The 54,748-nt window shown below is 65.1% G+C and carries 48 protein-coding genes, 3 tRNA genes and 3 rRNA genes (2 of these 54 cut by a window edge); 23 read left to right on the top strand and 31 right to left on the bottom strand.

Features of this window, described 5'->3' with window-relative positions:
• The 7 genes from CHINAEXTREME_RS14835 to trmB form a co-directional block, all read right to left on the bottom strand.
• Positions 1 to 956 carry the 5' portion of a sugar phosphate isomerase/epimerase family protein gene (locus CHINAEXTREME_RS14835; protein WP_007142982.1) on the bottom strand. 13 nt of this gene lie to the left of the window's left edge, so only the first 956 of its 969 coding nucleotides appear in the window; the start codon lies at positions 954 to 956; the stop codon falls past the left edge of the window.
• Between the two features lie 62 nt (positions 957 to 1,018).
• Positions 1,019 to 2,086, bottom strand: a complete 1,068-nt coding sequence (locus CHINAEXTREME_RS14830; protein ID WP_007142983.1) for a Gfo/Idh/MocA family protein — start codon at positions 2,084 to 2,086, stop codon at positions 1,019 to 1,021.
• A 113-nt stretch (positions 2,087 to 2,199) separates the two neighbouring features.
• Positions 2,200 to 3,381, bottom strand: coding sequence for an ABC transporter ATP-binding protein (locus CHINAEXTREME_RS14825; RefSeq protein ID WP_007142984.1), 1,182 nt, complete (start codon positions 3,379 to 3,381; stop codon positions 2,200 to 2,202).
• Between the two features lie 4 nt (positions 3,382 to 3,385).
• Complete coding sequence (locus CHINAEXTREME_RS14820; protein WP_007142985.1) at positions 3,386 to 4,408, bottom strand: carbohydrate ABC transporter permease; 1,023 nt, start codon at positions 4,406 to 4,408, stop codon at positions 3,386 to 3,388.
• On the bottom strand, positions 4,408 to 5,451 hold the full coding sequence (locus CHINAEXTREME_RS14815; RefSeq protein ID WP_010546842.1) for a carbohydrate ABC transporter permease: 1,044 nt from the start codon (positions 5,449 to 5,451) through the stop codon (positions 4,408 to 4,410). Before CHINAEXTREME_RS14815 ends, CHINAEXTREME_RS14820 begins: the two co-directional genes overlap by 1 nt.
• Positions 5,441 to 6,907, bottom strand: a complete 1,467-nt coding sequence (locus tag CHINAEXTREME_RS14810; RefSeq protein ID WP_007142987.1) for an extracellular solute-binding protein — start codon at positions 6,905 to 6,907, stop codon at positions 5,441 to 5,443. The genes CHINAEXTREME_RS14815 and CHINAEXTREME_RS14810 overlap by 11 nt, the downstream gene beginning before the upstream one ends.
• A gap of 316 nt (positions 6,908 to 7,223) precedes the next feature.
• Positions 7,224 to 8,288: an HTH-type sugar sensing transcriptional regulator TrmB gene (trmB, locus tag CHINAEXTREME_RS14805; protein ID WP_007142988.1), complete on the bottom strand. Its 1,065-nt coding sequence runs from the start codon at positions 8,286 to 8,288 to the stop codon at positions 7,224 to 7,226.
• A 182-nt stretch (positions 8,289 to 8,470) separates the two neighbouring features.
• On the opposite strand from trmB, the gene CHINAEXTREME_RS14800 reads away from it, so the two are divergent.
• Positions 8,471 to 9,532, top strand: coding sequence for a mechanosensitive ion channel family protein (locus CHINAEXTREME_RS14800; RefSeq protein WP_007142989.1), 1,062 nt, complete (start codon positions 8,471 to 8,473; stop codon positions 9,530 to 9,532).
• A 72-nt stretch (positions 9,533 to 9,604) separates the two neighbouring features.
• On the top strand, positions 9,605 to 10,042 hold the full coding sequence (locus CHINAEXTREME_RS14795; RefSeq protein ID WP_007142990.1) for a universal stress protein: 438 nt from the start codon (positions 9,605 to 9,607) through the stop codon (positions 10,040 to 10,042).
• 27 nt (positions 10,043 to 10,069) lie between these two features.
• Here CHINAEXTREME_RS14795 and CHINAEXTREME_RS14790 read toward each other — a convergent pair whose 3' ends face one another.
• Positions 10,070 to 10,480 (bottom strand): universal stress protein, encoded by a 411-nt coding sequence (locus tag CHINAEXTREME_RS14790; protein WP_007142991.1) that lies wholly within the window; start codon positions 10,478 to 10,480, stop codon positions 10,070 to 10,072.
• Positions 10,481 to 10,660: 180 nt separating this feature from the next.
• Here CHINAEXTREME_RS14790 and CHINAEXTREME_RS14785 point away from each other — a divergent pair, with 180 nt between their 5' ends.
• Positions 10,661 to 10,900, top strand: coding sequence for a DUF5816 domain-containing protein (locus CHINAEXTREME_RS14785; protein ID WP_007142992.1), 240 nt, complete (start codon positions 10,661 to 10,663; stop codon positions 10,898 to 10,900).
• Between the two features lie 216 nt (positions 10,901 to 11,116).
• Positions 11,117 to 11,425 (top strand): DUF7116 family protein, encoded by a 309-nt coding sequence (locus tag CHINAEXTREME_RS14780; RefSeq protein ID WP_007142993.1) that lies wholly within the window; start codon positions 11,117 to 11,119, stop codon positions 11,423 to 11,425.
• A 30-nt stretch (positions 11,426 to 11,455) separates the two neighbouring features.
• Here CHINAEXTREME_RS14780 and CHINAEXTREME_RS14775 read toward each other — a convergent pair whose 3' ends face one another.
• On the bottom strand, positions 11,456 to 12,658 hold the full coding sequence (locus CHINAEXTREME_RS14775) for a pyridoxal-phosphate-dependent aminotransferase family protein (RefSeq protein ID WP_007142994.1): 1,203 nt from the start codon (positions 12,656 to 12,658) through the stop codon (positions 11,456 to 11,458).
• Positions 12,659 to 12,760: 102 nt separating this feature from the next.
• Between CHINAEXTREME_RS14775 and CHINAEXTREME_RS14770 the strand changes: the two genes are divergently transcribed.
• Positions 12,761 to 12,961 carry a dodecin gene (locus tag CHINAEXTREME_RS14770; protein ID WP_007142995.1) on the top strand — a complete coding sequence of 67 codons (201 nt, stop codon included), beginning with the start codon at positions 12,761 to 12,763 and terminating at the stop codon, positions 12,959 to 12,961.
• A gap of 98 nt (positions 12,962 to 13,059) precedes the next feature.
• Here CHINAEXTREME_RS14770 and CHINAEXTREME_RS14765 read toward each other — a convergent pair whose 3' ends face one another.
• The 4 genes from CHINAEXTREME_RS14765 to CHINAEXTREME_RS14750 form a co-directional block, all read right to left on the bottom strand.
• Entirely contained in the window at positions 13,060 to 13,434 is a 375-nt protein-coding gene (locus CHINAEXTREME_RS14765) for a HesB/IscA family protein (RefSeq protein ID WP_007142996.1), read from the bottom strand.
• 142 nt (positions 13,435 to 13,576) lie between these two features.
• Positions 13,577 to 15,322 carry a methyl-accepting chemotaxis protein gene (locus tag CHINAEXTREME_RS14760; RefSeq protein ID WP_007142997.1) on the bottom strand — a complete coding sequence of 582 codons (1,746 nt, stop codon included), beginning with the start codon at positions 15,320 to 15,322 and terminating at the stop codon, positions 13,577 to 13,579.
• Between the two features lie 65 nt (positions 15,323 to 15,387).
• Positions 15,388 to 16,668 carry a histidinol dehydrogenase gene (hisD, locus tag CHINAEXTREME_RS14755; protein WP_007142998.1) on the bottom strand — a complete coding sequence of 427 codons (1,281 nt, stop codon included), beginning with the start codon at positions 16,666 to 16,668 and terminating at the stop codon, positions 15,388 to 15,390.
• A 110-nt stretch (positions 16,669 to 16,778) separates the two neighbouring features.
• Entirely contained in the window at positions 16,779 to 16,988 is a 210-nt protein-coding gene (locus CHINAEXTREME_RS14750; RefSeq protein WP_007142999.1) for a hypothetical protein, read from the bottom strand.
• A gap of 798 nt (positions 16,989 to 17,786) precedes the next feature.
• On the opposite strand from CHINAEXTREME_RS14750, the gene CHINAEXTREME_RS14745 reads away from it, so the two are divergent.
• The 5 genes from CHINAEXTREME_RS14745 (at position 17,787) to CHINAEXTREME_RS14725 (ending at position 23,459) form a co-directional block, all read left to right on the top strand.
• Positions 17,787 to 19,257 (top strand): 16S ribosomal RNA (locus CHINAEXTREME_RS14745).
• 128 nt (positions 19,258 to 19,385) lie between these two features.
• Positions 19,386 to 19,457, top strand: a tRNA-Ala gene (locus CHINAEXTREME_RS14740).
• A gap of 228 nt (positions 19,458 to 19,685) precedes the next feature.
• A 23S ribosomal RNA gene (locus tag CHINAEXTREME_RS14735) occupies positions 19,686 to 22,601 on the top strand.
• A gap of 130 nt (positions 22,602 to 22,731) precedes the next feature.
• Positions 22,732 to 22,853, top strand: a 5S ribosomal RNA gene (rrf, locus tag CHINAEXTREME_RS14730).
• The 16S, 23S and 5S rRNA genes sit together here with 1 tRNA gene alongside, the layout of an rRNA operon.
• Positions 22,854 to 23,003: 150 nt before the next feature.
• Positions 23,004 to 23,459, top strand: a complete 456-nt coding sequence (locus CHINAEXTREME_RS14725; RefSeq protein ID WP_238593297.1) for a DUF7344 domain-containing protein — start codon at positions 23,004 to 23,006, stop codon at positions 23,457 to 23,459.
• A gap of 331 nt (positions 23,460 to 23,790) precedes the next feature.
• Here CHINAEXTREME_RS14725 and CHINAEXTREME_RS14720 read toward each other — a convergent pair whose 3' ends face one another.
• Positions 23,791 to 25,182 (bottom strand): NAD(P)/FAD-dependent oxidoreductase, encoded by a 1,392-nt coding sequence (locus tag CHINAEXTREME_RS14720; protein WP_007143814.1) that lies wholly within the window; start codon positions 25,180 to 25,182, stop codon positions 23,791 to 23,793.
• 155 nt (positions 25,183 to 25,337) lie between these two features.
• Here CHINAEXTREME_RS14720 and CHINAEXTREME_RS14715 point away from each other — a divergent pair, with 155 nt between their 5' ends.
• Entirely contained in the window at positions 25,338 to 26,354 is a 1,017-nt protein-coding gene (locus tag CHINAEXTREME_RS14715; protein WP_007143815.1) for a D-2-hydroxyacid dehydrogenase, read from the top strand.
• Positions 26,355 to 26,382: 28 nt separating this feature from the next.
• On the opposite strand, the gene asd is transcribed toward CHINAEXTREME_RS14715, so the two are convergent.
• Positions 26,383 to 27,417 (bottom strand): aspartate-semialdehyde dehydrogenase, encoded by a 1,035-nt coding sequence (asd, locus tag CHINAEXTREME_RS14710; RefSeq protein WP_007143816.1) that lies wholly within the window; start codon positions 27,415 to 27,417, stop codon positions 26,383 to 26,385.
• Positions 27,418 to 27,700: 283 nt separating this feature from the next.
• On the opposite strand from asd, the gene CHINAEXTREME_RS14705 reads away from it, so the two are divergent.
• On the top strand, positions 27,701 to 27,955 hold the full coding sequence (locus CHINAEXTREME_RS14705; RefSeq protein ID WP_238593296.1) for a hypothetical protein: 255 nt from the start codon (positions 27,701 to 27,703) through the stop codon (positions 27,953 to 27,955).
• 135 nt (positions 27,956 to 28,090) lie between these two features.
• Here the strand turns inward: CHINAEXTREME_RS14705 and CHINAEXTREME_RS14700 are convergent, their stop codons facing one another.
• The 4 genes from CHINAEXTREME_RS14700 to CHINAEXTREME_RS14685 all read right to left on the bottom strand — a co-directional run bounded on the left by CHINAEXTREME_RS14700 (position 28,091) and on the right by CHINAEXTREME_RS14685 (position 30,890).
• On the bottom strand, positions 28,091 to 28,282 hold the full coding sequence (locus CHINAEXTREME_RS14700; protein ID WP_007143818.1) for a 30S ribosomal protein S17e: 192 nt from the start codon (positions 28,280 to 28,282) through the stop codon (positions 28,091 to 28,093).
• Between the two features lie 116 nt (positions 28,283 to 28,398).
• The gene (locus tag CHINAEXTREME_RS14695; protein ID WP_007143819.1) at positions 28,399 to 29,394 is read right to left on the bottom strand and encodes a hypothetical protein; all 996 of its coding nucleotides are present in this window, start codon (positions 29,392 to 29,394) and stop codon (positions 28,399 to 28,401) included.
• Positions 29,395 to 29,460: 66 nt separating this feature from the next.
• The gene (locus CHINAEXTREME_RS14690) at positions 29,461 to 30,036 is read right to left on the bottom strand and encodes a DUF447 domain-containing protein (RefSeq protein ID WP_007143820.1); all 576 of its coding nucleotides are present in this window, start codon (positions 30,034 to 30,036) and stop codon (positions 29,461 to 29,463) included.
• A complete protein-coding gene (locus CHINAEXTREME_RS14685; RefSeq protein ID WP_007143821.1) occupies positions 30,033 to 30,890 on the bottom strand; it encodes a triphosphoribosyl-dephospho-CoA synthase in 858 nt (285 codons plus the stop codon). The genes CHINAEXTREME_RS14690 and CHINAEXTREME_RS14685 overlap by 4 nt, the downstream gene beginning before the upstream one ends.
• A gap of 117 nt (positions 30,891 to 31,007) precedes the next feature.
• Between CHINAEXTREME_RS14685 and CHINAEXTREME_RS14680 the strand changes: the two genes are divergently transcribed.
• The 3 genes from CHINAEXTREME_RS14680 (at position 31,008) to CHINAEXTREME_RS14670 (ending at position 35,517) form a co-directional block, all read left to right on the top strand.
• Positions 31,008 to 31,937: an HhH-GPD family protein gene (locus tag CHINAEXTREME_RS14680; RefSeq protein WP_007143822.1), complete on the top strand. Its 930-nt coding sequence runs from the start codon at positions 31,008 to 31,010 to the stop codon at positions 31,935 to 31,937.
• Between the two features lie 132 nt (positions 31,938 to 32,069).
• Complete coding sequence (locus CHINAEXTREME_RS14675) at positions 32,070 to 34,841, top strand: type IV pilin N-terminal domain-containing protein (RefSeq protein ID WP_029601744.1); 2,772 nt, start codon at positions 32,070 to 32,072, stop codon at positions 34,839 to 34,841.
• Positions 34,842 to 34,923: 82 nt separating this feature from the next.
• Positions 34,924 to 35,517 (top strand): NADPH-dependent FMN reductase, encoded by a 594-nt coding sequence (locus CHINAEXTREME_RS14670; protein WP_007143824.1) that lies wholly within the window; start codon positions 34,924 to 34,926, stop codon positions 35,515 to 35,517.
• A 24-nt stretch (positions 35,518 to 35,541) separates the two neighbouring features.
• On the opposite strand, the gene CHINAEXTREME_RS14665 is transcribed toward CHINAEXTREME_RS14670, so the two are convergent.
• Entirely contained in the window at positions 35,542 to 36,204 is a 663-nt protein-coding gene (locus CHINAEXTREME_RS14665) for a hypothetical protein (protein WP_007143825.1), read from the bottom strand.
• A gap of 377 nt (positions 36,205 to 36,581) precedes the next feature.
• Here CHINAEXTREME_RS14665 and CHINAEXTREME_RS14660 point away from each other — a divergent pair, with 377 nt between their 5' ends.
• Both CHINAEXTREME_RS14660 and CHINAEXTREME_RS14655 read left to right on the top strand, forming a co-directional pair.
• Entirely contained in the window at positions 36,582 to 37,193 is a 612-nt protein-coding gene (locus tag CHINAEXTREME_RS14660) for a hypothetical protein (RefSeq protein WP_007143826.1), read from the top strand.
• 164 nt (positions 37,194 to 37,357) lie between these two features.
• The gene (locus CHINAEXTREME_RS14655) at positions 37,358 to 38,560 is read left to right on the top strand and encodes a DNA-methyltransferase (protein WP_007143827.1); all 1,203 of its coding nucleotides are present in this window, start codon (positions 37,358 to 37,360) and stop codon (positions 38,558 to 38,560) included.
• 39 nt (positions 38,561 to 38,599) lie between these two features.
• Here CHINAEXTREME_RS14655 and CHINAEXTREME_RS14650 read toward each other — a convergent pair whose 3' ends face one another.
• Positions 38,600 to 39,769 carry a DUF7115 domain-containing protein gene (locus tag CHINAEXTREME_RS14650; protein ID WP_007143828.1) on the bottom strand — a complete coding sequence of 390 codons (1,170 nt, stop codon included), beginning with the start codon at positions 39,767 to 39,769 and terminating at the stop codon, positions 38,600 to 38,602.
• 102 nt (positions 39,770 to 39,871) lie between these two features.
• Between CHINAEXTREME_RS14650 and CHINAEXTREME_RS14645 the strand changes: the two genes are divergently transcribed.
• A tRNA-Met gene (locus CHINAEXTREME_RS14645) sits at positions 39,872 to 40,022 on the top strand.
• Between the two features lie 191 nt (positions 40,023 to 40,213).
• On the opposite strand, the gene ggt is transcribed toward CHINAEXTREME_RS14645, so the two are convergent.
• On the bottom strand, positions 40,214 to 41,893 hold the full coding sequence (gene ggt / locus CHINAEXTREME_RS14640; protein ID WP_007143829.1) for a gamma-glutamyltransferase: 1,680 nt from the start codon (positions 41,891 to 41,893) through the stop codon (positions 40,214 to 40,216).
• 73 nt (positions 41,894 to 41,966) lie between these two features.
• Positions 41,967 to 42,431: a DUF5830 family protein gene (locus tag CHINAEXTREME_RS14635; protein WP_007143830.1), complete on the bottom strand. Its 465-nt coding sequence runs from the start codon at positions 42,429 to 42,431 to the stop codon at positions 41,967 to 41,969.
• A gap of 115 nt (positions 42,432 to 42,546) precedes the next feature.
• Between CHINAEXTREME_RS14635 and CHINAEXTREME_RS14630 the strand changes: the two genes are divergently transcribed.
• Complete coding sequence (locus CHINAEXTREME_RS14630; protein WP_007143831.1) at positions 42,547 to 43,332, top strand: TVP38/TMEM64 family protein; 786 nt, start codon at positions 42,547 to 42,549, stop codon at positions 43,330 to 43,332.
• A gap of 5 nt (positions 43,333 to 43,337) precedes the next feature.
• Here CHINAEXTREME_RS14630 and CHINAEXTREME_RS14625 read toward each other — a convergent pair whose 3' ends face one another.
• The 4 genes from CHINAEXTREME_RS14625 to CHINAEXTREME_RS14610 all read right to left on the bottom strand — a co-directional run bounded on the left by CHINAEXTREME_RS14625 (position 43,338) and on the right by CHINAEXTREME_RS14610 (position 48,329).
• Complete coding sequence (locus tag CHINAEXTREME_RS14625; RefSeq protein ID WP_007143832.1) at positions 43,338 to 44,039, bottom strand: hypothetical protein; 702 nt, start codon at positions 44,037 to 44,039, stop codon at positions 43,338 to 43,340.
• Positions 44,040 to 44,045: 6 nt separating this feature from the next.
• On the bottom strand, positions 44,046 to 44,756 hold the full coding sequence (locus CHINAEXTREME_RS14620; RefSeq protein ID WP_007143833.1) for an RAD55 family ATPase: 711 nt from the start codon (positions 44,754 to 44,756) through the stop codon (positions 44,046 to 44,048).
• A gap of 88 nt (positions 44,757 to 44,844) precedes the next feature.
• On the bottom strand, positions 44,845 to 45,012 hold the full coding sequence (locus CHINAEXTREME_RS14615) for an HVO_2523 family zinc finger protein (protein WP_169317741.1): 168 nt from the start codon (positions 45,010 to 45,012) through the stop codon (positions 44,845 to 44,847).
• A 182-nt stretch (positions 45,013 to 45,194) separates the two neighbouring features.
• The gene (locus tag CHINAEXTREME_RS14610; RefSeq protein ID WP_007143835.1) at positions 45,195 to 48,329 is read right to left on the bottom strand and encodes an adenosylcobalamin-dependent ribonucleoside-diphosphate reductase; all 3,135 of its coding nucleotides are present in this window, start codon (positions 48,327 to 48,329) and stop codon (positions 45,195 to 45,197) included.
• 404 nt (positions 48,330 to 48,733) lie between these two features.
• On the opposite strand from CHINAEXTREME_RS14610, the gene CHINAEXTREME_RS14605 reads away from it, so the two are divergent.
• Positions 48,734 to 48,922 carry a hypothetical protein gene (locus tag CHINAEXTREME_RS14605; RefSeq protein WP_007143836.1) on the top strand — a complete coding sequence of 63 codons (189 nt, stop codon included), beginning with the start codon at positions 48,734 to 48,736 and terminating at the stop codon, positions 48,920 to 48,922.
• A gap of 46 nt (positions 48,923 to 48,968) precedes the next feature.
• Here the strand turns inward: CHINAEXTREME_RS14605 and trpG are convergent, their stop codons facing one another.
• The 4 genes from trpG to trpD are packed head-to-tail and all read right to left on the bottom strand — an operon-like array spanning position 48,969 to position 53,056.
• Entirely contained in the window at positions 48,969 to 49,607 is a 639-nt protein-coding gene (trpG, locus tag CHINAEXTREME_RS14600) for an anthranilate synthase component II (protein WP_007143837.1), read from the bottom strand.
• A complete protein-coding gene (trpE, locus tag CHINAEXTREME_RS14595) occupies positions 49,604 to 51,334 on the bottom strand; it encodes an anthranilate synthase component I (protein WP_007143838.1) in 1,731 nt (576 codons plus the stop codon). Before trpE ends, trpG begins: the two co-directional genes overlap by 4 nt.
• Before the next feature lies 1 nt (position 51,335).
• The gene (locus CHINAEXTREME_RS14590) at positions 51,336 to 52,025 is read right to left on the bottom strand and encodes a phosphoribosylanthranilate isomerase (protein WP_007143839.1); all 690 of its coding nucleotides are present in this window, start codon (positions 52,023 to 52,025) and stop codon (positions 51,336 to 51,338) included.
• Complete coding sequence (trpD, locus tag CHINAEXTREME_RS14585) at positions 52,022 to 53,056, bottom strand: anthranilate phosphoribosyltransferase (protein ID WP_007143840.1); 1,035 nt, start codon at positions 53,054 to 53,056, stop codon at positions 52,022 to 52,024. The genes CHINAEXTREME_RS14590 and trpD overlap by 4 nt, the downstream gene beginning before the upstream one ends.
• A gap of 184 nt (positions 53,057 to 53,240) precedes the next feature.
• Between trpD and CHINAEXTREME_RS14580 the strand changes: the two genes are divergently transcribed.
• The 3 genes from CHINAEXTREME_RS14580 to CHINAEXTREME_RS14570 all read left to right on the top strand — a co-directional run.
• Positions 53,241 to 53,315 (top strand) — tRNA-Val (locus CHINAEXTREME_RS14580).
• A gap of 193 nt (positions 53,316 to 53,508) precedes the next feature.
• Positions 53,509 to 53,808 carry a GYD domain-containing protein gene (locus tag CHINAEXTREME_RS14575; RefSeq protein ID WP_007143841.1) on the top strand — a complete coding sequence of 100 codons (300 nt, stop codon included), beginning with the start codon at positions 53,509 to 53,511 and terminating at the stop codon, positions 53,806 to 53,808.
• A 97-nt stretch (positions 53,809 to 53,905) separates the two neighbouring features.
• On the top strand, positions 53,906 to 54,748 hold the start of the coding sequence (locus tag CHINAEXTREME_RS14570; protein WP_238593295.1) for a bacterio-opsin activator domain-containing protein. The gene runs 1,512 nt beyond the window's last position; the window shows 843 of its 2,355 coding nt (coding positions 1-843); the start codon lies at positions 53,906 to 53,908; its stop codon lies beyond the right edge, outside the window.

Genomic DNA, 54,748 nt, shown 5'->3' with positions numbered 1-54,748 from the left:
TAGGCCTCGCCAGGCTGGGTCTCGAAGACGACTCGCTCGAGCAGTTCGATCGCCTTCTCGAGGCCTTCCCGTGAACTCGTCAGCGAGTCCTCGTGTTCGATGCTGAGCGCCCCGTCGTAGCCGACCATCCGCAGGGTCGAGACGACGTCTTTCCAGTGGGATTCGTCGTGGCCGTAGCCGACCGAGCGGAACAGCCACGAGCGGTTGGGTTCGTCGTCGTAGGCGGTCGTGTCGAGAACGCCTTTCTCGCGGGCCATCGCCTCGTAGATCCGCGTGTCCTTTGCGTGGACGTGATGGATGGCGTCGCGTTCGCCCAGATAGCGGATCGCGTCGGTGACCGAGATTCCCTGCCAGTAGAGATGTGAGGGGTCGAAGTTCGCCCCGACGCGTTCGTTCGTCTCCTCGCGCAGTCGGGCCATCCCGTGCGGTTCGTAGACGAGCATATTCGGATGCATCTCGATCGCGACGTCGACGCCGTGGTCGTCGGCGAACGCGGCCAGATCGCTCCAGTAGTCGACGGCCTGCTCCCACTGGTACTCGAGGGCATCGGCGTGTTCCGGCGGCCACGGGGCGGTGATCCAGTTGGGGACCTCGTCGTCCGGTCCGCCGGCCGGGAGCCCGGAGAAGCAGGTGACGACGTCGACCTCGAGCTGGTCGGCCAGTCGAATGGCCTCCCGGAGTTCCGTATCGGCCTCCTCGGCCCGCTCGTCGTCGGGATGTAACGGGTTGTTGTGGGTCGCGAGCGCGCTGATCCGCATGTCGTGGTCGTCTAGCAGGTCACGCACCTCGGCCTGGGCGTCCTCGTCGTCGAGGTACTCGGCCCGGGGGAGGTGGTCCTCTCCCGGGTGGCCGCCGACGCCGGGCTCGATGGTGTCGACGCCCAGGTCGTCGAGATAGGCCAGGGCGTCGGCGAGCGTTTCATCCGCGAGCGGCGGGGTATGAACGCCGATCTCCATGGATCGGCGAACGGTCCCGGTTTCAATAAAACGGTGGCACCCGGACACCTCTTCGCAACTCGTCACTCGTCGATCGGAATCGTTCGGCCCTCCTCGCTCGAGCGATAGATGGCGTCGACGATCCGCTGGACGGCAAGCGCCTGCTCGACGCTGTCGTCGTCGGGGTCGTCCGCGGCGATACGGTCGAAGAACGTCCGCTGTTCGTCCGTGTGCGTATCGTTCTGGCGCGTCTCGATCGACGTATCCTCGAGGTGGTCCGGGCCGATCTTGCTCGCGGAGTAAAAGGAGAGGTCGCCCTCGAGCAGGTCGAACCGGGCGGCGGATTCGGTGCCCCGGACGACGAACTCGTGGTTCGCGGGCCGGTTGGTCGCCCACGCGACTTCAAGCGAGATCGACTGGTCGTCCGCACAGCGGACGAACGCGCTGGCGGAGTCGTCGACGTCGAACCCCGCCGGTCCCGCGTCGTCGGCCCACATGTCGAGGTACGCGTACTCCTCGCGGGAGCCGAACTCGCTGCGGGCGATCCCGCTGACTTCCGTGACCTCGGGGTAGTCGAGCAGATACATCGCGAGGTCGATCGCGTGGACGCCCAGATCGATGAGTGCGCCGCCGCCGGCGATCTGTCGTCGGGTGAACCACGACCCACGGCCCGGGATGCCGCGGCGTCGGACGTAGTTCGCCTCGACGTGTGAAACCTCGCCGAGATCGCCGCGGTCGAGCCGGTTCTTGACGATCCGGACCGCGTTGGCGAAGCGGTTGTTGAATCCCACCATGCAGTGACCGTCGGCCTCCCGTGCCGCCTCGGCGATTCGTTCGGCGCTTTCCATCGAGTGAGCCAGCGGCTTCTCGAGGAGCACGTGCAGGTCGTGTTCGAACGCGTCGATCGCGTACTCCTCGTGGTACTTGTTCGGCGTCGTGATGACGACGGCGTCGAGCGTGTCGTACAGATCCCGATGGTCCTCGTAGACGTCGACGTCGTACCGTCGCGCGAACCGCGTCCGGGCGTCGGTGGCGACGTCCATGCCGCCGACCAGCGGCACGTCCAGATCGACCAACCGCTCGGCGTGGTACTGTCCGATGTTACCGAGGCCGACGATTCCCGTCCTGATGTCCGTTCGATCGGTTGTCATCTCTCTGTGGTCCGGCGTTCGGTTTCGAGCCTATACACTGGTCATCGCTATATCGAATCTTGGACTGGATCGACTTTGTTCCGTCGCCGGCAACCCGCGTCGCGGGGAAGCGATCAGCCCGCTTTCGACGCCTCGCCCGATTCGGGCCCGGAGCGCTCGACCAGTCCGTGGAGCAGCGCTTCGCCGGTCGCCGCATCGAAGAGGTGTAGCTTCGACCGATCGAGCACGACCTCGAGGTCCTGTCCCTCGTGGACGTCGGTATCCGGCGTGATGCTCATCAGCAGTTGGTCGGACGCGGTCGCCGGATCCTCGGCCATCGAGCGGCCGGCCTCCTCGGCCAGCAGGAGGTAGACGAAGACCTCGTCGCCCATCGGCTCGAGGACGTCGGATCGGGCGTCGATCGGATCCGTCGGATCGGCCAGTGAGTCCGCGTACCGCCGCAGGTGGACGTCTTCCGGTCTGACGCCGAGCGTGACCTCGTCACCGACCGACACGCCCGACAGTCGACCCGGATCGAGATCGATGTTGAAGTTATTCGTCTCGAGGCCGCCCTCGACGAGCGTTCCCTCAGCGAAGTTCATCGACGGCGAGCCGATGAACCCCGCGACGAACAGGTTCGTCGGTTCGTTGTAGCACTCCAGCGGCGGGGCGATCTGCTGGAGTTTCCCGTCGTTCAGGACGGCGATCCGGTTGGACATCGTCATCGCCTCGGCCTGATCGTGGGTGACGTAGATGATCGTCGCGTTCAGTTCCCGATGGAGCCGCTGGAGCTCCGTGCGCATGTGGACCCGCAGCTTCGCGTCCAGGTTCGCCAGCGGCTCGTCCATCAGGAACACGTCCGGATTGCGAACGATCGCGCGGGCGATGCCGACCCGCTGTTGCTGGCCGCCGGACATCTCCGCCGGCATTCGATCGAGCATCCCCTCGAGCTGGACGATATCGGCGGCCTCCTCGACGCGACGACGGACCTCCTCGTCGTCGTACTTCCGCAGTCGGAGGCCGAACGAGATGTTCTCGTAGACGTCCATGTGGGGGAACAGCGCGATGTTCTGGAAAACCATCGCGACGCCGCGATCCTTCGGGGCGAGGCCGGTGACCTCGTCGTCGCCGATGTAGACCCGACCCTCGGTGGGCTCGGTCAACCCCGCGACCGTCTCCATCGTCGTCGACTTCCCACAGCCCGAAGGGCCGACGAAAGTGACGAACTCACCGTCCTCGACCTCGAGGCTGATGTCGTCGACTGCCGTTTCGTCTCCGTACCGTTTCGTGATATTCTCGAGTCGTACTCGTGCCATTGTGTTACTCCTTGAGTGCTCCTGCGGTGAGTCCGCTGACGATCTTTTCCTGTGCGATAACCACGAGGATCGCGACCGGGATCACCCCGATGATACTCGCGGCGGCCATTAGATGGTAAAGCACCTCGTACTGGCCCTGATAGGCGAGGATACCGTCGAGGATCGGCGCCCAGTTCTGGGGCTGGCCGTCGGTCATCAGGAACGAGAAGAAGAACTCGTTGTAAACCGCGATGAACGTCAGCACGCCGGCGGTCGCGACGCCGGGCGCCGACAGCGGAATGATGACCCTGAGCAGCGCGCCCAGTCGGGTCGTCCCCTCGACGCGGGCCGCGTCCTCGAGCCCGTCCGGGATCTGCGAGTAGAACGTCGTCAGTATGAAGATGGCGAGCGGCATGAAGATCGCCGACAGCGGCGTCACCAGCGCGAACGGCGTGTTGTAGAGGGTCCCGTCGCCGGTGATCGGCTCGAGGAAGAAGAACGAGGTGTTAAAGAGGTCGTTTAGCGGGATGAAGAACGCCGCCGGCGGGAAGAACGAAATGATCAGCACCAGCAGCATGAGCGGCGTCCGGCCGGGGAACTCGAGGCGGCCGAAGGCGTACCCCGCGAGGCTGGCGACGACGAGGACGACGGCCGTCGAGGCCAGCGCGATTATGAAGCTGTTGAACATGTAGATGTGGAACGGGATGACCTCGAAGACCTCGATGAAGGCGCCGGGGTTGAACCCGTTCGGCGTGAAGACGATGTCCTGAAGCTGCCCTTCGGGCGTCAGCGCGACCATGAGCAGCCAGTAGAACGGGAACAGGGTCGTGAAGAGGAAGAAAATCGCTGCGACGTAGAACAGTGCCCGGTAGACCCGTTCGGGGTTCTCGATGGAGTTGGCGGCCCACTGCTGGAGCGGGCCGCGGTCGAGTTCCGCGTCGCGGCCTTCCTTGAGGACGTTTCGTCCGCCGTCGGGCCGGCGGAGCGTCGGGTCTCTCGGTCGGTCACCAGTGTCGTTCGGATCGGTGTGTTCGTTCGGATCGGACATCAGTACATCCCTCCTTCGGTGTCGCGGAAGAGCACGACGTAGCCGCCGATGATCAGGCCGATAACCAGTGCCGTCGAGAAAGCGACGGCGGCGGCCGTCGCGTAGATTCGCGTGCCGCCGAACATCGCCTCGACGACGAGGCAGGTCAGTGAGGGCACGGTCGTGCAGCCGGCCGTCGACTCGATCAGCCCGAAGACGCGCATCGCGTCCATGGTTCGGAACAGCATCGCGACCAGCAGCGCCGGCATCACCAGCGGCAGCGTGATCAGTTTGAACCGCTGCCACGGCGAGGCTCCGGCTACACGGGCGACGTCGTACAGGCTCCGATCGACGCTCTGCAGTCCCGCGAGGATCAGCAGCGCCATGAACGCCGCGGACTTCCAGATGTCGGCCACGAGGATGATGATGAACGCGTCCCGGCTGTTGGCCAGCGGCGTCCCGCTGAAGACGCCGATGCTCTGCATGAGGTCCGAGCCGAATCCGACGGTCGGCTGGAACATCAGGAAAAAGATCATCCCCTGAATGACGATCGGAACCGCCCACGGGAGGATGATCGCGACGCGGACCCAGCGTCGGCCCCGGAAGTCCTGGTCGAGCACGTAGGCCTGCCCGAACCCGATCAGTGTCTCCATGACGACGCTGATGATCGCGAACGCGAGCGTGACGAACAGTGCTTGCTGGAAGAACGGCGTGCCGAATTCGATGAAGGGGAACGACGAGGTCAGCCCGATGTCGAGGAACTGCCGTGCCAGCCGCGCGTTCCCGGTGAGGATGTCGATGTAGTTCTCGATGCCGATGAATCCGCCGAGCGGATCTATGCCCCGCGTCTGGTCCGCCCGGAGTGACATAACGAACGTCCGGATCATCGGATAGAACGCGACGAGCGTCAACAACGCGAACGCCGGCAGCAACAACAGATACGCGTAGGCCGTCTCGCTCAGCCCCTCCATCCAATTGACGACCGCGTTACCGGTCCGTTCTCGGTCCTGACTCCGTCCGGTTTCACCGCGGGTCAGTCCATCCGTATCGGTATCAGTTGCCATTCGTTTGCACCTCCGATTCGCTCTGCTCGAGTTCTTGCGCGAGGTCGTTCATGGCCGCCTCGGGCGCCTTCGCGCCGCGGTAGGCCGAATTGACCGACTGGTAGACCAGCGCCGACTGCTCCGGCCAGAGATCGGTCGCGGGACGGGGAATCGCGTTGTCGCTGGCCGCCTGCACGACGTCGCCGTAGCGGGCGACCGGACCAACGTCGTCCGGGCTGGCCTCCGCGACCAGATCGAGATTCGGCGGTAGGTATCCCCCGAGTTCGAAGACCGTGAGCATGACCTCCTCGCTGGCGAACGCCTCGAGGACCTGCAGCGCTTCCTCCTTGCGATCCGAGAACGGGCTCACGACCAGGTTCCAGCCGCCGAGCGCCGCGGCGGTGCCGCCGGTGCCGTCGAACTCGGCCTCCTCCTCGGGGACCCCGATCGGGCACGTCGTGACTCCGAGGTTCTCGCCGAAGGCCTCCTCCGCGCCGGTCTGGGCGATCGCGAACGACCAGTTCCGGTTCGCGACGGCGTTGCCGGCGTCGAACGGGCTGAGCGACTGTTGTTCGGTCCACTGGATGATCGGCGACGGGCAGATCTGGGCGTAGCCGTCGAGGGTGTTCTGGTTCTCGCCCTCGATGAACGAGCGCATCATCCGAATCGCGTCGATGACCGGCTGTTCGTCGACGGTGATCGGCCGGTCGCCGGCGGTGAAGAGGTTGTTCACGCCGCCGAAGTACGCCCCGCCCCAGCTCGTCATCACCTCGTTGAACGTACAGCAGGACAGCCCCTCGTAGGCGGCCGCCTGCGTCGTGTACCCGTAGTCGAGTCCTGCCTGTTCCCTCGCGTCGCTGACCGCGTTTGCGAACTCTTCCCACTGCGGCGGATCCGTCGCCCAACTACTGGTGTCGTAGCCAGCGTCCTCGAGATAGTCCTCTCTGTAGAGGGTAAACCCGAGGTCCGGGAACAGCGGTAGCCCGTGGAGGTCACTGGACTCGGGATGACGGGCCGTCTCAAGGATCGCGTCGAGGTAGTTCTCGTTGACGTATGAGAGCGTCTCCCCGGGGAGTTCTTCGGTCAGGTTGACCGTCTGATTGCGGAGGACGAACGGAACCGTCCAGCCGCTGTCCATCATGTGGATGTCCGGCGGGGCGCGACCCGCCTCGAGCGCCGCTTGCGCCGTCTGCATCCGGGATGCGGAGTCGCTGACGACGGTCTGGATCTCGATGCGGATGTCCTCGTCGAGACCGGCGTCCCAGAGCGCCTGTTGAACCGAGGGTTGGTCCCCCTCGCTGTGTATGATCCCCTCGACACCCGAATCTGCGGTCATCACCACGGTGTTCGATCCGGGACCCCGTCCGAGACAACCGGCGATCGCCGTCGTTCCGGCCGCGGCGACCGCAGACACGCCGGCCACGAACGAGCGCCGGGACGATTCCTCACGACATCGTCCTGTGGTGTCGTTTCCCATCCGAACTAATCACACGACGTTCGGACGGTTAACGAACTGGCTTGCACGACCCGACCCGATTCGAACGGATACCGTCCTGCGTTTCGTAACGCCGTGTTATTATACCATCACTTTTATCGGGGTCAAAATCGGTGACACGATGGCGAAGGCGCGACGGTACCCTGTATACCTGTGCCCGAGGTCGGACCGAAAACCGGACGGAAACCGGAGGAACGAGACGGGAGCGAGACCGAAGCGGGACGAAAAGCCGACGATTACTCCGACCGACGCGAGACGGTCGAACCGGGGAACCGCCGAGACCGGCGACGAAACCGGGTTACTCCTCGAGCGTCGGCGGTTCGTGGCGGCCGATATGGATCTCGTGGGCTTCGAGGTCCTCGAGCGCGGCGACGCGGCCGCCGACGGTCACTTCGCGTCCCTCCTCGTCCTCGAGGGTCATGCTGGCGACTTCCTCGCTGACCTCGAACGAGACGTCGACGATCCGGCCGCGAACGATCTGGGTGCTGCCGACCTCGACGTCGCGGCCTTCGATCGTCGCGTAGAACTCGCCGCCCTCGTCGATGACGTCCTTGACACAGCGGCGGATCGAGGCGTACTTGCGCGGGTAGGTCCGCGCGGTGCCGTCCTCCGCGAGGGTGCGTTCCGCGGTCGTCCAGAGGACGGTCCCGAAGAACCCGGAAACGAGGAAGCCGAGCGCCGAGCGGTTGAAGATGACCCCATAGCGGTCCTGGTCGTCGCGCAGCGCGTCCTGGGTCGCGTAGACGGAGTAGTTTCCGTCCGCGACGGCGACGACCGGGGTCGTGATCCCGCGGCGCGCACGGGCCGTCGTCGCGACCGACAGATAGTCGAACTCCTCGGGTGCGGGCGCTTCGCTCGCCGGCGTCACGATCAGGTCGACGCTGACGCCCGCGTCGACGGCGGCCTCGAGTTGGTCCTGGAACCGTGTCAGCAGGTCCGGCGTCAGCGACAGGGAGAGTTCGTACTCCGCGGAGTCGATGACCTCCTCGAAGTACCGCAGGATCGTCGATCGGGACTTGACCAGTGACACCGCCTCCGTGTCGCGGGCGGGGGCCGTGTAGCGGGCCTCGAGTTCGTCGATCATCTGCTCTAGGGAGCTCTGGACGTCGTCGAAGGCTTCGGCGGGGTCGATCGCGACGACTTTCATCGGGCGGGACTCCCGCAGTTCGACCAGGCCGCGGTCGCTGAGGCTGCGGACCGTGTCGTAGACGCGGGGCTGTGGAATCTCGGTCCTGTCGGCGATCTCGCTCGCGGTGAGCTGTCCCTGTTCCAGGACGGTGAGATAGGCATCGATCTCGTACTCGCCGAGGTTGAACCGGTCCCCAACGCGCTCGACCGTCGAGCGCAGTTCGTCTGGTGCCATACGCCGCTGTAGGACCCCTACGGATAAATGATTTATTATACACCGAGTAGCATCTGTTTTCGAAATCGGGTTGTCCTCGTCGGATAGCGATACTTCGCCGAAGAAAGCGTCACGGGCGCGATAACGCGGATGGCGGCGGACCGGTCAGAACCCTTAACCACCACGGGGCTGAGTGTGTTCCCATGTACGGCGACCTCCAGGGAGAGGAGTCCGGGGGCGACCCCGGTGCCGGCGCCGAGTCCGAGGCGACCGACGGGCTCGTCGAAGCCGCCAGTTCGTTCCCCAGCCTCGAGGAGATCGCCCTCGCGCTCGTCGTCCTCGTGATCGGCTGGTTCATCTCGAAACTCGTCGTCCGGATGGCGGGCCGGACGGTCGCACAGCGGATCGAACGCCCCAGTGTTACGCGAACGGTGCTTCGCGGCGTCAGGGTCTCCGTCCTGCTCGTCACGCTCATCGTCGTCGCGTACATCCTGGGTGTCAGCGGCGGCGAAATCTTCCTCTCGGTGACCGTCATCTCGGCCGTGATCGCCGTCGTCCTCGCGCCGCTGGTTGGAAGCCTGATAAACGGCTTTTTCGTCCTCGCGGACCAGCCATACGAGATCGGTGACATGATCGAGGTCGTCGATCAGGGCCACCGTGGCTTCGTCGAGGACATCACCATCCGGTACACGAAGATCTTCACCCTCGAGAACACGTTTATCGTCATCCCGAACTCCGAGATCCAGCAGCGAGACGTCGTCAACTACTCCGCGGAGGACGAACGGACCCGGATCTCGGTGCGATTCGACATCACCTACGAGAGCGACCTCGAGACTGCCCGGACCGCGGCCGAGCGGGCGGCCCGCAGCGTCGACGAGGTTATCTCGGGCGGGCCGGACATCCGGATCGGGAGCGCACGGTACGCCGCCGCCCCGGTGTGTGCGATCGACCAGTACGCCGACGACGGGATCTCGCTCGTCCTGTACTTCTGGATCAAGAACCCCTACAAGCAGGCGCTCGTTCGCTCGAGCGTTCAGACAGCGATCCGGGAGCGGTTCGCGGACGCGGACGTCGAGTTCGCGTACCCCCATCGCCACCACGTGTTCGACGAGACCAGCGGCGTCGCGCGGATGGCGGTCGACGGTCGGGAGTCGGAACCCCGTCCCGAACCCGCCCGCGCGTCGCCGTCCGACGGCTCGCCGATGGGAGCGGAAGCCGACGACGGAGCGCGCGAGTCGGGAGACTCGAGCGGCCCCGGGGAGTAACGTCGCCGGAAACTCCCGCGAACGGGGGATTTGTGGGTGTTTTTATGGTTCTCTTTGCCCAACCCTTACGCGATGTACGACGACGTCCTCATTCCGACCGACGGCAGCGACACCGTCGCCGAGACGCTGTCGCACGCGCTCCCGATCGCAGCGGACAACGACGCGACCGTCCACGCGCTGTACGTGGTGGACAGCCGTATCACGGCGGCCGCGAGCGACGGCGACGCCGACGTCGAGTCGACCCTCGAGTCCGAAGGCGAGGCGGCGATCACCGAGGTCCAAGATCGCGCCGCGAACGCCGGGCTCGACGCCGTCGGCGAGATCCGCAAGGGAACGCCCGCGAAGACGATCCTCGAGTACGCCGACGAGCAGGGGATCGACCTGATCGTCATCGGGACGCGCGGCAAGAGTCCGCGGGAGAAAGTCGTCTCGATGGGCAGCGTTTCGGAACGAGTCGTCGACAGCGCCTCGGTTCCGGTGTTCGTCGTGCGGGACGCGGACGACGGGTGAGACCGATCGATCGGCGCGTCGGGCGCGTCAGGCGCGCTGTCGCTCGACAGTAATGATCTCGCACTCGAGGTGGTCCCGCAGGAACGCCTCGATGTCGGGGTTGTTCGTGAACCGACGGAAGAGTCGCCGCAGTCGGCTCGCGCGCTCGCTGCCGATCACGACGATGTCCGCGTCCTCCGCCGCGACCTCGTCCAGAATGCTCTCCTCGACCAGAAAGCCCGTTCGTACGACGTACCGGGCGTTTTCGAGCGGCCCGAACGTGCGCTCGACCGCGTTTTTCAGATCGATTCTCGTCACTTTCTTCCCGTTCTGGTAGAGGTCCACGTGGAGGATCGTCATCGCCGCGTCCCGATCGCGTGCGACCTCTATGGCCCGCTCGAGCGTCTTGCGGGAGTGTTTCGTCAGGGGATATCGAACGGGAACGACGACCAGCGTCATTACGTCCTCGAAGGATTCCCGCGTGGGTAAAGGTTTCAGTACCGACGTCACTCGTGGGTAAGAGTAGCATACCCGTCGGTTCACGGCCAGGAACGATTCCACGACGAACGGACGACGATCGCGGATCGTGACTCGAGTCGGACGAACAATCCTTTATTCGAACGGCGGATACGAGTGGGTATGCAACGGACCGAAACGGACGACGGGGACGCGGTCTACGTCTCGGAGACCGAAGGCGACAGAGGGTCGAAAGGTCCGTTCCTCGTCGCCTACGAGACGCGAGACGCCGATCGACGGTACGGCTGGTTCTGTTCGAACTGCGAGAGTCTGGACAACGCCATGGATGCGATGGGCCGGATCAAGTGTAACCGGTGTGGGAACTTCCGCAAGCCGACCGAGTGGGACGCCGCTCACGAGTAGTTCCGCGTTCGCGTCCGTGCATCGTCGAATCCGCGTCGACTCGCGCCGCTCGAGAGTAATCGGGTATTGTCGAACTGAACACGGACTTTCTTCGATAATTCCTCTGTTTTCGTCGACCTTCGGTAGTCAGCCGTCGAATCGTTCCGGTTGACTCGTTCACAGGCGAAGATTTATGTGCACCCCTGGTGTAACCGTAGATGAATGGGTCCTGTTAACATGCGACTCGTCGAGCAGGCCAGGTCGATTTTCGCAGAGCTCGGATACACCGTCGAGGGTAACGGACCGGCGTTCAGAGCCGAACGAGCGTGGAAGGTCGTCCACGTCAACACGGTACTCGAGACGGAGACACTTCCATCGTCGTCGTCCGGAGAGTTCCACTGTTTCGTCGCGCAAGCGGGAGATGCCGACGACCTCGAGGAACGGCTCACCAGTTCCGATCCCAACTACGAGTGGGCGATCATCGTCGTCGACGGGGACGACTATCAGGTCGAACGAGCCCCGCCAGGACCGCGAGTAACGGCGTAGAAAGGTCGACTTCGACTTCGACTTCGATTTTTATTCGAGCGCGCGACGCGTCGCAGTGACACCTGCGCCCGGATCGACGTCCGCGCCCATCGACTCGAGGACGTCGCCCAGCGCCGTCACCACGTAGATCACGTTCTCGGGTCGCGCGGAGTGGCCCATACAGCCGATGCGGAAGATCTCCCCCTCGAGGTCGCCCAGGCCGCTGGCGATCTCGAGGTCGTACTGGTCGATCAGCGCGTCACACACCTCGCCGTCGTCGACGCCGTCGGGCACGCGGACGGCGTTCAGACTCGGCAGCCAGTAGTCGTCGGGGGCGTTCATCTCGAGGCCCATCGCCTCGACGCCGGCTTTCAGCGCGCCGGCGAGACGTTCGTGGCGGTCCCACCGGTTCTCGATCCCCTCCTCGGCCACGAGCCGGAGCGCCTCGCGGATCGCGTAGACGTTCGTGATCGGCGCGGTGTGGTGGTAGGCCCGCTCGTCGCCCCAGTAGCCCTCGAGCAGGGAAAGATCGAGGTACCACGAGCGCGGGTCGGTCTCGCGGGAGAGGACCTTGTCCATGGCCTCGTCCGAGAGGGTGAGGGGACTCGCCCCCGGCGGGCAGGAGAGACACTTCTGGGGTCCGGAGTAGGCGACGTCGATACCCCACTCGTCGACGCGCAGTTCCACGCCACCCAGCGAGGTGACGCTGTCGGCGATCACGAGGGCGTCGTGGTCGTGGGCCGCCGCGGTGAGTTCGGAGACGTTCGGCTGGAGCACACCCGTACTGGTCTCGGCGTGGACGAACCCGAAGACGTCCGGGTCGTGTTCGGCCAGCGCGTCGGAGACGTCGGCCGGCTCGAGGGGTTCGCCCCACGGCGCGTCGACCTCGACGACCTCGCCCCCGGCCCGGCGGGCCATCGACGCCATACGCCCCCCGAAGTAGCCGTTGGTGGGGACGAGCATCGTGTCACCGGGTTCGACGACGTTCCCGATCGCGGCCTCCATCGCCGCCGACCCCGTTCCCGAGACCGGGATCGTCCACTGGTTGTCGGTCCGGAACGTGTACCGCAACAGCTCCTGGACTTCGTCCATGATCTCGACGAACGACGGGTCGAGGTGGCCCACGAGCGGCGTACTCATCGCCCGTAGTACTCGGGGATGGACGTCGCTCGGTCCCGGCCCCATCAGCGTCCGGTCCGGCGGCGTCAGCTCTCCGACGTCGGGTGCCTCGACTGAATCCTCGGCGTTTGCCATACGTAAACGTGATACTCGGATCCACAAAAACGTTCACTCCTCGCGACGGGAGCGCACTCACGGCGTATCTTTAAGTTATCCTGTCATGTAGTGACGACCGCAATGGTTTTCAAGAAGATCACCCTGATCGGGACCAGTTCGGAAAGCTTCGACGCCGCGGCAGACGACGCTATCGACCGCGCCGAGGACACGCTCCAGAACGTCCACTGGGTAGAAGTCGACGAACTCGGGGTCGAAGTCGCCACGGCGGACGAACGGGAGTATCAGGCCGAAGTCACCGTCGCCTTCGAACTCGAGGACTGAATCGGTCGAGGCGACGCCGGTTTTCGAGGGTCGTCGGACGCCCGTAGGACGGAAACGGTAGGAGAGAACGGGTGGAAACTCGAGTAGCGTGGCGAACGTTACGTCCGGAAGGACTCGCCACAGCCACACTCGCTGACGACGTTGGGGTTTTCCACGTGGAAGCCCTCGGCCTGGAGACCGGACTCGTAATCGAGGATGCTGCCCTCGATATACTTCAGACTCGCCGGATCGACGAACACGCGTAGCCCGTGGTGTTCGTAGATCGTGTCGTCCTCGTCGGGACCGTCGTCGAAGCGCATCCCGTAGGAGAGGCCGGCACAGCCACCCTGCTGGACGAAGAGGCGAAGCCCCGCCTCGCCGTCGTCCAATCCTTCGTTCTCGAGGAGGGCGAGAGCCTGGTCTGCCGCCTCCTCGGTGACCTCGATTTCCGGCTGGGTCTCGACCCCTCCACCGCCCGTGCTGTCCGTGCTCATACTCTCCCTTTCCGGCGCGACGATGTTAACCTTGACGCCCCGTTATTCGGCGGGGCGAAACCGATTTCGGTATCGCCCCGTCGAACCCGGTCCATCGATCCCGGCGCTCTCGGGCGATCCGTGCGACCGGATCGGTTCGCCGTTACCGACTCCCGTACTCGCTCCCTCGAGAACGCTCGACAGCGTCACCGTCCGCTACTTCCTCCAGATAGTCGACCATGTCCTCGATGGCGTCCCGCTGGGCAGCGGTCCGCTCGGTCACTTCGCCGATCCGCTCCTCGATCCGGTCGGCGTCGTTGGCCACGCCGTCGGCCTCCGACGCGACCTCCTCGACCGACGCGGCCTGGTCGTCGTTGGCGTCGGCGATCTGGTCGATCCCGTGGGCGGCCTCGTCGACCGCGTCCGCGATCTCCTGGAGGTTCTCGATCGCGACGTCGATCTGCTCGTTGGCCGTCGCGATCCTGCCGTTGGTTCGCTCGGTGACGTCGACGGTTCGTTCGGTCCGGTCGTGAAGATCCTCGACCCGACTCGAGATCTGCTGGGTGTGTTCTTTCGTCTCGCTTGCAAGCGACTGGACCTCGTTGGCGACGACGGCGAACCCGTCGCCCTCCTCGCCGGCCTGGGCCGCCTCGATGTTTGCGTTCAGCGCGAGGAGGTTCGTCTGGTCCGCGATGTCGTTGATGACCTCGATGACCTCGTCGATCTCGTCCATCCGCGACTCGAGTTCGGTCACGGTCTCGACGAGTTCCTCCGAGGCCTCGAGGACCTCGTCCATCTCCTCGCGGGCTTCACGGCTGACCTCGACCCCGTCGTCGGCCGCTTCCTGGGCCTGTTCCGCGGCGGCCGACACCTGGTCGGAACTGGCCGCGACCTCTTCCATCGTCGCCGAGAGGTCACTGATCTCCTCGACGATCGCCCCGATCGAGTCGGTCTGCTCGCCGACCTGCTCGTCGACGTCGGCCGCGGCTTCGGCGATCTCGGCGGCTTCGGCCGAGAGCTCTTCGACCTCGTCGCCGATGCCATGGATCGTCGTCTCGACGTGGGCCGCGATCTCGTTTATCGTGTCCGTGATCCGTTTGATATCCTCGTCGAGGACGTCGTGTTCGTCCGTATACTCGACCCGCGCCGAGAGGTCTCCCTCGTTGAGCGTCCGCCCCGTCTCCGTGACCTCCGTCACCAGATCGGCCATCGCCTCCCGTCGCCGGATGACCGCCGTGTTGTCCTGGACCAGCTGGATCACGCCCTGGAAGGAGTCGCGCTGATAGATCGGCGTCGCGACCGAGTGGACGTGAACCGTCTCCCCGGCGGCGTTTTCGAGTTCGCGCTCGAGTTCGTACGCGCGCTGGTCGCGGCCGGAGCGTTCGGCGTCGGTCCCGCGGTGTGCGCTCTCCGGGTTCTCGACGACCTCGTCGGCCAGCGTCGTCGTCCGATCGTCGCGGAAGAAGGCCCCGGCGTCGGTCTCGCCGAGGACTTCTTCCCGGTCGACACCGGTGAGAACCTCGAGTTCGCGGTTCCAGCCGATGATCCGATGTTCCGTATCGAGGAGGAAAGCGGGCTGGGGCAGCGTATCGAGGAGGGCGTCGGTCGCGATATCCAGGTTCTCGTCGGCCGAGTCCCGTCCGCCGAGCGTGTCCGATTCGGCTCGGTCGTCCTCTTGCCGGCCTCCCGTCGTCGCTCCACCGTCGGTCGCTGTCGTGTTCGCGGCACTCCCGTGGCCGTCTCCGTCCGCCGTTGCCGTCTCGTTCCCCGCGTCCGTACTCGAACTCGAGTTCGGCGTTCGGCTCGCTTCTACACTGGAGACCGATTGCTCTCCCGTCTCCGAGTCCGTTTTCGACGTTGACTCAGACTTCGACTCCGACGAGAAAAACTTCGTTAGCGGGTTACCCATACCACGGGTCTCGGTTACCACGGGGTATTTGTTATGGCCGATTATGTCGGGGTTTTCCGGAACGCCTACCGCTCCAGTCGCTTGCGAACGCTCTCCGCGTGGGCCTCGAGCCCTTCCGCCTCCGCCAGAGTCGTCACCGTCTCGCCGATCGACTCGAGCCCCTCGCGGGAGAGTCGCTGGACCGTCGTCGATCGGAGGAACGTCTCGACCGAGAGCCCGCCCGTCACGCGGGCCTCGCCGTTGGTCGGCAGCACGTGGTTCGTCCCGCTGGCGTAGTCGCCGGCCGCTACGGGCGTGTTCGGCCCCAGGAAGACACTTCCCGCACTGTCGATTCGCTCGAGGATCGACTCCTCGTCGTCCGCGACGACCGCCAGGTGCTCGGGTGCGTACTCCTCGGTGAAGAGGATCGCCTCGCTCATCGAGCGTGCGAGCAACACACCGCTGGCGTCGTTGTCGAGCGCGGATCGAATCACGTCTTCGCGCTCGCGCGCGTTCGCCTGGTCGTCGACGGCCGCCGCGACCGCGTTCGCAGTCTCCTCGTCGTCAGTTACTGCGACGACCGATGCGTTCGGGTCGTGCTCGGCCTGGGCGACGAGTTCGGCAGCCACGAACTCCGGATCGGCCGTCCCGTCGGCGACGACGACCACTTCGCTCGGTCCCGCGAGAAAGTCGATCTCGACGTCCCCCCGCACCTCCGCCTTGGCCGCGGTGACCCACTTGTTGCCCGGCCCGACGATCTTCTGGACGCGCGTGATCGTCTCGGTCCCGTAGGCCAGTCCCGCGATCGCCTGTACGCCGCCGACGCTGTAGACCGAGTCCGCCCCCGCGGCGTGGATCGCCGCCAGCGTGGCCGGGTTCACCTCCTCCGCGGGCGGGGTCACGACCGCCACGTGCTCGACCCCCGCGACGACCGCCGGCACGACCCCCATGATCGCGCTCGAGGGGTAGGCCGCCGACCCCCCAGGGACGTAGACGCCGACTCGCTCGATAGGCCGAAATCGCCGTCCGAGTTCGCGCCCGTCGCCGAACTCCTCGCGCCAGTCCGCCGGGAGTTGCGCCTCGTGGAACTCTCGAACGTTCGCTGCGGCGTCCTCGATCGCCTCGCGAAGGTCGTCCTCGAGGTCCTCGTAAGCCCGTTCGCACTCGTCAGTGATCTCGAGGTTGCCGACCTCGACGCCGTCGAACTCGCTCGTGTACTCGCGGACGGCGACGTCGCCCTCCTCGCGCACGCGATCGACGATCTCACGAACGTCCCCGCGTACGTCCTCGATGCCGGCGTCGCGGTCGAAGAAGGCGGCGCGATCGCCGGGTCCGAGGTCCTGAATCTCCGTGACGTCGATACTCATGTGCTCGGGTTGGCGCGGACGTCGAAAAACGGTTTCCCTCTCGGCGGCTCGTTCCTGTCCAACCCGTTCACGTCCAAACGAACGCTCGCGCACGCACGAGAGATTGCCGGCTACTTCACTTCCCAGACGCCGATGGCATCGAACGTTGCGCGCACGAACAGGTACACGAGCAAGAGGAACCCGCCGACTGCCACTGGTGCCGAGAGCAGTCGCGCGGTCTCGAATCCGACGAGAATCTGCCCGACCCCCCGGAGTACGAAACTCAGGAAGACGATCCCGAACGCGACGATGGCGAGTTTGACGAAGCCCTCGCGGTCCATACTCGAGGGTTCGTGCCCCGTCGCTAAATCGTGTTGATCTCGGGCCTGGTTTCCTGCCCGATGTGACGGGTAGCGACGTATCGGGGCCTGCTTGCTATATACCCGTTCTCGAAACGCACACCTACGATCTCGAGAACGACACAGGAACGAACCAGTAGCAGGGCCCAATTCGTCGCAGCATTGAAAACGGATCGAACCCGGACGTTCGTTGGAAAAACGTCCCATGGTATTGGAATTCGATGAGAGTTCGCTTCGACGGCCTTATATATGCACCCGGTATTCGATGATAATGCGAACGACGTGGCGCAGGCCGCCACGTTCCCTCCGGCCTTTGGCACGGAGGTAGGCACATCACATCCGCCCTCTCTCGACGATCAGGGCACGATCGGTGTCGGGTTTCGAACCGATTTCCGATCCGTTGCCCTTATACGTCTCGGGGCGTTCAGCTATGATCGCACACTGCCTCGCCGGTTGCGGTTTCCGGCGGGGCACCGATCCGACGCCCTTAAGTGTATGAGGGGGTTCGGATGTGAACGCAAACGCGTTCGACGGGGCCGGTTGGCTCCGTCGACTCGGACGCGACGTTCGAAGGGGTTAAGTACCCTACCGAGCGTAGGAATACGTCCGAAGGAGATGAGGATTCCACCCCTGCGGTCCGCCGTACAGATGGGATCTGATGTTAGCCTTGACAGTTCGGTGACGCCCGATCGGTCCGCGATCGGTGTCATCGAACGTGGACCATAGCAAGTGTGAGTGCATTGCATTCACCGCCAACCTCCCCGCATTGCGGGGAAGAGCATTCCGGTTGATCCTGCCGGAGGCCATTGCTATTGGAGTCCGATTTAGCCATGCTAGTTGCACGGGTTCAGACCCGTAGCAGATAGCTCAGTAACACGTGGCCAAACTACCCTCTGGAGCGCAATAACCTCGGGAAACTGAGGCTAATGGCGCATACGGCTCGGCACCTGGAGTGGGCCGAGCTTGAAACGCTCCGGCGCCAGAGGATGTGGCTGCGGCCGATTAGGTAGACGGTGGGGTAACGGCCCACCGTGCCAGTAATCGGTACGGGTTGTGAGAGCAAGAGCCCGGAGACGGTATCTGAGACAAGATACCGGGCCCTACGGGGCGCAGCAGGCGCGAAACCTTTACACTGCACGCCAGTGCGATAAGGGGACTCCAAGTGCGAGGGCATATAGTCCTCGCTTTTCTGGACCGTAAGGTGGTCCAGGAATAAGTGCTGGGCAAGACCGGTGCCAGCCGCCGCGGTAATACCGGCAGCACGAGTGATGGCCGCTCTTATTGGGCCTAAAGCGTCCGTAGCTGGCCGATCAAGTCCGTCGGGAAATCCGCACGCCCAACGTGCGGGCGTCCGGTGGAAACTGATCGGCTTGGGACCGGAAGACCAGAGGGGTACGTCCGGGGTAGGAGTGAAATCCCGTAATCCTGGACGGACCACCGGTGGCGAAAGCGCCTCTGGAAGACGGATCCGACGGTGAGGGACGAAAGCTCGGGTCACGAACCGGATTAGATACCCGGGTAGTCCGAGCTGTAAACGATGTCTGCTAGGTGTGACACAGGCTACGAGCCTGTGTTGTGCCGTAGGGAAGCCGTGAAGCAGACCGCCTGGGAAGTACGTCCGCAAGGATGAAACTTAAAGGAATTGGCGGGGGAGCACTACAACCGGAGGAGCCTGCGGTTTAATTGGACTCAACGCCGGACATCTCACCAGCATCGACAGTAGCAATGAAGGTCAGCCTGATGAGCTTACTGGAGCTACTGAGAGGAGGTGCATGGCCGCCGTCAGCTCGTACCGTGAGGCGTCCTGTTAAGTCAGGCAACGAGCGAGACCCGCACTCCTAATTGCCAGCAACACCCTCGTGGTGGTTGGGTACATTAGGAGGACTGCCAGTGCCAAACTGGAGGAAGGAACGGGCAACGGTAGGTCAGTATGCCCCGAATGTGCTGGGCGACACGCGGGCTACAATGGCCGAGACAGTGGGATGCAACGCCGAGAGGCGACGCTAATCTCCGAAACTCGGTCGTAGTTCGGATTGCGGACTGAAACTCGTCCGCATGAAGCTGGATTCGGTAGTAATCGCCGTTCAGAAGACGGCGGTGAATACGTCCCTGCTCCTTGCACACACCGCCCGTCAAAGCACCCGAGTGGGGTCCGGATGAGGCCCGGTTTCCGGGTCGAATCTGGGCTCCGCAAGGGGGCTTAAGTCGTAACAAGGTAGCCGTAGGGGAATCTGCGGCTGGATCACCTCCACTGACCGGGACCAGGGCGACGCCCTGGCCCACCTTCGCTCCACGTTCGATCGCGCCACGCCGGGCCGATCGGGCACCTTTGAACTGTCAAGGCTAACACTTCGCACCCGCCGGCTCCGCCGGCGGGGTGGGCCCATAGCTCAGTGGGAGAGTGCCTCCTTTGCAAGGAGGATGCCCTGGGTTCGAATCCCAGTGGGTCCATGACTCGGCTCGAATCGAAGGATCGTGTCCCTTAAGTGGGACAGGGCACTTCGATTCGATCCGAACGCAAACCGATGCACCAGCCCGTGCAAACGTGGCTGGGAAGGGTTAATGCACGCTGCAGTCGACAGCGTTGCAGATGAGACCGTGTGTACGTGTAGTCCAGGCGTCCACTGGACCCGTTCCCGGGTCACTACAGATTGCACCTTCAGTGCAATCCCGATCCGATGAACGTGGCTACTGTGCCAGCTGGTGGATCGCTCGGCTTGAGAGCTGAAGAAGGACGTGCCAAGCTGCGAAAAGCCTGTGGGACCCGCACGGAGGGGAAGAACACAGGATTTCCGAATGGGAATCCCCACCGCAATTGCTTCGCGCAATGGGGAACGCCGAGAACTGAAACATCTCAGTATCGGCAGGAAAAGAAAACGTAACGTGATGTCGTTAGTAAGGGCGACTGAACGCGATCCAGTCCAAACCGAAGCCTTCGGGCAATGTGGTGTTCGGACTGACGATCACTCCGCGACCGTCTGCAGGAAGTCTCTTGGAACAGAGCACGACACAGGGTGACAGTCCCGTATTGCAGACCAGTATCGGACGAGTCAGCTCCAGAGTAGCGGGGATTGGAAATTCCTCGTGAATCTCCCAGGCATCGACTGGGAAGACTAAACACTCCTCAAGACCGATAGCGAACAAGTAGCGTGAGCGAACGCTGAAAAGCACCCCACGAAGGGAGGTGCAATAGGGCGTGAAATCAGTTGGCGATAGAGCGACGGGGCACACAAGGTCCCGATCAAAATGACCGTAGCGCGAGCTACCAGTAAGAAGATCGGGAAGCCGGTGTTCCGTCGTACGTTTTGAAAAACGAACCAGGGAGTGTACCTGTTTGGCGAGTCTAACCCGAGTATCGGGGCAGGCGTAGGGAAACCGACATGGCCGCAGCATTGCGAGGGCCGCCGTGTTCAAGCGCGGGGAGTCAAACGGGTACGACCCGAAACCGGATGATCTAGACATGGGCAAGGCGAAGCGTGCCGAAAGGCACGTGGAGGCCTGTTAGCGTTGGTGTCCTACAATACCCTCGCGTGACCTATGTCTAGGGGTGAAAGGCCCATCGAATCCGGAAACAGCTGGTTCCGACCGAAACATGTCGAAGCATGACCTCTGCCGAGGTAGTTCGTGGGGTAGAGCGACGGATTGGGGGACCGCACTCCGAGAGGAGTGCGCCCCCCTGTCCAACTCCGAACCTACGAACGCCGTTTGACGCAGGGAGTCCGGTGCACGGGGTAAGCCTGTGTACCGTGAGGGAGACAACCCAGAGCTGGGTTAAGGTCCCCAAGTGTGGACTAAGTGCGATCGAAGGTGGTCCCGAGCCCTAGACAGCCGGGAGGTGAGCTTAGAAGCAGCTACCCTCTAAGAAAAGCGTAACAGCTTACCGGCCGAGGTTCGGGGCGCCCAAAATGATCGGGGCTCAAGTCCACCACCGAGACCTAGCCGTACCCGTTACAGGGTAATCGCGTAGGTCGGCGTTCTGTTCGGGTGGAAGCACGGTCGAGAGATCGTGTGGACCGTTCAGTAACGAAAATCCTGGTCATAGTAGCAGCGTTAGTCGGGTTAGAACCCCGACGGCCGAACGAGTAAGGGTTCCTCAGCAATGCTGATCAGCTGAGGGTTAGCCGGTCCTAAGTCTCACCGTAAGTCGAGTGAGTCAACAGGGAAACAGGTTAATATTCCTGTGCCAGTGTGCACTCAAAGCTGACGCTTTGGGGCCGCCTGAGCTGGGCTTTCGCCCAGTCGAACCGTCGAAGTTCGTGGAAGCCGTAATGGCACGAAGCGAGCGAATGGCGGAATAGCGCAAGTCAGGTCAACCTAGAGCCCGTGAAAAGGCGAGCACACTGTCCGTACCGAGATCCGACACAGGTACTCGTGGCGGCGAAAGCCAAGGCCTGTCGGGATCAACCGACGTTAGGGAATTCGGCAAGTTAGTCCCGTACGTTCGCAATAAGGGATGCCTGCCACGCGAAGTGGCAGGTCGCAGTGACTCGGGCGCTCCAACTGTCTAGTAACAACATAGGTGACCGCAAATCCGCAAGGACTCGTACGGTCACTGAATCCTGCCCAGTGCGGGTATCTGAACACCCAGTACAATGGGACGAAGGACCCGTTAACGGCGGGGGTAACTATGACCCTCTTAAGGTAGCGTAGTACCTTGCCGCTTCAGTAGCGGCTTGCATGAATGGATCAATGAGAGCGCCACTGTCCCAACGTTGGGCCCGGTGAACTGTACGTTCCAGTGCGGAGTCTGGAGACCCCCAAGGGGAAGCGAAGACCCTATAGAGCTTTACTGCAGGCTGTCACTGAGACGTGGTCGCCATTGTGCAGCATAGGTAGGAGGCGGTACACAGGTACCCGCGCTAGCGGGCCACCGAGCCAGCATTGAAATACTACCCGATGGTGACTGCGACTCTCACTCCTGGCGGAGGACACTGGTAGCCGGGCAGTTTGACTGGGGCGGTACGCGCTTGAAAAGATATCGAGCGCGCCCCAAGATTTCCTCACCCGTGTCGGAGACGCGGGATAGAGCGCAAGAGCATACGGAAGTCTGACAGTGTCCGGCCCAACGACGGACGCTGACGCGAAAGCGTGGTCTAGCGAACCAATTAGGCTGCTTGATGCGGCCAATTGCTGACAGAAAAGCTACCTTAGGGATAACAGAGTCGTCACCCGCAAGAGCACATATCGACCGGGTGGCTTGCTACCTCGATGTCGGTTCCCTCCATCCTGCCCGTGCAGAAGCGGGCAAGGGTGAGGTTGTTCGCCTATTAAAGGAGGTCGTGAGCTGGGTTTAGACCGTCGTGAGACAGGTCGGCTGCTATCTATTGGGGGTGTTACGGTTCCTGACGGGAACGTGCGTATAGTACGAGAGGAACTACGCATGGGTGCCACTGGTGTACCGGTTGTTCGAGAGAGCACGTGCCGGGCAGCCACGCACCACGGGGTAAGAGCTGAACGCATCTAAGCTCGAAACCCACCTGGAAACGAGGAACCACCGAGGCCACTCCTAGAAGAGGAGTTCGATAGACTCGGGGTGTACGCGCCAAGGCAACGAGGCGTTGAGCCCGCGAGCACTAATCGGCCGAGCCACACACTCATACCGCATTCTCGGAACTGGAGCCCGGAGACGGGTCCAGGCGCGAACTGGACTACACGTACATTACGGTCGACATCGTCAGACCGATCCTGGCTGGTGATGCGGCGGTTCGATTCCGCGAGTCGGCATTTAGGCGGCCAGAGCGGCGGGGTTCCTCCCGTACCCATCCCGAACACGGAAGATAAGCCCGCCTGCGTATCGGCAACTACTGGAGTGGGAGACCCTCTGGGAACGTCGATTCGCCGCCCCACTCATACTTCATACACTTATTACCCGATAGCGACGTCTAACGAGTCGCTATCGGGTTTTATGCTATATTATGCCCGCCGGGGCAAGCAGGGGTACCTTTCGCGATCACTTCGAGCCCGATTCCAATATCGATGTGGGTCCAGCAGTTCACTGTGGCGACTAGTCAATACCAAATACTTTTGGAAACGGCTTTATTCACCTGTCTAATAAAGGCCTCGAGTATGAACGAAAATGACGGTCCGTGGCTCGATACGGTACACGAGCTGCTATCGGAGTCACGCCGCCGGCAGGTCCTGTACTATTTTTTACAAACCGAGCATGCGACGGTCAATGAGCTCGCTCATCGCCTCGTCTCGCGTGAGCGAAATGTTCCTATCGACTCCATCGATTCGGGGGAGACGACCGAGATTACGATCGCTCTGCACCACAAACACTTGCCGAAACTCGAGCGCCACGACGTCATCGAGTACGATGAGCATAGCGACGACGTGGTCCGGGGTTCCGGATTCGAGGGGATGGCGGAGTTCGTTCGACGGGCGCGTGAGTTAGAAGCGACGGGCGGTCGTTTCGAGGATTCGAGCGGATCGTCGACTTCGGTCGCCGAATAGTCGCGGGCGGGTCGAACGACGGACTGGCGAAACGGTGAGCGGAGTTCTTCACGGCCGAGGGCGAGGCAGGGGCTATGCGTCTGGTTCGAGCCGTCGGAAAATGTCACCCGGAACACTAACGTCCAGCGTCATCCCGTGGCGGCGTGCCGTGTCGGCTGGCTAACCCTCGTGCCGGGTGTGGTGAATGTCGCGTGCCCGGGTTCGCCGTACTGTCATCGCACCCGAATGGGTATGCTCGGACGGGGACAAAAGGCACGCAGTGGACGTAGGGAGTCGACGCGGTTAAACGTTATCGAGCGTCGGGGTGAGTCCGAAAAACGGACCGGGCGGTTCAGTAGTGGTACTCGTCTTCGGCGATCTGGACGTAGCCGCCGTCGCGGTAGGTGAACTTTCGTTTCTTGTACTTCGCGAGGATCTTGGTCGCGTCGAGGCCGGCCGTGTACTTGTTCGAGATCAGGACGTTGTCACCGCTGTCGCCCTGCATGTCGTTGACGACGCCGAAGGCCCAGTCCCAGTCGTCGGGCTCGTAGTCCGCGACGATGTCGGCGAACGCGATGTTCCGAAGGATTTCGTCGCCGATGGCGCGTTTCCAGACGTCGTTGTAGTTCTCGAGCGAGTCGGTGCCGGCGAGTCGGCCGGCGATTTTGCCCGAGCGGACGGCGACGTGGTAGCCGCCCTCGTGGAAGGCGGAGGTCGTTCCCATCGCACCGCCGGCGACGGCGATGTTCGCACCGACGGGGGAGTCGATCGGTCGGGTCGAGGAGATGGGATAGGTTTCGGTCCCCCTGGACTTGCCGCGGTCCTCGACGATCGGGATGTCTTCGTCGACGTCGTACTCGTCCCCGTACTCGAGTTCGAGGAGCCGACGGATGTACTCGGAGCCGGAGGGGAGTTGTTCGTCCTCGGGGCGGAGCAGTTTGTACGATCCGGGGTTGTCGACGTCTTCGAGGGTCATCCCGATGGGCATCGTCAGCCCGACGCGGGCGACCGTCCCGTCGTTGGGGAAGATCCAGGGGTAGGCGGTTTCGCCCGGCATGTGGCCCCACCAGAACTTGAGTCGGTCTTCGAACTCCTCGAACAGTTCCGGCGGGAACTCGCGGTACTCCTGGTAGGCGATGTGGTTGGCCTCCGGCGGGGAGAGATAGTCGGAACTGCTCCGGCCGGGGGGCGTGAACTGGTCGAGGGCCTCGAGAGTGATCCGCCGTTGCGGGCCGTCCGCGAGGACGACGTACTGGGCCTCGAGTTGTTCGCCGTTCGAGAGGGTGAGCGTGTGGGTCGGCCCCTTCGGGCTCGACGCCCGGAGATCGGTCTCGAGGTCGGAGACGCCGGTGCCGACACGGAGGTCAGCGCCCGCGTCGGCGGCGCGCTCGTGGAGCCAGTCGTCCATGCGGGCCCGGTGGAAGGTGTACCCGAAGTTGGGGTAGCTGGAGTCGATTCCCGTCGTCGTCAACTCGACGGACGAGGAAGGGCCGATGAACTCGGTGCCCTCGAGTTCCCGGTGGATCACCTCGTCGGGGATCTCCCGGTAGTCGAAGTCCATGATGTCGATCCAGTAGTCGAGCATGCCGGCAGCGTCGGTCGAGTCGGGACCGAGCTCCTCACGGTCCTCCCGCGGGACGCCCTGTTCGAAGAGGACCGTTTCGGCACCGTGGGCAGCGGCTTTTTCTGCCGCGGATGTGCCCGCCGGTCCGCCGCCGACGATCGCGACGTCAACGCGTTCCATACTCCGTTGGGTCTCGGCCGGCCATATTAAACTGCGTGAAATTCGTGGCTCCGAACCGCTGGTGGCGTATCCAGTGGGGAGGAACGAACGGGGGCCGTGGTCGAACAGCCCACGGGAACGAATTCTTTTGGAACCTGCGGGACGAGTGGACGTACATGAGCGACGGAGACGGCGACGCAGGAGGGCGTACCGAGATCAGTACCGAAACGGACCCATCGGTCCTCGTCCTCCGCAAGGGGACCCACGGTGTCCCGATAGAGGAGTACGCCGCAGCGCTTCGCGACCGCCTCCCCGACGGGAGCGTCGAACTGGCCCGTACACCGGCGGCCGAGCGGGAGTCGATCCGCGACGCGGAGTTCGTCACCGGAATGGTGCTCGAGGAGCCCCTCCTCGAGCGTGCGGAGAACCTCGAGGTGTTCGCCTGTGCCTACGCGGGGACGGGACACCTCCCGATGGACCGACTCGAGCAACGGGGCGTGACGGTGACGAACGCGTCGGGCGTTCACGGTCCCAACATCGGCGAGCACGTCCTGGGATCGATCCTGCGGTTCACGCGGCGGTTCCACGTCGGGAACAGGCGGCAGCGCCGCCGGGAGTGGCGACACTACCAAGCCCACGAACTCCAGGGGTCGATGGTGACGATCGTCGGCCTGGGTGCGATCGGGACGGCGGTCGCCGAGCGCCTCGAGCCGTTCGGCGTCGAGACGGTCGGCATTCGCTACACGCCGGAGAAAGGCGGGCCGACGGACGAGGTGATCGGCTTCGATCCCGAGGCGCTCCACGAGGCGCTCGCGCGGACGGACTACCTCGTGCTCGCGTGTCCGCTGACGGAGACGACGCGAGGGCTGATCGACCGGGACGCCTTCGTGACACTGGACCCCGAGGCCGTCCTGGTCAACGTCGCCCGCGGGCCGGTCGTCGACACCGGCGCGCTGCTCGAGGCCGTGCGCTCGAACTGGATCCGCGGGGCGGCGCTTGACGTAACGGATCCCGAACCGTTACCGGAGGACCATCCGCTGTGGAACTTCGAGAACGTCAAGATCACGCCGCACAACGCGGGTCACACGCCGAAGTACTACGATCGGCTGGCGGAGATCGTCGCCGAGAACGCCCGTCGATTCGCCGAGTGCGACGGTGACGGGATCGACCTAGAGAATCAGGTGCGTCCCTGACGCCAGCTTCGGGGAGGCGGGACGGCCCTTACAGGTAGCCGTTCTCGAGCAGGAGTTCGCCGTTGAGCACGCTGGCACCCGCCGCACCGCGGATGGTGTTGTGTGCGAGGCAGTTGTACTGCAGTCCGTCGGGAGTCTCCTGGAGGCCGCCAGCGGCGACGGCCATCCCGTCACCGAGCGTCCGGTCCAGCCGGGGCTGGGGTCGGTCCGGGGCGTCGAAGACGTGGATGAGCTGGTCCGGCGAGGACCGGAGGTCGATCGACGGGTACGCCGCCATTTCCTCGGCGGCTTTTGCGGCCGAGAGGTCCTCCTCGGTCTCGACCCAGACGTTCTCGAGGTGGCCGTCGATCGTCGGGATGCGGTTACAGGAGGCGGAGACGGTGACCTCGTTGTGGCTCAGTTCCGCACCGTCGAACTCGCCGAGCAGCTTCCGGGACTCGGTCTCGAGTTTGTCCTCCTCGCCCCCGATGTGGGGGATGGCGTTGTCGATGATCTCCATCGAACTGACGCCGTCGTAGCCGGCTCCCGAGACGGCCTGGAGGGTCGCGACGTGGACCGTCTCGAGGCCGTACTCCGTGAGTGCGGCGAGCGTGGGGACGAACGTGATCGTCGAGCAGTTGGGGTTCTTGACCAGGGCCCCGTCCCAGCCGCGCTCGTCGCGCTGGACCTCGAGGAGGTCGAGATGTTCGGCGTTGACCTCGGGGATTACGAGCGGGACGTCGTCGGCCATCCGCGCGTTCGACGAGTTCGACGAGACGACGTAGCCGGCCTCGCAGAAGGCCGGTTCGACGTCCGCGCCGACGCTCGAGGGAAGCGACGAGAAGAGGAGATCGACGTCGTCGGGTACTTCCGCGGGATCGGTCGCGGAGACGGTGATGTCCGCGACGTCGTCCGGGATGGGGCTGTCCACGCGCCACTTGGCGGCCTGTCGATACGTCTTGCCGGCGCTGTCCTCGCTCGCGGTCAGCGCGGCGATCTCGAACTCCGGATGGGGATCGAGAAGTTGGATGAGTCGCTGTCCGACGGCACCGGTTGCGCCGAGTACGCCTACTCGTACTGCCATTTTCCGTCCCTCGGAGTTGTGTCCGCAAAACCGTTTGGGTTTCGGTGGCATATGTGTCAATAGCGGCCAAGGTGTCGTCGGTTGATGAGCGGCGACCGACTGGTTGACTGGTTAACGGGCTGGCGGGCTGGCAGACCTGCAGACTGACGTGGCCCGATCGGCACGCATAGAAGAAATTAAGCGATCGGAGCGGCACCTATGGATCGATGCAAGAGCGATACACTCCCGCAACCGGTTGCGATTCGGCCGGATCATCGATCGGTCGCCGCTCGAGGTGGTCCCGATGACGGATACGGCAAGTGCGAGCGAGGCCGGCCTCTTCGAGACCCGATTCAGCATCGGCTCCGCTGCGGCCGGCGGACTCCTGATTCTCGTCGGTCTCGTCCTCGGCTGGACGGGGTATCAGGGCAACCAACTCCCGGTCGTCGGGACCGAGATGGACGTCGTCATGGGGATCTCCGGGCTGATGATGACGTGGTTCTTCGGCGTCGTGTTCCTGTATGCCGCGCTGTACATGGAACCCGGATTCGACCGTTAAGCGCCCCGACGAACGGTTTCCGTTCGGTATCGCTTCCTGATTGCTCGTCGTTTCGACGCGAAAAGCGACGCGACCAGCGGCCGACACCAGCGGCTACGGGGAAAGAATACGGTAGAGACGGAACAAATCGCTCCTCTATGCGGTCGCCTGGGCGCTTTTCTTCCGCGTGACGTAGCCGGCGATGCGGTTGCGGACGCCCTTGGAATCGACGTTCGTGAGCTTTTCGACGCTGTCTTTGTTCTGTTCGAAGTCGTTCGTGAACGCGTCCGGGTACCGCTCCAGGAGGAGGTTCCCGGTCTTCTTGACGTAGGCCGGTTTGATTGCCATGTTGGTGGATTCCGTCGGGAGGGTCTTAATCCCTTTCTCTTCGCCCGTCCGGGTCCGCTACCCGGCGACTCGAGCGAGGCCCGGCCCGTGGCCCGTCATCGCCGGTCGCCCGTCGGTTACGGGGCGCTCGCTTCCGGCGTCGTTTCGAGGTCGGACGCGGGTTGTTCCTCGGTCGCTCGCTCGCCGCCGGCGCGGCTGGCGAGTTCCTGGAACGCCTCGGACCGCCGTGCGATCCGGTCGGCCATCGCGTCGTCCGGTCGGCGGTCCCCGTCGGCGGACTCGAGGAGGAACGTCGTGATCACGACCGTCTTCACCCAGGGTTTGAGGACGCCAGCGTAGACGGTCAGCGTGAGTCCGGCGACGACGACCCAGCCCGCGACCTCGAACGCCGGCGACAGTCCGGCGAGGACGCTGGCTATCGGGGTCAACGCCAGGAACAGTACCGCCGCAGCCGCGTACAGTCCGATCACGATCAGCATCGTCGAGCCGAGGATCGGCTTCCAGTTTTCGCCGTAGAGGAGGACACCCTCCTTGGCGGACTGCCAGGGATCGTCGGCCGCGTCCTCGGTGAACCCGTACGCGAGGATCGCCTCGTCGACGTACGACACCGCGACGGCGATCGCCTTTCCAACGAGGCGCACGAGTTTTTCGAGGCTCGGGACGGCACCGAGTCGATCGGCGACCGAGACGACGCTCCGGTTGAACTCCTCGAGGACCGCTTTCACCAGTTTGTCGACAGCGAACAGGACGCTCGCCTCCGCGAACCGGTCTTTGACCTGTTCGGTCCCGTACGTGAGCTGGTCGTCCGGCGCGTCGCCCGTCTCGATGACGTGGACGACGACCGCGATGTGGCCGGCCTTGACCAGGTACAGCAGGTACTTGCTGACCAGTCGCCAGGCCCCGACGAACAGGCCGACGGCGATCAACAGACCGATCCCGGCGATCCAGCCGGAGATCGTCCCTGCGTCGAGCAGCGAGGTGCCGATCCAGACCACTGCCCCGAAGTAGAGCACGGTAAACAGTCCGAGCCCCAGTCCGACGGCGATCCTGAGCAGTACGAATGGTAGCGTCTTCATGAAGACGTTCGTCGCTCGTCCGAAGTGCAAGACCATACCGCCGGTGGCCGCGGCATCAGTTAAAAACTCGAGGACGGAAGGCCCGCTCGGGACGGGTCCGGGCTACCACTCGGAGTGGGTGCGAACCCGCTCGAGGGCCGTTCGCTCCCGGGGACCGCCGGCCCGGTCGACGACGTCGGCGAAGTACTCGAGGCGGTTGCGGAGTTCGTCGTCGTCGTAGCCGTCGATGCCGAGCCGTGAGGCGGCGACCGTCGCCTCGATCACGGCCCCGAATCCGCGATCGATCGTCGGCACGGTTCGCTCCAGAACGGCGGACTCGACGGGCTCGAGTTCCCAGCGCTCCCATTCGGTGCCCGCGTCGGTTCCGGTCTCGATCGGCGTCGCATCGACCCGCGTCCAGGCACAGGCGGCCTCGAGGACGGGGTCGTCGTACTCGTCGATCGAGAGCGCGGCGTCCGCGAAGACGACGGGGTCGTCGACGAACTGGACGTACCCCTCGCCCTGCCGGTGGAAGTTCCCGCGCGTGCGCGTCGACCCCCACGTCGTCGCGGTGGCGGGGTCGCCGTCGAAGAGGCCGAGCGCGGCCGCGTTCCACTTCCCGTTCGGGCCGAGGGTCGTGACGACGGTCTCGGTGACCCCGGAGAGGGAGATGGGCCAGTCGGCCCCGGACTCGCTCATACCGTCACCCTCCCGTTCTCGAGGGCGATGAACAGTCCCGCCGCGGTCAGGTCGGCCGTCGTCCCGGGGTTGATGCCGCGCTCGACGAGGTCGTCGGCGAACTCCTCGACGGCGTCGGGGTCGGTCTCGAGGGCGTCCCGCTCGTCGAGTGCAGCCGCGCGGTCGCTGACCGCTCGGGCCACGGATTCGCTCCGGCGGCTCGCGACCAGGGTGTCCGGCCGCTCCGCGAGCAACGAGAGGAAGACCGCCGCAGCACGATCCGTTGCCGGGCCGTCAGCCTCGGCGAGCCGATCCGCCGCGGTGAACGAGCGCTCGAACCCCGTCGTCCACTCGCGGGCGACGTCGTCGCCGGGGACGCTTCGCTCCATCACGTCGAGCAGGGTCAGTTCGCGTTCCTCGAGCGCGGGGACGGCGTCGGAACCGCGCCGAACGTCCAGCGGCTCGAGGTCGGCGGACGGTTCGTCGACGAAGACGTCGACGTGATCGAACGCGCGGTAGAAACCCGCGGCGTCCGCGACGCTCGTGTCGGCGACGACGTCCTCGGCGGCTCCGGGCGAGAGCGGCTCGGACCCGGCGGCGGCCCGGACCAGCGGCACCACCAACAGCAACGCGCCGAACTGCGTGTTACCGCCGCCCTGGGCCGCCATTCCCTCGACCGCTCGTTCGAAGGCCCGCCCGACGGGCTCGCCTTCCTGGGCCAGCTCGAGCCCACGCTCCGTGCCGACCGTTCCCGCGAGGAAGTGGTCGAACCGCAACTCCTCGAGGTCCCGCCGGCGGTCGACGTTACCCGGCTTTGGTGTGCCCGCGACCTCGAGCAAGAGTGCCAGTCGTGCGTTCTGTGCCAGCGTTCGCATACCTGGATCGAACGGTTCCGGCGGCTTAGGACTGTGGCTCTCCGTCGGGGTTTGCCACCGGTTTTGCGGGCGGGACGGACCATCACCCCTAAACCCGCGCCATCCTAACTTCCGGCGATGACCGACACGGAGTCGCCGCCGGAGCCGTCGTTCCCCGACGACCTCGAGGCCGTCCGGACGGCGCTGATCGAGTGGTACGAGGACGACCACCGCGACTTCCCGTGGCGACGCACCGACGATCCATACGCGATCCTCGTCAGCGAGGTGATGAGCCAGCAGACCCAGCTCGGCCGGGTGGTCGAGGCCTGGGAAGCCTTCCTCGAGCGCTGGCCGACGACGGCCGAACTGGCGGCCGCCGACAGGGCCGACGTCGTGGGCTTCTGGACGGACCACAGCCTCGGCTACAACAACCGCGCGAAGTATCTCCACGAAGCCGCCGCCCAGATAGAAGCCGAGTACGGCGGCGAGTTCCCCGAGACGCCCGCCGAACTGCAGGAACTGATGGGCGTCGGCCCCTACACCGCGAACGCGGTCGCGAGTTTCGCGTTCAACAACGGGGACGCGGTCGTCGACACGAACGTCAAACGGGTCCTTTATCGGGCGTTCGACGTTCCGGACGACGATTCGGTCTTCGAGGACGCCGCGAACGACCTCATGCCCGCGGGGCGGTCGCGGGTCTGGAACAACGGCATCATGGAACTGGGCGGCGTCGCCTGCGGGCAGACGCCCCGGTGTGACGAGGCCGGCTGTCCCTGGCGGGAGTGGTGTTCGGCCTACGAAACCGGCGACTTCACCGCGCCCGACGTCCCCACCCAGCCCAGTTTCGAGGGGAGCCGCCGCCAGTTCCGCGGACGGATCATCTCGACGCTCAAGGAGTACAACGAACTCGAGTTGGATCGACTCGGGCCGCGTATCCGGGTCGACTACGCACCCGACGGCGAGTACGGCCGGGAGTGGCTCGAGGGACTCCTCGCAGATCTCGCAGACGAAGAACTCGTCGAACTCGATCGAGACGGCGAGTCGGTGGTCGCGCGTCTGCGCCGCTAACGGTCGATATCGCTTCCGGACGTCGGCTCGGTCCGTCTCGTCGAGTGTGTGATTACCTCTCGTGAAATATCGGTAAAATATACGTTTTAGCTTTCCAATGGATTGAAGGGGAAAGGTACGGAACGGATCGGTATGCGAAGACGTGAAATGATCGTCGGCAGCGGTACCGTCGCAGCGATCGCCCTCTCCGGGTACACCGGCGCAGCGACGGACGCCGACGACGATCGGCCCTCCCTCCCGTCCGATCTCGAGTCCGTACTCGAACTGGTCCCCGGCGAATCGGCCCTCGACGCGAACTACCGACACGTCGTCTACTCGCGAGTGGACGACGCCGGTTCCACTCCCCTCTATCTGGGCGGACACGAGGTGCTCGAGGAACTGGATATCGACGCCGACGCAGTCGCCGAGCTGGTCGTGGTCGTCACCGACGACGAGACGCGACTCAGCGTCGTCGCTGGCGAGTTCGACGCGCCCGACGTCGGCGACGACGCGGACCTCGACGGCTGGACGGTCGGTGAGGTCGACGACGAACCGGTCGCGGCCGCCGAAGGCGCGCTCGTGGTCGCGACCGGCGACGACGGCGACGAAATCGTCGACGCTGCCCTCGAGGCCGCCGACGACGAGGACACCGAGACGATCCTCGCCGATCCCGAGACGGCCAGCACCACGTTCGATCACCTCGAGTCGAAGTCGTACGTCACCTTCGTCCCGGACGTCTCCGAGGTACCCCACAACGAGTTCGACGGCGACGTCGTCGAGGCGTTCGGCGTGGGTCTCGAGACCGCGCCGATGGCTCGCGAGGACGACAGCGACACCCTCGAAAACGACTACGTCCTTCACCTCGATCCCGACGCCGGAGCCCACGTCGACGACGAGTGGATCGTCGACCGAGTCGAGTCGATCGAGCGGAACGAAATCCTCGAGACGTCGATCGATCGGTCGGACGACGTGGTCTACGTCCAGGCGGTGGTCGAGCAACCCCCGGAACGCGACCGCGAGGCTGCACCCGATGCGCGCGTTCGGGCTCGCTCGAACGCCGACGAAGGCGTCGTGACGTTCGAACACGTCGGCGGGGAGCCGATCGAGACCGACTCGCTCGAGGTCTGGCGCGACGGCGACCTCGCCGACGACCAGCTCGCCGACGAGTATGCCACGTTCACGGAGGGAGATACCTTCGAACTCGAGACCGGTCCGCTCGCGGACGTCGGACTGCGCTGGTTCGACGAGGAAGCGGACGTCTACTACTACTACGATACGACTGTCGTCGGCGCGGAGTCGTTCGACGGGCAGTACGACCCCGACGAGGAGACGGTCGAGTTCACCTACACCGGCGGCCTCGAGGTCGATTCCGACCTCGTCGAGCTCGTCCACCGGAGCGACGACGACGGCTCGTACGATCTGGATCGGGGTGATCTCGACGTCGACGGACCGCTTGTCGACGGCGAGACGATCACGGTCGACGGCGTCACCCTTGGTGACCGCGTCTCCCTGGAGCTGTCGGTACCGGCCAATCCGAACCGTGGCCAGCGATCGCTGTCGTCCGTCAGAGTTCGTCCGCCCAGAATGCACCTCTCGCGGCGCGAGGAAACCGTCGTCGCGAGGTACTGGGGCGACATCGACCGCGACGCCGACGAGTTCCGCGTGCTGGTCGAGGACGAACCCGCGGACGTCCAGTTCAGCGACGTGACCGACACGCTGTCGGAACACGACCGGGTCGAACTCGGCGAGCTGGACCACGGAACACACGTCGCCGTCGAGTGGCTCGAGCCGGACGACCCCGTCGTCGTCACGGAACGGGTCCTCCGCCCCTACGCACGCATCGACATGGATTACGACGACAGTGCGGGGACAGTTACGGCCGACTACGAGGAGGGCGACGAGATCGATGCCGACGACCTCGAGCTTCGGATCGCCGACGAGCCGGCGCCCGTCCAGCCGGCGGACGAGTACGAGACGTTCGCGCCCGGCGACGACCTCACGGTCGAGGCCGATCCCTTCGCGACGGTCGAACTCGTGTGGGAGGGCGGAGACGACACCGAGTACGGGCTCGGCCGTGTCACCGTCGGCCGGCGCGCGTTCGACGCCGAGTACGACCCCGATACCGACGAGGTCGAGATCGTCTACACCGGCGAACAGCCGGCCGACCCGTCGAATCTGACCGTCAGCCAGCGCGGCAGCAGGTCGTCCGGCGACGACGAGGACCTGTTCGCCCAGGAGTACGACAGCCTGACCGACGGCGACAGTATCGTCCTCGAGGACGTCGAAATCGACGACAGGATTTCGGTCATGCTGGTCCAGGAAGGGGAGAACTACTCGTCCCGGAGCTCGATCTTCCGGTTCACCCCGGAGCCACGCTGGGCGTTTTCCGTCGAGGACCGTGGGAGCGAGGACGGGGACGGAGACGAGGACGGACTCGTCGCCGTCTACCACGAACGAACGACTCGAGACGCGGACAACTTCGAGATCCTCGTCGACGGCGAACCCGCCGACGTCCAGCCGTCGGATCGACACGACACGCTGACGGCGGAGGACGAGATCGAACTCGGTGAGTTCGAGGCCGGAACCGAACTGAGCTTCCGCTGGGTCGTGCCGGACGAGCCCCGCGAGGTCCGCAACCACGTGGTCGTCCCGGACGCCGAATTCGAGGTCGACTACGACGCGGACGACGACGAGATCACCGTCGAACACGCCGGCGGTGACGGGATCGATGCGGCCGACCTGGCCGTGATCGTCGAGCCCCTCAGTCCCGAGCCGACCGACTGGGACGGCGACGGCACGGTCTCCGAGGGCGATTCCACGACCGTCGACGTCGACGACCTCGACTCGCGTCGCGATCGGGACCCGGCCGCAGTCGGGATCCTGTTCCGCGATCACCACCTCACGCACGTACGGATCGACGACTGACGGACGACCACCGATCGGCCGTCGACCCCGGCTTCAGCGTTCAGCCACCAACGACTTCCACCCGGCCGTCGTCGACAGTCGTATGGCAAACGTTCGCATTGCCGGCGTCTGTGGGAGCCTCCGGGACGACAGCACGACGCGGATCGCCCTCGAGCGTGCGCTCGAGGCGGCAGCGCGTACGGGTTCGGACACGACGACTGAACTGGTCGACCTCCGGGAGCACGACCTCCCGACGTTCGACGCCGACCGGGACCGCTCGGCGGCCGGCGACGCCGACACGCTCGCCGCTCGGATCCGGGCTGCCGACGCCGTTCTGCTCGGTTCGCCGATGTACCACGGCTCGTACTCGTCGCCGCTCAAGACCGCACTCGATTACTGTGGCTTCGACGAGTTCCAGGGGAAGACCGTCGGCCTGCTCGCCGTCTCGGGCGGTGCCTTTCCGGTGGCGGCGCTCGAGCATCTGCGCTCGGTCTGTCGGGCGCTCAACGCCTGGGTAATCCCCCACGAGGCGGCGGTCCCGCGATCCGGGTCGGCCTTCGAGGACGGGGCGTTCGTCGACCCCGATCTCGAGGAGCGGGTCGCGACGCTTGGCGTGCGCGCAGTCCAGTACGCGACGATCGAGCCGGATCCGGATTCCTTCGAGAGCGACCAGAACGTCGGGGCCGAAGGGAAGTGACGGGGTGACGATCGGCGAATCGGCTCAGAACCGCTCGCCGTCGTAGCTAAGTAGCCGCTGGAACCGCTGTTTGTGTGCGAGAAACGCGGCGAAGGCGAACAGGACGAGACCGACGTGGATCGCCTCGATCCGGATCACGAACGTCGTCACCCCAAGCGAGATCGGTGGCGAGACGAGCGTCCACTCGGTGACCCGTCCCGAGGCGAGCAAGGCGGCCGCGCCGACGGCGAGGGCGACCGCTGGGGCGAGGGTCGCGGGCGACACGAGACCGCGGCCGCCTCGAACGCGGAACGCACGTCGTTCGAACGCGAACTGGACGACGAGCAAGCCGACGAGTCCAGCGGTCGCGGCGACGATGCCGGTGATCCCGCCGACGGTGTCGGCGACGAGCAGCCAGAGGACCCAGCTCGCGGTCCAGGCGACGGCCGCTCCGAGGCGTCGCGGGTGAAGGAAATCCCCGAGTTGGCTGACGGTCGCCTCGAAGAGGCTCGTCCGGAGGAGCGCCCCACAGAAGAGGATCCCGAGCCCGGCAAGCGCCGTCGACGTCGTTTTCGACCCCACGAGCAGCCAGAACCAGAGCCCGACGGCGACCGTCTCCAGGGCGGCAGCCGAAAGCGCCGCGGTCGTCCCGACGACCCGTCGCCGGGTCGCTCGACCGAGAACGCCGGGCTGGCGAATGACGCTCATACCCGTTCTTCCACCGCTACCCGTTTCGTTATGCGAGACATTACCAGGATTTGAACGCGGCATCGAGGCCCTTGATACGCGGGTAACGATCGATTTCCCTCGCCGATCGAGGCATCGCACGCTCGAGGCGATCGTCCGGTGGCACTGTGGGTCGGGTTCGACGAACGGTCGGCGACGGCCGGCATGATCCGTTTGTGGTGTCCGTACAGCGTTCCCGTACTCGGTGTAGACCGTTCCTGGCCGTGGATACGGTCGACGAATCCCGGCTGGTAATACGATCTTACCGACGGTAAGACGCTTTTAACGCCGTTCGTTCCTCCACGAACAAGTAGAAACGTTGAACAGGATTATGTGCCGGGAAGTGGTCGACCCGAATTATGCCGGAAACGGAACAACAGGACAAGACGCTGTCCGAGGTCGTCGTCAAGGAAGCGGTCGGTAAAGGACTCGACAGCCCGCTGCGGGACTCGATCCTCGAGGCCGTCGAGGAGTCCGAAGGCGGGAGCTCGAGCCGACTCCCGGTTGCGGGGGCGGTTTTCGGACTCGGTGCGGCGCTTGGCTACCTGGCGGGTCGTAGCTCCGAAGATCTGGACCTCTCCGGGCGCTCGCTCGAGGAACTCGAGGGGCTCGAGAGCATCGAAGGGGTCGACATCGAAGAGCCCGAGATCATCGAGGACGTGATGGAGAGCGAAGAGGAGGCCGAGGCGGAACCTGACGGCGACGAACCCAGCGAAGAGGCGGACGAATCGTCGCTGCTCTCGCGGCTCGTTCTCGGTCTCGCATTGCTCGGCGCTGCCGTGTTGCTTCGCCGCCGCCTCTCCGAGGGCGAAGAAGAGGAGTGGGAGCCGATCGAGGAGTTCGAACCGGCGACGGACATCGGGTCCGACGAAGAGGAGGAAGAGGCCGAGGAAGAAGAGCAGGAAGCCGAAGAGGAAGAAGAAGCGATGGAAGGGGACGAGGAAGCCGAATCGGACGAAGCCGAGGAGTAAAACCGCCCCGAGACTCGGGGTCGCTTTTAGCGGGATACACGTTCGCGGTGTTCGGGATTCGGTCACTGTCGAGGAGGAGTCGGCTGTACGTCGTCCGGACTCGACCCGTCGACCGCTCTCGCTGACGAAGGAGCTAAGGGGGCGACGCCGACAGTGTGAAGCCAATGGAGACGACCCATCGAGTGTTCGTCGGCGACGCCCGGGAACTGTCCGGGATCGAGGACGATTCCGTCGAACTCGTCGTCACGTCGCCGCCGTATCCGATGATCGAGATGTGGGACGACCTCTTCGCCGAGCTCGATCCTGCGGTCGGCGACGCGCTCGAGTCGGGCGACGGCCGTCGGGCCTTCGAGGCGATGCACGCGCAACTCGATCGGGTCTGGGACGAACTCGAGCGGGTGCTGGTCGACGGCGGCATCGTCTGTGTCAACGTCGGCGACGCGACGCGCACGCTCGACGACAGTTTCCGGGTCTACCCCAACCACGCCCGCGTGCTCGAGGCCTTCGAGTCCCGCGGATTCGATCCGCTCCCGGACGTCCTCTGGCGAAAACCGGCCAACAGCGCCGCGAAGTTCATGGGCAGCGGCACCCTCCCGCCGAACGCCTACGTCACCCTCGAGCACGAATACGTGCTGATCTTCCGAAACGGCGAGGCGAAACGCGGCTTCGAGCCGAAGGCCGACCGGCGCTACGAGGCGGCGTACTTCTGGGAGGAGCGCAACCGCTGGTTCTCGGACGTCTGGACGGAGGTCAGGGGCGAACTGCAGGACCTCGACTTCGGCGACGACGATGGCGACCTTCGGGACCGCTCGGCGGCGTTCCCGCTCGAGATCCCCTACCGGCTGATCTGCATGTACTCGGCCTACGGCGACACCGTGCTCGACCCCTTCTGGGGGACGGGGACGACGACGCTGGCGGCGATGTGCGCCGGGCGACACTCCGCAGGGTACGAACTCGAGCCGGAGTTCCTCGAGGTCTTCGAGGACCGGATCGGGGACGTCCCGGAACTCTCGCGGGCGGTCGGGCGGGCGCGGCTGGAGCGCCACCGCGAGTTCGTCGAGGAACGCCGCGAAGCCGGGAAGGGCTTCGAGTACGAGGCGGAGTACTACGACACACCCGTGGTGACGAAGATGGAACGCGGGCTCCGGTTACGCGAGGTCGTCGGTGTCGACCAGGACCCGCTCGAGGGCGTAAGTGAACGAATCGATTCTGAAGAGGGGACGGCGGCCGAACCCTCCGAGACCGGAACCGGAACCGGAACCGGAACCCGTGGTAATTCGGACTGGACGTCCGGAACCGGCTACCGGGTCGAACACGCGCCGCTCTCGGTAGAGGACCGAATCGACACGGAGACGGCTCGCAACTGAACGTCCGTCCCGTTACTGCTCGTCGCGGCTGGGGCCGAACTATCGGCCCTGCCGAAGCTCCTCGATCAACTGCTCGATCGTCCCCTGTTGTTGCTCGATGAGGTCGCTCTGGCGTTCGACGGCGGTCTCGAGGGCTTCGATGCGCTCGAGCAGTTCCGGATCCGTCCGTGGCTCGGGTTCGTCGGCGGTTTCGGTAGACGTATCGGCCGTCTCGAAGACGTCGCCGGTCTCGATGGGCTCCGGTTCGTCGGTCGACGGTCGGGACCCGGCGTCGTTCTCCGCCGAACCGATCGACCCGGCCGTCGACTCCGTAGCGGTCTCCTGGGCGGTACTGCGGCTCTGAGGCGTGCTCGAGTCGGCGGCGCCGATGGCCCCGTTCGAGTTCGACCCCTGGCCGGAGCCGTCGACGGGCTGGCCCTGGCCCTGTGCGGCGCCGTTTACGTCCGCGTCGACGGTCTCTCGGTCGTCGGGCTCGGGCGGATCCGCGTCGAGCGGATCGACGCCGTCGCCGAAGTCCATCGAGGAACTGCCGGCGCTGGCGCTGGCGCTCGCGGAGTCGTCGTCCTCTTGGCCGCCGACCGTCTCGTTGAGTTCCTCGAGCGAGGAGACGTCGTGGTAGTCGAACAAGGCCCGCTTGAGTCGCTCGCGGAGATCGTTGGCCTCGTCGTTGGGGGCCTTGATCCGCTGGGGCCGTCCGTCGACGGTGAGGACGATCTGGGTTGCGACGCTGCCGTCCTCGAACGCCAAATTGGTCACGTCCGAGAAGTGGTACTCCTCGTAATCCTCGTCCCAGACTGCCTCGCCGATGTGTTTGACCAGCCGCTCGCTGGTGACGATCAGCGTGAGTTCGCTGAATCGGTAGGTCTGGACGACCGTCTCGCCGGGGTCGGTGATGTCGTTGCCGTTGAGCACGCCGGCAAGCACCGGGTGGAGAACGGCGTCGGTCTTGCCCGAGGGGATCGCGAACTCCCGGGAGCCCTCGAGGGGATACTCGAGGGTGAACTTGGTCTTGCGTCGGCCCTCAGAGAGGGTGAGCCGTTCGGCTTCGTGGCCGTACTCGTCGACAGATTCGTCGCTCAGGAGACCGTCCGCGCGATAGACGAGCGTGCTGGAGGAAGTAACGAAGAGTTCGTCGTCGCCGCCGAGAGAAACTCGTGCCGCGATCTCCTCGCCATCGAGAGCAGACTGTACGATGCCGGGAACGTTCATGCAGCGGTTTTCGTAAGGGCCTGTGATAAATCCGTGGGTCCCCGTTGCACGACGATTCCGAATGAGAAGGTTAAAGAGAAAGACCGCACTACGGGAGAGTGAGCCCGGGTGGCTTAGCTGGACATAGCGCCGCACTCATAGGGTTCAGAGATTCGGTGCGGTTCGCCTTGGAAGCCTCCGTGTCCCCACGAGGACCGCCGAGCCTCGGACCTGGGACATGCGGAGATCGAGGGTTCGGAGCCCTCCCCGGGCACTTTTACGACAGTCACGTTCGAACTGGAGTCTCGACGCCGTTCCGAGATGGAGGTCCGTCGAGTCGTCGTCGCGCGTTCTCCGTTCTCGAGGATCTCGAGGGTCTCGAGCGGCCTCGAGTGGTCGAGAGCGTACCCGTCGGACGGACCCTCGAGCGATCGATTCGGTTCCGGTCGTGGCCCTTCCGGGCGATCAGAACCCGATCGCGACGCCGTCCTTCCGGGGTTCGGTCGCGCCGGCGAGCGTGTCGCCCTTCCGACGAACTAGCTGTGCTCCGCCGAACATCACGGGCGGGAGGACGCCGACGTCGTGGCCCTTCCGTGCCAGTTTCGACTTCGCCGGGAGCCGCTCCTCGACGCCGATCGTCCCGTCCTCGCGGTAGCGCCAGCGCGGCGCGTCCAGCGCCGCCTGCGGGTTCATCCCGTAGTCGACCAGGTTCGAGACGACCTGGAGGTGGCCCTGGGGCTGCATGTAACCGCCCATGACGCCGAAGGCCATCCAGTCGTCCTCGTCGAGCTTCGCGACCGCCGGAACCAGAGTGTGAAACGGGCGCTTGCCGGGCTCTAAGCTGTTGGGATGGTCGGGATCGAGCGAGAACGACGCGCCGCGGTTCTGCAGGGCGATGCCCGTGTCGCCGGCGACGAGTCCGCTCCCGAAGCCGGCGAACCGGGAGTTGATGTAGGAAACCAGATTGCCTTCCTCGTCGCCAACGGTCAGCAGGACGGTGTCGGCGTCCTCGGCGTTGGCGTTCGGGACGCCGACCTCCGGGTTCGAGATGGGCGAATTCCCGATCGCGGACGCGCGCTCGCGGGAGTACTCCTTCGACGCCAGCGGCGGGATCTCCTCGAACTCGGGGTCGGTGACGTAGTGGTGGCCGTCGACGAACGCCAGCTTCATTGCCTCCGCGAAGGCGTGGATCCGCTCGGCCGAGTCGTAGTCGTGCTCGCCCGCGCCGATCTCCTCGGCGATGTTCAGCGCCTCGAGGGCGAGCAGTCCCTGGTTGTTCGGCGGGAGTTCGTAGACTTCGGTCCCGTTGTAGGTCGTGCTGACGGGGTCGACGAACTCGGGTTCGAAGTCGGCCAGGTCCTCGTGGCGAATGAACCCGCCGGCGGACTGGATCTCCTCGACGATCGCGTCCGCGATCTCGCCCTCGTAGACGACGTCGGCGCCCCGCTCGGCGATCTTGCGGAGCGACTCGCCGAGTCGGGGCAGCGTGACGGTCTGTCCGGGATCGGGACTGTCGCCGTCGAAGAGGTACGCCTCGCGGGCGTGTTCGTCGGTGAACAGGTCCTCGGCACCGCTCCAGTGGTGGGCGATGACCTCCGAGACGGGATAGCCTTCCGTCGCGTAGCCGATTGCGGGCTCGAGCACGTCGGCGAGGGACTTTCGACCCAGTTCCTCGACGGTCGTCTCCCAGCCGCGAGCGGTACCGGGAACGGTGACCGCGTGCGGGCCGAGGAACGGCATCTCGAGGTCGTCGGCCTCGTCGTCGCTGTCGACGGCGTAGCCGCGGGATTCGGGGTAGTACGCCTCGAGTTCGTCTTCGTCGGCCTCCTCGAGTGTCCCGCGAACGTTCTCGATGGTGGCGTCTTCGGGCGCGTAGCCACAGGAACGCATCGCGCCGACCTCGCCGTCGGCGGTGCGATAGAGCGCGAAGACGTCGCCGCCAAGCCCCGTGGAGGTGGGTTCGACGACGTTGAGCGCGGCCGCGGTGGCGACGGCGGCGTCGAAGGCGTTGCCACCGTCCCGGAGGATCGAGAGCCCGGCTTCGGCGGCCAGCGGCTGGCTCGTCGCGACCATGCCGCGGTTGCCGTAGACGGTCGAGCGTCTAGAATCGAAGCGATCGAGATCGATGGAACCGAAGTCGGTCATGCGGTATCCGTGTGAGAGAGGACGACACCCAAAACTCTGGTGGGTTCGTTCGACTGCGGGCCCGACGGTGGACTCACTCCCGGCCCGTCACCTTTCGAATGCACGAGGACCCGAAGGGACCGAGTTCGCCCGCCTCGAGGTCGACGAAATAGCCGGTTGAGAGCCCGGACCCGCAGCGCCGGCAGGTGAACTCGCCCTCCTTGGTGATGACGTCGCGATCGAAGCTGACGTACTGGCGGCTCTTCGGGCGAACGATCCCGTCCTCGCGGTCGATGATCCCGCGGAGTTCGGCCTCGTCGAGGATCGTCCGAGTGGCGGTCGGATCGGTCGTGACGGTCTCGATCCGGTCGACCGCCTCGGGCAGGGGCAACGACTCGTGCTCGAGTCGCGCGAGGAGGGCGAGCCCGAGTTCGACCCGGTCGTCGGGGTGACGGTGGCGATGGCGGTCGTCCCCCTCGGGGTCGTCGTCGGTCCGTCCCGCTCCGGCCGTCGTGTCCGGTTCCCTCGCCGTCGCCGGTTCGTCGCCCTCGTCGGCCATCGCCGGAGACGTCGGCCCGGAGCGACTACTCTCTTTCGAGGTCCGGAGACGACACTGGGCGTTCGACGGAGACACAAAAGCTTCGGTCCTCGAGTCGAAATCCGCGGTCGAATCGATGTCGCCGTCCCTGCCGTCGCCGCCCTCGCTGCGATCCTCGTCAGGATCCATCCGTACGCTCCTCGGCGCGCTGACCGTCGGGGCACTCGTTCTCGCGGGGCTGGCAGTCTCTCCCGGCGACGTCCTGGGGGGACTCGAGTCGCTGGCGGCCGATCCGTACCGCTTCGGGCTCGTCGTGGGTGGGCTCTACCTCGCCCGGCCGGCGCTGGCCTGGCCGACGACCCCGCTCGCGGTCGTCGTCGGCTACGGCTACGGGATCGCAGTCGGCGTCCCGATCGCGCTCCTCGGAGTGGTCGCGACCGTTCTCCCGGTCTTCCTCGCCGTTCGTCGGTTCCGTTCTGGGGAAGCTGAGGAGGCTGACTCCCGCTCCGAGTGTACTGGCGACGCCGATCGGTCGAAACCCCTGCTCGAGCGGGCCGGTGCCGTCGCGGACCGATACTACGGGGCCACAGGACAGTTTCGGGGGGTGACCGCCTCGCGGCTGGCTCCGATTCCGTCGGACATAGCGACCGCCGCAGCGGCAGCGAGCGGCGTTCGACTCCGTCACTTCGTGGCCGGAACGGTCGCGGGCGAACTCCCGTGGACTGTCGCTGCGGTGGTCGTGGGCGCGTCGGCCGCGACCGTCACGACGGACGGCCTCGGTGATCTCGGCCTCGCGCTGTCCGTCGCCTGTGGCCTCGGCGCTGTGCTGTTACTTGCCGGGCCGGCGTACCGGGCGCTTCGCGGTCGGTTCGCTGTAGAATCGGCCGATTCGCGCTCGAGTCGGCCGTCGCAGTCCGATTAGGCCGGTCAGCGATCCGGCCGGTCGGGATTGTCGGCCTCCTCGTCACCGTGGCTCGAGTCCGGTTCCCAGGGGCCTGCATCGCCGATTTCGTCGTCGGGTCCGGGGTTCGCGTCGTCCGCGTCCCCGTCACCGCCGGCATTGCCGTCTTCGGCTTCGGCACCGGTCCCGGTCCCGTTCCCGGTCCCGTTTCCATCGTCGAACCGTCGGCGACGGTCGTCGCTCGGGGAGTGGCCGAACGGGCTCCGGTCGCCGTCTTTCCCCCGGTTCCCGGGGTCGGAGCCGCGGTCGCCCCCGCCGTCGCGCTCGAGAAAACTCGGTCGGCGGACCCGGTCCCGGCTGTCGACCTGATAGCGGGCGATGTCGATACCCTCGAGGGGGTCGGGCAGATCCATCGTCTCGTCCAGGTCGACCCCGTCGGGCTGGGCGTCGGGATCGATCGTGGTCTTCTCTTCGACGAGTTCCTCCCAGACGTGGGTCTCGCCGTCGGCGGTCGGCTTCAGGTTGCCCGCCTTCTCACGCCCCTTCTGGTATGCGATTTCCACGAAACTCCGGTCGTAAGCGGTGTCGATCTCATCGCTGAGTCGCTCCAGTTCGCCGGGAAACTCCTCGCCCAGTTCCTTGGCGACCCCGAGCGCGAACGCCCGCCGGACGATCCGGTCCCGGTCGTCGATCGTCTCCCAGTCGGTACCGAAAGTGCGCTCGTACATCGGGGATCAGGACTGGATCTTTTCGTTCGGCTTGACGCGCAGTCCCCGATCGGTGAACTCGGCCTCCCTGATGTCGCAGTCGATCTGGGTGCCGCGCATCTTGATGATCTGGACGCCCCTGGTCATCCCGCCGGACTCGAGGTAGTTGTGCATGAACACGACCCCGTGGGCGAGGTAGTGACCGTCCGAGTAGGAGGTCGGATCGGTCATCTCCGAGATCAGGAGGACGGTCGCGTCCGAACGCTTGAGCTTCGTCAGGAAGGTGACGAGCTCGTCGACGTCGTCCGAGAAGTAGTACTCGAGCAGCATCGTCGAGTCGATGACGAGCCGGTCGACGCCTTTCGACTCGACGAACGAGACCAGTTTGTTCGAGAGGTTCTCGACGCTGCCGGGCGAGTCGGCGCCCGTCCGCGACGACGAGGAGAACAGCCGCTTTGCCTCCGCGTCGAAGACGTCGAGGAACTTCATCTGGCTCGAGGAGATCGCCTGCTCGAAGCCGAACTCGAAGTTCGACATGTCGGTGACGAGTTCCTCCTTGGACTCGTGCATGCTCAGGTACAGTGCCGTCTCACCCTCGAAGACGCCCTTGGTGAGAAACTGCGAACAGAAGGTCGTCTTGCCGCTTCCCGGCGGTCCGCTGACGATGTACAGCCGGTCTTCCAGGAGCCCGCCGTCGACTAGCTCGTCGAACCCCGGTACGCCCGTAGGTATTCGCATCGTTGGATGCAGGGTGATTCTGGGCTAAATAGGTTCCGGCGAGTGACTGTCGCCGGAGACGACGGGTCGCTCGAGCGGGGGCCAGACCTCACCAGAAGGTGTCCGCACAGTCGTAGACGACGCCGTGCTGAGGACAGACGTACTTGCAATGGCGCTTGAAGAGTGGGCGCTCGCAGTGTGGACAGGGGCGGCCGCCGTGGTCTCGTTCGGCCTCGTGGTCGGGGTCGCCGACGCCGTCGCCGTCGCCATCGCTCATCTCGTCGTACACCTCGCTCTCGACTGTGCTAAGTGTTCGGAACCGCGCTCGAGCGAAGTGGCGTTGAGGACGCCTGCCGATCGATGCTGCCGGCGCTCCGGGCGACCGTCGCGCTGCTCGGATCTCGGATCGCAGTGGAGAGGAGAACGGAGAGTGAGAGGTGAGGTAAAACTACCCGCTACTTAACACTCGCTCCAGCCACACGACTCGCAGGTCTTGCAGCCTTCGGAGTAGTACAGCGACAGCGAGCCACAGTCGGGACACTCGGGGGACTCGCCGGCGTCGATGAGGTCCTGCGTCGCGTCGGTGTCGGTGTCGGTATCGCTACCGGCGGTCTCGGCCGCCGCGGCGCCGCCGTCGGTCTGCGGGCCGTCGTACTCGGCTGCCCCCGCGTCGGCCGACTCCTCGAGCGTCTGCTGGGTCGGGTACGGCTTGTCGATCTCGTCCTCGAGGTAGCGACGCATCGCGGTGCCGATGGCGTCGGGGATCGACTGGATCTGTTCGCCCTTGTCCCAGGCGACTTTCGGCGAGCGCGTCCCACAGAGTTCGTCGACGATCTCCTCGGGGTCGACGCCCGAGCGCAGCGAGGTCGAGATGACCTTCGCCAGCGCCTCGGTGAAGGAGTTGGTAAAGCCGCCCGAGTGGCCGATGTTCGCGAACAGTTCGAACGGCTGGCCGGTCTCGGGATCCTCGTTGATCGTCACGTAGACCTTGCCGTAGCCGGTGTCGATGCGCTGGCTGACGCCCTGCAGGGCGTCGGGCCGCTCGCGCTTCTGGGTGAAGTCGACCTCGATGGGTTTGACGTCACTGTCGTCCGTCGCGATCGTCGGGACCTCGTCCTCGAGCAGTTCCTGGACGTCCTCGTTCTCGAGGAACGCCTCGAGGCCGCCGAAGATCTCGTCGATCTGCTCGACCAGCGCCTCGGCGGCTTCGGTCTCGTCGGCGAAGTCGGTGTTGTCGGCGCGGGTCGTCAGCACCTGCTTCGAGCGGGTGCCGTCGCGGTAGTAGGTGACGCCCTTGCCGCCGTGTTCGTAGATGTACTCGAAGACGTCCTTGGCGTCCTCGAGCGTCGAGTCGTTGGGCGCGTTGACAGTCTTCGAGATGGCGGAGTCGACGCCCTCCTGGCAGGCGACCTGCACGCCGGCGTGTTCCTTCGCGGAGAGGTCGCCGGTCGTGACGAACAGTTCGCCGATGGCGTCGGGCACCGTCGAGAGCCCCTCGACGCCGTTGAACTGGTTGGTCGCCATCTGCTCTTTGGCCTCCTCCTTGACCGCGTCGACGTCGATGTCGTTGTCCTCCAGTACACGGAGGAAGTAGTCGTCGAACTCGACTAACATCTCGTCGCCCTGGACGTCGTCGGAGACGTTCTTGTAGTAGGCGACGTTGTAGATCGGCTCACAGCCGCCGGTGGTGTTGCCGACCATGCTCGTCGTGCCCGTCGGCGCGATGGTCGTCGTGTTGTGGTTCCGGATCGGGAACCCGTCCGCCCAGTCGTCGGCGTCGAGGCCGGTCTGGTGCTCGAACCACTCGCGGTACTCGGTCGGGTTCGCGTACTTGGACTTGTCCCACTCCTCGAAACTGCCCCGTTCCTCGGCGAGTTCGTGGGACGTCCACTTCGAGGTGTGGTTGATGTGGGTCATCAGCTGGCGTGCGACCTCGTTGGAGGCCTCGCTGCCGTACTCCATGCCCAGCTGGATATACAGCTGTGCCAGGCCCATGATGCCCAGCCCGATCTTGCGCATCTCCCGGACCTTCTGTTCGATCTTGTCGACCGGGAAGTCCGACATGGTGACGACGTTCTCCAAAAAGCGCGTCCCCATCTCGATGCGGCGGTCGAACTCCTCGAAGTCGACGGCCTCCTCGAGGAAAGCGTCGACGGCGGCCTCGAGGTCGTCGTACTTGTCGCCGTGTTCGTCGTACCAGACGCGCCAGTCGGGCGCTTCGAGGTCGGCGAGCGTCGAGAGGTTGATGTGGCCGAGGTTACAGGCCTCGTACTCCTCTAAGGGCTGTTCGCCACAGGGATTCGTTGCGAGGATACGGTGATCGGGGTGTTTCTCGACGTCGAAGGAGTGTTGCTTGTTGACGCGCTCGAGGTAGATGACACCGGGTTCGCCGTTCTCGTGGGCGCCCTCGACGATGTCGTCCCAGAGTTCCCCGGCCGGCACCGACAGTTCTTCGCCGACCTCGACGTGGTCCCCGAGGCCGAACATCTCGTAGAGTTCCTTCGTCTCCTCGGTCGCAACGTGTGGCTCGCCCGTCCGGGGGTTGGTAAAGGTAAACTCCTCGTCGTTTTTGACCGCGTCCATGAAGTCGTCGGTAATGCCGACGGAGATATTGAAGTTCGAGAGGTGGCCCTCGACGGCGTTCCGGAGGTGCTTGGGGACTTTTCCCTCGTCGTCGATGAGTTCGCGGGCCTCCTCTAAGGCTTCCTGGAAGGAGGTGTGCGTGTAGTCGTCAGGGTCGTTCAGGCGCAGCGTCTCGGCCAGCGAGACGTCCTTGTTCTTGGCGTGGATGAACTGGATGACGTCCGGATGGGAGACGCGCATGACGCCCATCTGGGCGCCGCGTCGCGCGCCACCCTGGGCGATCGTCTCACACATCTGGTCGTACGTGCGCATGAACGTGATCGGACCGCTGGCGATGCCGCCGGTCGAGCCGACCGCGTCGCCGTAGGGTCGAAGCCGCCAGAAGGCATAGCCCATGCCGCCGCCGCTCTGGAAGACCTGTGCGGCCTCCTTGGCGGTCTGGTGGATGTCGTCGATGTCGTCCTCGGGGGAGTCGACGAAACACGCCGAGAGCTGCTGAAGCTCGTCCCCTGCGTTCATCAGGGTCGGCGAGTTCGGCATGAAATCGAGGTTCTCCATCATTCCCTGGAACTCGTCGGCAACCGACTCGACGTGGTCGCGGATCTCGTCGGGGAGTTCGGGAACGACGGTCTCGTAGGCGAACTTGTTGACGTTGTAGATCGAGAGAGTCGCCTCGTCGTCGTCTTCCGCGGTCGTGCCGGCGCCGAAGACCTCCTCGGCGAGTTCGTCCCGCCGCGGGTGGTCGGGCTTGAGCTGATCCGGCGTAACCGTGATCTCGACGTCTCGTTTTTCGGCCTCGAAGACGGCCTCTGCGAGCGCGATGTTCTCCCCGACGCGTTCGAAGAGGTCCTCCTGTTCTTCGATGAGGTCTCCGTCGGCGTCCTTCCGGAGATATCGGGCCGGGAGGATGTTGTGATAGGCGTTACCAGTGAGACGGTCCTCGAGCGTGTCCCCCTCGGTGCGTTTGATCGGGAGGGTAAGCTCCTCCGCGGAGAGTTCGCTTTCGCTCACGCGTGGCTCACCTCGCTGCTATCGGGTCGGCCTGTGTCGATTCTGGCGTCAGTCCGGGTCCTGGCTCTCATCATTCGTGACGAAGGTTCGGTATTCATGCATTCACCATAAAGCTGTCCTAGCTGTCCCATTTTTATTGAACTAATACAATTTATTTTTCACAGACGTCTCTACTGGGTCTGGTTGTCCCCCCGAGACGACCGCGGAAACGGTCGCGTCGACTCCTGTCGGAGGCTACGGGCGCGGAGGCCTTAACGATTTTCAGACCATACTGAAAGTGAAAGCCGTTCCCACGATTTTCGGTCTAGTCGAGAGTTCTACCCGTTCGTTTCGATGACGGTTGCTTGCTCGCGTCTGTCACGATATCCAGAAAGATTACGTCCCTTCGGAACGGGGTGTTGCCTATGTTCGAACCATTTACCGGATCGACGGTCCTCCTCGTGTTGGCCGGGCTGGCGGCCTTCGCGGTCGCCGTCATCGCGATCCGTATCGCGATCAAACTGGCTGTTCGCGTCGGCATCGTCGCCGCGATAGTGCTCGCCGCGCTGTATGCGACCGGGACGCTGGGGATGCTACCCGGCGTTTCGGGATAGACGGACGCGGAGTCGGCAACTCGATCGGGGCACAGTCCCTCTTCTCTTACAGCAGCGTGAGGAAGTTCTCGATCACGTCGTGTCCGACGGCCGTGAGCACGCTCTCCGGGTGGAACTGGACGGCTTCGATCGAGTGCTCGCGGTGGCGTACGCCCATCACGAGCGTCTCCGATCCGTGTTCGGCCGTCGCCGTCACCTCGAAACAGTCCGGCACCGCCGTCGCGACCAGCGAGTGGTATCGGCCGGCCCGGAACCCCTGCTCCAGTCCCCGGAAGACGCCTTCGCCGTCGTGGTCCACCGCGGATGCCTTCCCGTGGATCGGTTCCGGGGCTCGCCCGACGGTCCCGCCGTACTCGTAGACCGCCGCCTCGAGGCCGAGACAGACCCCCAGGGTCGGGACGTCGGGGCTCACCTCCCGGAGGACGTCGGTCGTGACGCCGACGTCACGGTCGTTCTTCGGGTGGCCGGGACCGGGGCTGACGACGATCCCGTCGGGATCGGCTGCGCGCACCTCCTCGAGCGAGGCGGTGTTTTTCAGCACCTCGGTCTCGGTGTTCGGCTGCTGGCTGACGTACTCCACGAGGTTGTAGGTAAAGGAGTCGTAGTTGTCGACGAACAGGACGCGCCGCGTTTCGGCGCGTTCGTCGGCGGGTTCCGTCTCGTCGACCGTCGCGTTCGCCGTCATCGGCTCACCTCCGGGGTCTCGAGCGCATCGGCGGTCTCGGTCGTCGCCTCGACGTCCTCCTCGATCCGCTCGAGCGCGGCGAGGACGCCGCCCATCTTCTTCTCGGTCTCCTCGTACTCGCTTTCGGGGTCGCTGTCGGCCACCAGTCCGGCGCCGGCCTGGACCGTGATGCGATCCCGTTCCCGTTCCCGTTCCCGTTTCTGTCGTCCGTCCGCGTCGGGTAGCGTTACGCCCTCCTCGACCGTCGCAGTCCGGATCACGATCGCGAAATCCGCGTCCCCCGTCCAGGAGAAGTAGCCGACGCCCCCGCCGTACAGCCCGCGGGGTTCGGACTCGAGGTCGTCGATGATCTCCATCGCGCGGATCTTCGGCGCGCCCGAGAGCGTCCCGGCGGGGAACGCGGCACGCGTCGCGTCGAATGCATCCGCGTCCGCGGCGAGTTTTCCCGTCACCGTCGACTCGATGTGCTGGACGTGGCTGTACTTGAGGACGTTCATGAACTCGTCGACCCGGACCGTGCCGGCCTCCGAGACGCGGCGGACGTCGTTGCGCGCCAGGTCGACCAGCATCGTGTGTTCGGCGCGTTCCTTCTCGTCGGCAAGCATCTCGCCGGCGAGCCGGCGATCCTCGACCGGGCTCGTCCCCCGATCACAGGTCCCCGCGATCGGGTTCGACATGACTTCGCGCCCGCGCACGGAGACCAGCGTCTCGGGGCTGGCTCCGACCACGGTGAGGTCGTCGTGCTCGAGCAGGTACATGTACGGCGAGGGGTTGACCTCGCGCATCGCCTCGTAGAACCCCAGCGGATCGACGTCCCCGTACAGCTCCCGCTTCCGGGAGACGACGCCCTGGTAGATGTCGCCGTCGAGGACGTGCTCTTTGGCCGCCCGGACGCTCTCCTCGTAGGCCGCTTTCGACCCCGCGACCTCGTCCTCGCGGACGAACCCGCCGGCGTCCGGCCGCTCGTCACCGACCGCCCGCAGCGTCTCGGCGACTGCGGCCGCCTCCGCGCGGAGTTCGTCGTAGACCTCCTCCGGGTCGTCGTCGGCCTCGAGCACCGGCGTACAGACGAGCGAGACCGTCCCCTCGCGCTCGTCGAACGCGAGCGTCTTCGTCGTCAGGACGAACTGCGCGTCGGGGAACCGGGAGTCCGGCCGCTCGACGCCGACCTCCTCGAGCCAGAGGTCGTAGACCGCGTCGTAGGCGAGAAAGCCGACCAGGCCGCCGGTGAGGTGCTGTCGATCGCGGCCCGGATCGGGCGCGTTCTCGAGTCGTGCGTCCGGCATGGCCGCCCGGAGCGCGTCGACGGTGTCGGCCGAGCCGTCGCCCTCGACCTCGATCGACTCGAGGGGTGCGTCCTCGGTCAGGGCCTCGACGCTCGTTCCCTCCGGTTCGACCGTGACGACTGCCTCGGGATCGTACCCGACGTAGGAGAACCGTGCGTGGCGTTCGGCCCCAGCGGTGCTCGGGCGGAACGCGCCGTCCGGATCGCTCGAGGCAGTCTTTTCCGCGCTCTCCAGCAGGAACGCGTAGGGCGACCGGTCGCGGTCGCTGCCCGGCGTACGCCCGGTCAACGCGGCGTAGGCCGACAGGGGGGTCGTCTCGACCTCGAGGGTGGCGACGGTGCGGACGACGACGGGACGGTTGTCGTCTTCGTTCCCGCCTTCGTCCTCAGAGGCGGCGTACTCCACGAACTCCTCGCGACCCAGATCGAAGTCGACCGACATGCTAGGGCTCGACCCTCCGATCGGCGGTCGCGTTCGCTGCGCGCTCGACGAACGAGCGGACGGCGTCGGCGTCCTTTTTTCCACCTGCAGCCTCGACGCCGCTCGCGACGTCGACCGCGAACGGGTCGACCGTCCGGACGGCTGCGGCGACGTTGTCCGGCTCAAGCCCGCCCGCGAGGATTAGCGGCGACTCGAGGTCCGCGGCCGCTTCTCGGGTCCGATCCCAGTCGTGGGTCTCGCCGGTCCCGCCGCCGCCGTCCTCGTCAGCGGAGTCGACGACCAGGGCGTCGACGACGTCGTCGTAGGTGCTCGCGGCGTCCGGTTCGTCGGCGTCGACCGCGTACAGAACGGACGCGTCGACCCGCGAACGCAGGTAGCCCAGATCACCCGCGGCGAACCCGCCGTGGAGCTGAACCGCGTCGGGTTCGACCGTCTCGACGAGGTCGATCGCGGCTCCGGGATCGTCGGGCATCGTCACGAGTACCGCGGTCACGAACGGCGGGGCCGCATCGACGAGCCGCTTCGCGCGTTCGACCGAGACCTCCCGGGGCGTCTCGACGGGGACGTCACAGACCACTCCGACCGCGTCCGCGCCGGCCTCGACGGCGGTCTCGAGGTCCGGGACGTTCGTCAGCCCGCAGATTTTGGTGCGCGTCCGGGTACGACCGTCGCGCGCCGGCGGCATCGTCATCGGGCCTCCCGCGGTTCCGGTTCCGCGTCCGCTTCCGGGCTCGCCCGCAACTGCTCGAGTTTGGCCGCGGCGTCGCCCGATTCGATTGCCTCGAGCGCGATTTCGGCACCCTCCTCGAGGGTGTCGGCCTCGCCGGCGACGTAGATCGCCGCGCCGGCGTTGGCGAGGATGACGTCGCGTTTCGCGCCGTCGACGGTCCCGTCGACGATCCCCCGCAGGTCGTCGGCGTTCTCCTCGGGGGTGCCGCCGGCGATGTCATCGATGTCGTGTTCCTCGAGGCCGAGATCGGCGGGCTCGAGCGTGTACTCCTCGACGTCCTCGCCGTCGACCTCCGCGACGGTCGTCTCGCCGTGGATCGCGATTTCGTCGGTGCCCGCGCCGTGGACGACCAGCGCGCGCTCGACGTCCATTCGCGCGAGGGCGTCCGCGAGTACGGGGACGAGGTCCGGATCGTAGACGCCGACGACCTGGGCGTCCGCACCCGCGGGGTTGGTCAGCGGGCCGAGCACGTTGAAGATCGTCCGCATACCCAGTTCCTTGCGCGGACCGATCACGGCCTTCATCGCGGGGTGGAAGACGGGCGCAAGCATGAAGCCGATCCCGTCGTCCTCGATCGCCCCTTCGACGGCCGGCGGCTCGGCCTCGACGTCGACGCCCGCGACCTCGAGGACGTCCGCGCTGCCCGACGAGGACGACACCGAGTAGTTCCCGTGTTTCGCGACGGGGACGCCGGCTCCGGCGGCGACGACCGCACTCGTCGTCGAGACGTTGATCGTGTCGTAGTCGTCTCCGCCCGTGCCACAGGTGTCGACCAGCGGCTCGCGGTCCGGCGTGATCGTCCGCGCCGCCTCGCGCATCCCCTCCGCGAAGCCGGCGATCTCGGCTTCGGTCTCGCCTTTCGCTCGGAGCGCGGCGAGCAACGCGCCGATCTGTGCCTCCGTCGCGTCCTCGAACACCGCGCTCGAGGCCGCTCGAGCCTCCGCCTGAGTGAGATCCTCTCCTTCGGTGACGCGTTCGACGTAATCCTGCATAGTGAACACCAATGTACGTAGTTGTCTTGTAATGTCCAAATGAGTACATGGACTTAAGCGTGCCGGTGGAGCCTCCCGTGGTGATCCCTCGCGTACGGCGACCGATTCGAAACCTTCAATTATGGTGGCCGGCAACGAATGAGTGCAGACAACGTGGCGCGACGCGCCACGGAGAAAACCAGGCGGGTTGGTGGTCTAGTCTGGTTATGACACCTCCTTGACATGGAGGAGGTCGGCAGTTCAAATCTGCCCCAACCCACTACTTCTGTCGCGAGTTGATCCGTGAGCGACCGGTTTCCAGAGCCTGGTCGAGTTAACCCGATCACGGTCGAACGAGCGTTCGTCGTTCGTCTCTCCGCTCCGCCTCAGAGGCGGGACTCGAGAACGACGGGATCCCCGCCTAGAGATAGTTTGAGGGGTGTTTTTCGGTCAATATGGACCTAAACGAGCCCATGCCGACCTACATCAGCCTGCTGGAGTACACGGAACAGGGGATCCAGAACATCGACGAGAGTCCGGATCGGCTCGCCAACGCGAGGGAACTGGCCGAATCGATGGACAGTACGGTCGACCAGTTCTATCTGACGTTCGGAGAGTACGACGCCGTGGCCGTCATCGAGGCTCCGGACGACGAAACCGCTGCCCAGCTCGTGCTCACCGTCACGCGAGCGGGGGCAATAAGCAGCGAGACGCTGAAGGCCTTCCCGGAGGACGAGTACCGGGAGGTCATCGAGGGACTGCCCGAACAGTAGCCGCCCCGGTCGATCACGTACCGCCGTGTTGGGAGCTCTCGAGGCCGGGGATCGGCGGGGCTCGGGCATTAAGTTGTTTGCTAGGGGATGTCATACTATGGGTGACGGAGCCGGGGCTATACGGGAGCGGGAGCGAGTGTCGACCGCGTCGACGGACGCGATAGCCATCGTCGACGGCGAACGACACGGGGCAGTCAACGCGGCGTACGCCGATCTATACGGGTTTTCGCGTCCGGACGACCTGGTCGGCGAACCGTGGGATCGCCGTCTCGCGGAGGACGAGCGATCCCGACTGGAACGGGAGATCCTCCCGTCGTGTCGATCAGAGGGGTACTGGCGGGGGACGATCACTGGCCGGCGACGGGACGGAACCACGGTTTCGCACGAACTGTCGATCGCCCGATTGACCGACGATCAGTACGTTTGTACCGCGCGCGAGGCCGCGGGTGAGGAACGGACAGGACGGGACGCGCGAGAGCACACTCGATTGCTCGAGCGCGCGTTCGACGCGGTCGAGGACATCGTTTACGTCTTCGACGAGGACGGTGATGCGGTTCTCTGGAACGCAACGCTCCGCGAGGTGACCGGCTACACGGATTCGGAGATCGCCGGACTCGAGCCGGCGGAACTGATCGCGCCGGAAGAACGCGAACGGGGTTCCGATTCGGGTTCCGGATCCGACGCCGGCGGCTGCCTCGACCAACTCGGCGACCGGCAGGTCGACCTCGTCACGAAAGACGGCGAGCGAGTCCCCCACGAGTTCCGCGGAACGACGTTCGAGGACCGCGAGACGGGCCGGATCTATCGGTGTGGTGTCGCACGCGATGTCACCGACCGGACGGAACGCGAACGGCAACTCCGAACCACCCGACGGTTCAACGAGGAACTGGTCGAGAACGCACCGTTCGGGATGTTCCGCCTCGACGACGAACTGCGGATC

Origin of the sequence: Halobiforma lacisalsi AJ5 (genome assembly GCF_000226975.2) — an archaeon.
Classification (GTDB): domain Archaea; phylum Halobacteriota; class Halobacteria; order Halobacteriales; family Natrialbaceae; genus Natronobacterium; species Natronobacterium lacisalsi.
Note: the sequence above shows the minus strand (reverse complement) of the source record. Positions and strands in the feature narration are given on the sequence as shown.

Excerpts from the sequence above, each read along its gene's own strand:
- CHINAEXTREME_RS14830 (WP_007142983.1), bottom strand. The coding sequence starts at position 2,086 with ATGACAACCGATCGAACGGACATCAGGACGGGAATCGTCGGCCTCGGT.
- CHINAEXTREME_RS14825 (WP_007142984.1), bottom strand. The coding sequence starts at position 3,381 with ATGGCACGAGTACGACTCGAGAATATCACGAAACGGTACGGAGACGAA.
- CHINAEXTREME_RS14820 (WP_007142985.1), bottom strand. The coding sequence starts at position 4,408 with ATGTCCGATCCGAACGAACACACCGATCCGAACGACACTGGTGACCGA.
- CHINAEXTREME_RS14815 (WP_010546842.1), bottom strand. The coding sequence starts at position 5,451 with ATGGCAACTGATACCGATACGGATGGACTGACCCGCGGTGAAACCGGA.
- CHINAEXTREME_RS14810 (WP_007142987.1), bottom strand. The coding sequence starts at position 6,907 with ATGGGAAACGACACCACAGGACGATGTCGTGAGGAATCGTCCCGGCGC.
- trmB (WP_007142988.1), bottom strand. The coding sequence starts at position 8,288 with ATGGCACCAGACGAACTGCGCTCGACGGTCGAGCGCGTTGGGGACCGG.
- CHINAEXTREME_RS14800 (WP_007142989.1), top strand. The coding sequence starts at position 8,471 with ATGTACGGCGACCTCCAGGGAGAGGAGTCCGGGGGCGACCCCGGTGCC.
- CHINAEXTREME_RS14795 (WP_007142990.1), top strand. The coding sequence starts at position 9,605 with ATGTACGACGACGTCCTCATTCCGACCGACGGCAGCGACACCGTCGCC.
- CHINAEXTREME_RS14790 (WP_007142991.1), bottom strand. The coding sequence starts at position 10,480 with ATGACGCTGGTCGTCGTTCCCGTTCGATATCCCCTGACGAAACACTCC.
- CHINAEXTREME_RS14785 (WP_007142992.1), top strand. The coding sequence starts at position 10,661 with ATGCAACGGACCGAAACGGACGACGGGGACGCGGTCTACGTCTCGGAG.
- CHINAEXTREME_RS14780 (WP_007142993.1), top strand. The coding sequence starts at position 11,117 with ATGCGACTCGTCGAGCAGGCCAGGTCGATTTTCGCAGAGCTCGGATAC.
- CHINAEXTREME_RS14775 (WP_007142994.1), bottom strand. The coding sequence starts at position 12,658 with ATGGCAAACGCCGAGGATTCAGTCGAGGCACCCGACGTCGGAGAGCTG.
- CHINAEXTREME_RS14770 (WP_007142995.1), top strand. The coding sequence starts at position 12,761 with ATGGTTTTCAAGAAGATCACCCTGATCGGGACCAGTTCGGAAAGCTTC.
- CHINAEXTREME_RS14765 (WP_007142996.1), bottom strand. The coding sequence starts at position 13,434 with ATGAGCACGGACAGCACGGGCGGTGGAGGGGTCGAGACCCAGCCGGAA.
- CHINAEXTREME_RS14760 (WP_007142997.1), bottom strand. The coding sequence starts at position 15,322 with ATGGGTAACCCGCTAACGAAGTTTTTCTCGTCGGAGTCGAAGTCTGAG.
- hisD (WP_007142998.1), bottom strand. The coding sequence starts at position 16,668 with ATGAGTATCGACGTCACGGAGATTCAGGACCTCGGACCCGGCGATCGC.
- CHINAEXTREME_RS14750 (WP_007142999.1), bottom strand. The coding sequence starts at position 16,988 with ATGGACCGCGAGGGCTTCGTCAAACTCGCCATCGTCGCGTTCGGGATC.
- CHINAEXTREME_RS14720 (WP_007143814.1), bottom strand. The coding sequence starts at position 25,182 with ATGGAACGCGTTGACGTCGCGATCGTCGGCGGCGGACCGGCGGGCACA.
- CHINAEXTREME_RS14715 (WP_007143815.1), top strand. The coding sequence starts at position 25,338 with ATGAGCGACGGAGACGGCGACGCAGGAGGGCGTACCGAGATCAGTACC.
- asd (WP_007143816.1), bottom strand. The coding sequence starts at position 27,417 with ATGGCAGTACGAGTAGGCGTACTCGGCGCAACCGGTGCCGTCGGACAG.
- CHINAEXTREME_RS14705 (WP_238593296.1), top strand. The coding sequence starts at position 27,701 with ATGACGGATACGGCAAGTGCGAGCGAGGCCGGCCTCTTCGAGACCCGA.
- CHINAEXTREME_RS14700 (WP_007143818.1), bottom strand. The coding sequence starts at position 28,282 with ATGGCAATCAAACCGGCCTACGTCAAGAAGACCGGGAACCTCCTCCTG.
- CHINAEXTREME_RS14695 (WP_007143819.1), bottom strand. The coding sequence starts at position 29,394 with ATGGTCTTGCACTTCGGACGAGCGACGAACGTCTTCATGAAGACGCTA.
- CHINAEXTREME_RS14690 (WP_007143820.1), bottom strand. The coding sequence starts at position 30,036 with ATGAGCGAGTCCGGGGCCGACTGGCCCATCTCCCTCTCCGGGGTCACC.
- CHINAEXTREME_RS14685 (WP_007143821.1), bottom strand. The coding sequence starts at position 30,890 with ATGCGAACGCTGGCACAGAACGCACGACTGGCACTCTTGCTCGAGGTC.
- CHINAEXTREME_RS14680 (WP_007143822.1), top strand. The coding sequence starts at position 31,008 with ATGACCGACACGGAGTCGCCGCCGGAGCCGTCGTTCCCCGACGACCTC.
- CHINAEXTREME_RS14675 (WP_029601744.1), top strand. The coding sequence starts at position 32,070 with ATGCGAAGACGTGAAATGATCGTCGGCAGCGGTACCGTCGCAGCGATC.
- CHINAEXTREME_RS14670 (WP_007143824.1), top strand. The coding sequence starts at position 34,924 with ATGGCAAACGTTCGCATTGCCGGCGTCTGTGGGAGCCTCCGGGACGAC.
- CHINAEXTREME_RS14665 (WP_007143825.1), bottom strand. The coding sequence starts at position 36,204 with ATGAGCGTCATTCGCCAGCCCGGCGTTCTCGGTCGAGCGACCCGGCGA.
- CHINAEXTREME_RS14660 (WP_007143826.1), top strand. The coding sequence starts at position 36,582 with ATGCCGGAAACGGAACAACAGGACAAGACGCTGTCCGAGGTCGTCGTC.
- CHINAEXTREME_RS14655 (WP_007143827.1), top strand. The coding sequence starts at position 37,358 with ATGGAGACGACCCATCGAGTGTTCGTCGGCGACGCCCGGGAACTGTCC.
- CHINAEXTREME_RS14650 (WP_007143828.1), bottom strand. The coding sequence starts at position 39,769 with ATGAACGTTCCCGGCATCGTACAGTCTGCTCTCGATGGCGAGGAGATC.
- ggt (WP_007143829.1), bottom strand. The coding sequence starts at position 41,893 with ATGACCGACTTCGGTTCCATCGATCTCGATCGCTTCGATTCTAGACGC.
- CHINAEXTREME_RS14635 (WP_007143830.1), bottom strand. The coding sequence starts at position 42,431 with ATGGCCGACGAGGGCGACGAACCGGCGACGGCGAGGGAACCGGACACG.
- CHINAEXTREME_RS14630 (WP_007143831.1), top strand. The coding sequence starts at position 42,547 with ATGTCGCCGTCCCTGCCGTCGCCGCCCTCGCTGCGATCCTCGTCAGGA.
- CHINAEXTREME_RS14625 (WP_007143832.1), bottom strand. The coding sequence starts at position 44,039 with ATGTACGAGCGCACTTTCGGTACCGACTGGGAGACGATCGACGACCGG.
- CHINAEXTREME_RS14620 (WP_007143833.1), bottom strand. The coding sequence starts at position 44,756 with ATGCGAATACCTACGGGCGTACCGGGGTTCGACGAGCTAGTCGACGGC.
- CHINAEXTREME_RS14615 (WP_169317741.1), bottom strand. The coding sequence starts at position 45,012 with ATGAGCGATGGCGACGGCGACGGCGTCGGCGACCCCGACCACGAGGCC.
- CHINAEXTREME_RS14605 (WP_007143836.1), top strand. The coding sequence starts at position 48,734 with ATGTTCGAACCATTTACCGGATCGACGGTCCTCCTCGTGTTGGCCGGG.
- trpG (WP_007143837.1), bottom strand. The coding sequence starts at position 49,607 with ATGACGGCGAACGCGACGGTCGACGAGACGGAACCCGCCGACGAACGC.
- trpE (WP_007143838.1), bottom strand. The coding sequence starts at position 51,334 with ATGTCGGTCGACTTCGATCTGGGTCGCGAGGAGTTCGTGGAGTACGCC.
- CHINAEXTREME_RS14590 (WP_007143839.1), bottom strand. The coding sequence starts at position 52,025 with ATGACGATGCCGCCGGCGCGCGACGGTCGTACCCGGACGCGCACCAAA.
- trpD (WP_007143840.1), bottom strand. The coding sequence starts at position 53,056 with ATGCAGGATTACGTCGAACGCGTCACCGAAGGAGAGGATCTCACTCAG.
- CHINAEXTREME_RS14575 (WP_007143841.1), top strand. The coding sequence starts at position 53,509 with ATGCCGACCTACATCAGCCTGCTGGAGTACACGGAACAGGGGATCCAG.